This window comes from Aeromonas sobria, assembly GCF_050266975.1.
In the GTDB taxonomy this organism is placed as follows: Bacteria; Pseudomonadota; Gammaproteobacteria; order Enterobacterales; family Aeromonadaceae; genus Aeromonas; species Aeromonas sobria_B.
In genome coordinates this window covers 1-56642 of record NZ_JBKISU010000026.1, presented here as the reverse complement: position 1 = coordinate 56642, position 56642 = coordinate 1, and the positions used below count along the sequence as shown (strand labels likewise).

General features: G+C 62.5%; 50 protein-coding genes and 4 tRNA genes (1 of these 54 running past the window's edge). 36 read left to right on the top strand and 18 right to left on the bottom strand.

The genetic code is table 11. The features are described 5' to 3' along the window. Positions 1-274, bottom strand: the 5' end (the start) of a protein-coding gene (purM, locus tag ACLHZ1_RS15070; RefSeq protein ID WP_427262739.1) for a phosphoribosylformylglycinamidine cyclo-ligase. 764 nt of this gene lie to the left of the window's left edge; the window shows 274 of its 1038 coding nt (coding positions 1-274); it begins with the start codon at positions 272-274; its stop codon lies beyond the left edge, outside the window. A gap of 178 nt (positions 275-452) precedes the next feature. Between purM and upp the strand changes: the two genes are divergently transcribed. The 3 genes from upp to hda all read left to right on the top strand — a co-directional run bounded on the left by upp (position 453) and on the right by hda (position 3055). Next, positions 453-1079 (top strand): uracil phosphoribosyltransferase, encoded by a 627-nt coding sequence (gene upp / locus ACLHZ1_RS15065; RefSeq protein WP_041998280.1) that lies wholly within the window; start codon positions 453-455, stop codon positions 1077-1079. 169 nt (positions 1080-1248) lie between these two features. Further along, positions 1249-2262, top strand: a complete 1014-nt coding sequence (locus ACLHZ1_RS15060; RefSeq protein WP_427262738.1) for a DUF2066 domain-containing protein — start codon at positions 1249-1251, stop codon at positions 2260-2262. A 91-nt stretch (positions 2263-2353) separates the two neighbouring features. Further along, the gene (hda, locus tag ACLHZ1_RS15055) at positions 2354-3055 is read left to right on the top strand and encodes a DnaA inactivator Hda (protein WP_427262737.1); all 702 of its coding nucleotides are present in this window, start codon (positions 2354-2356) and stop codon (positions 3053-3055) included. A gap of 324 nt (positions 3056-3379) precedes the next feature. On the opposite strand, the gene aceA is transcribed toward hda, so the two are convergent. From aceA to ACLHZ1_RS15040, 3 genes are all read right to left on the bottom strand, one after another. Then, a complete protein-coding gene (gene aceA, locus ACLHZ1_RS15050; protein ID WP_427262736.1) occupies positions 3380-4693 on the bottom strand; it encodes an isocitrate lyase in 1314 nt (437 codons plus the stop codon). Positions 4694-4765: 72 nt separating this feature from the next. Continuing rightward, positions 4766-6373, bottom strand: a complete 1608-nt coding sequence (gene aceB, locus ACLHZ1_RS15045; RefSeq protein WP_427262735.1) for a malate synthase A — start codon at positions 6371-6373, stop codon at positions 4766-4768. A 1086-nt stretch (positions 6374-7459) separates the two neighbouring features. Further along, positions 7460-7536, bottom strand: a tRNA-Pro gene (locus ACLHZ1_RS15040). A 240-nt stretch (positions 7537-7776) separates the two neighbouring features. Here ACLHZ1_RS15040 and tadA point away from each other — a divergent pair. From tadA to ACLHZ1_RS14990, 10 genes are all read left to right on the top strand, one after another. Further along, positions 7777-8289 carry a tRNA adenosine(34) deaminase TadA gene (tadA, locus tag ACLHZ1_RS15035; RefSeq protein ID WP_408794645.1) on the top strand — a complete coding sequence of 171 codons (513 nt, stop codon included), beginning with the start codon at positions 7777-7779 and terminating at the stop codon, positions 8287-8289. Positions 8290-8476: 187 nt separating this feature from the next. After that, complete coding sequence (locus ACLHZ1_RS15030) at positions 8477-10714, top strand: ABC transporter permease subunit (protein ID WP_427262734.1); 2238 nt, start codon at positions 8477-8479, stop codon at positions 10712-10714. Between the two features lie 14 nt (positions 10715-10728). After that, positions 10729-12378, top strand: coding sequence for a phosphate ABC transporter permease PstA (gene pstA / locus ACLHZ1_RS15025; protein WP_427262733.1), 1650 nt, complete (start codon positions 10729-10731; stop codon positions 12376-12378). Positions 12379-12855: 477 nt separating this feature from the next. After that, positions 12856-13674 carry a phosphate ABC transporter ATP-binding protein PstB gene (gene pstB, locus ACLHZ1_RS15020; protein ID WP_408794653.1) on the top strand — a complete coding sequence of 273 codons (819 nt, stop codon included), beginning with the start codon at positions 12856-12858 and terminating at the stop codon, positions 13672-13674. Between the two features lie 72 nt (positions 13675-13746). Further along, entirely contained in the window at positions 13747-14457 is a 711-nt protein-coding gene (phoU, locus tag ACLHZ1_RS15015; RefSeq protein WP_408794656.1) for a phosphate signaling complex protein PhoU, read from the top strand. Between the two features lie 189 nt (positions 14458-14646). Then, entirely contained in the window at positions 14647-15969 is a 1323-nt protein-coding gene (locus ACLHZ1_RS15010) for a hemolysin family protein (protein WP_427262732.1), read from the top strand. 28 nt (positions 15970-15997) lie between these two features. Further along, positions 15998-16120, top strand: a complete 123-nt coding sequence (locus ACLHZ1_RS15005) for a hypothetical protein (protein WP_427262751.1) — start codon at positions 15998-16000, stop codon at positions 16118-16120. A gap of 19 nt (positions 16121-16139) precedes the next feature. Then, positions 16140-16685 (top strand): hypothetical protein, encoded by a 546-nt coding sequence (locus ACLHZ1_RS15000; RefSeq protein WP_427262731.1) that lies wholly within the window; start codon positions 16140-16142, stop codon positions 16683-16685. A gap of 284 nt (positions 16686-16969) precedes the next feature. Then, complete coding sequence (locus ACLHZ1_RS14995) at positions 16970-17872, top strand: homocysteine S-methyltransferase family protein (protein WP_427262730.1); 903 nt, start codon at positions 16970-16972, stop codon at positions 17870-17872. Positions 17873-17881: 9 nt separating this feature from the next. Beyond that, entirely contained in the window at positions 17882-19300 is a 1419-nt protein-coding gene (locus ACLHZ1_RS14990) for a basic amino acid/polyamine antiporter (protein WP_427262729.1), read from the top strand. Positions 19301-19400: 100 nt separating this feature from the next. On the opposite strand, the gene ACLHZ1_RS14985 is transcribed toward ACLHZ1_RS14990, so the two are convergent. The 3 genes from ACLHZ1_RS14985 to ACLHZ1_RS14975 all read right to left on the bottom strand — a co-directional run bounded on the left by ACLHZ1_RS14985 (position 19401) and on the right by ACLHZ1_RS14975 (position 22063). Then, positions 19401-20144, bottom strand: a complete 744-nt coding sequence (locus tag ACLHZ1_RS14985) for an amino acid ABC transporter ATP-binding protein (RefSeq protein ID WP_427262748.1) — start codon at positions 20142-20144, stop codon at positions 19401-19403. A gap of 78 nt (positions 20145-20222) precedes the next feature. Continuing rightward, the gene (locus ACLHZ1_RS14980; RefSeq protein WP_427262728.1) at positions 20223-21194 is read right to left on the bottom strand and encodes an amino acid ABC transporter permease; all 972 of its coding nucleotides are present in this window, start codon (positions 21192-21194) and stop codon (positions 20223-20225) included. A gap of 71 nt (positions 21195-21265) precedes the next feature. After that, the gene (locus tag ACLHZ1_RS14975) at positions 21266-22063 is read right to left on the bottom strand and encodes a transporter substrate-binding domain-containing protein (RefSeq protein WP_427262727.1); all 798 of its coding nucleotides are present in this window, start codon (positions 22061-22063) and stop codon (positions 21266-21268) included. 478 nt (positions 22064-22541) lie between these two features. On the opposite strand from ACLHZ1_RS14975, the gene ACLHZ1_RS14970 reads away from it, so the two are divergent. Next, the gene (locus ACLHZ1_RS14970) at positions 22542-23708 is read left to right on the top strand and encodes a GGDEF domain-containing protein (RefSeq protein WP_427262726.1); all 1167 of its coding nucleotides are present in this window, start codon (positions 22542-22544) and stop codon (positions 23706-23708) included. A 46-nt stretch (positions 23709-23754) separates the two neighbouring features. Here the strand turns inward: ACLHZ1_RS14970 and rnk are convergent, their stop codons facing one another. The 5 genes from rnk to ACLHZ1_RS14945 form a co-directional block, all read right to left on the bottom strand. After that, positions 23755-24150 (bottom strand): nucleoside diphosphate kinase regulator, encoded by a 396-nt coding sequence (rnk, locus tag ACLHZ1_RS14965; RefSeq protein ID WP_427262725.1) that lies wholly within the window; start codon positions 24148-24150, stop codon positions 23755-23757. Positions 24151-24364: 214 nt separating this feature from the next. Then, positions 24365-25087: a substrate-binding periplasmic protein gene (locus ACLHZ1_RS14960; RefSeq protein ID WP_427262724.1), complete on the bottom strand. Its 723-nt coding sequence runs from the start codon at positions 25085-25087 to the stop codon at positions 24365-24367. Positions 25088-25147: 60 nt separating this feature from the next. Further along, positions 25148-25885, bottom strand: a complete 738-nt coding sequence (locus ACLHZ1_RS14955) for a hypothetical protein (protein WP_427262723.1) — start codon at positions 25883-25885, stop codon at positions 25148-25150. A 96-nt stretch (positions 25886-25981) separates the two neighbouring features. After that, entirely contained in the window at positions 25982-27367 is a 1386-nt protein-coding gene (locus ACLHZ1_RS14950) for an alkaline phosphatase (RefSeq protein ID WP_427262722.1), read from the bottom strand. Between the two features lie 12 nt (positions 27368-27379). Further along, a complete protein-coding gene (locus ACLHZ1_RS14945) occupies positions 27380-28789 on the bottom strand; it encodes an alkaline phosphatase (protein WP_427262721.1) in 1410 nt (469 codons plus the stop codon). Positions 28790-29032: 243 nt separating this feature from the next. Between ACLHZ1_RS14945 and ylqF the strand changes: the two genes are divergently transcribed. Both ylqF and ACLHZ1_RS14935 read left to right on the top strand, forming a co-directional pair. Beyond that, positions 29033-29983 carry a ribosome biogenesis GTPase YlqF gene (ylqF, locus tag ACLHZ1_RS14940; RefSeq protein ID WP_427262720.1) on the top strand — a complete coding sequence of 317 codons (951 nt, stop codon included), beginning with the start codon at positions 29033-29035 and terminating at the stop codon, positions 29981-29983. A 172-nt stretch (positions 29984-30155) separates the two neighbouring features. Then, the gene (locus tag ACLHZ1_RS14935) at positions 30156-31307 is read left to right on the top strand and encodes an MFS transporter (RefSeq protein ID WP_427262718.1); all 1152 of its coding nucleotides are present in this window, start codon (positions 30156-30158) and stop codon (positions 31305-31307) included. A gap of 133 nt (positions 31308-31440) precedes the next feature. Here ACLHZ1_RS14935 and ACLHZ1_RS14930 read toward each other — a convergent pair whose 3' ends face one another. The 3 genes from ACLHZ1_RS14930 to dinG form a co-directional block, all read right to left on the bottom strand. After that, positions 31441-32337, bottom strand: coding sequence for a histone deacetylase family protein (locus ACLHZ1_RS14930; protein ID WP_427262717.1), 897 nt, complete (start codon positions 32335-32337; stop codon positions 31441-31443). An 89-nt stretch (positions 32338-32426) separates the two neighbouring features. Next, positions 32427-33086, bottom strand: coding sequence for a YccT family protein (locus tag ACLHZ1_RS14925; RefSeq protein WP_427262716.1), 660 nt, complete (start codon positions 33084-33086; stop codon positions 32427-32429). 152 nt (positions 33087-33238) lie between these two features. Beyond that, a complete protein-coding gene (gene dinG, locus ACLHZ1_RS14920) occupies positions 33239-35311 on the bottom strand; it encodes an ATP-dependent DNA helicase DinG (protein WP_427262715.1) in 2073 nt (690 codons plus the stop codon). A gap of 379 nt (positions 35312-35690) precedes the next feature. Here dinG and ACLHZ1_RS14915 point away from each other — a divergent pair, with 379 nt between their 5' ends. From ACLHZ1_RS14915 to ACLHZ1_RS14905, 3 genes are all read left to right on the top strand, one after another. After that, positions 35691-36764, top strand: coding sequence for a porin (locus tag ACLHZ1_RS14915; protein ID WP_102948612.1), 1074 nt, complete (start codon positions 35691-35693; stop codon positions 36762-36764). 190 nt (positions 36765-36954) lie between these two features. Beyond that, a complete protein-coding gene (locus ACLHZ1_RS14910) occupies positions 36955-37896 on the top strand; it encodes a hypothetical protein (RefSeq protein ID WP_427262714.1) in 942 nt (313 codons plus the stop codon). 140 nt (positions 37897-38036) lie between these two features. Continuing rightward, on the top strand, positions 38037-39227 hold the full coding sequence (locus ACLHZ1_RS14905) for an amino acid aminotransferase (RefSeq protein ID WP_427262713.1): 1191 nt from the start codon (positions 38037-38039) through the stop codon (positions 39225-39227). 92 nt (positions 39228-39319) lie between these two features. Here ACLHZ1_RS14905 and ACLHZ1_RS14900 read toward each other — a convergent pair whose 3' ends face one another. The 3 genes from ACLHZ1_RS14900 to ACLHZ1_RS14890 form a co-directional block, all read right to left on the bottom strand. After that, positions 39320-40849, bottom strand: a complete 1530-nt coding sequence (locus ACLHZ1_RS14900) for a helicase HerA-like domain-containing protein (protein ID WP_427262712.1) — start codon at positions 40847-40849, stop codon at positions 39320-39322. A 100-nt stretch (positions 40850-40949) separates the two neighbouring features. Then, positions 40950-41438, bottom strand: a complete 489-nt coding sequence (locus ACLHZ1_RS14895) for a DUF2062 domain-containing protein (RefSeq protein WP_427262711.1) — start codon at positions 41436-41438, stop codon at positions 40950-40952. Then, entirely contained in the window at positions 41435-41950 is a 516-nt protein-coding gene (locus tag ACLHZ1_RS14890; RefSeq protein WP_427262710.1) for a DUF2062 domain-containing protein, read from the bottom strand. The genes ACLHZ1_RS14895 and ACLHZ1_RS14890 overlap by 4 nt, the downstream gene beginning before the upstream one ends. Before the next feature lie 27 nt (positions 41951-41977). Here ACLHZ1_RS14890 and ACLHZ1_RS14885 point away from each other — a divergent pair, with 27 nt between their 5' ends. The 17 genes from ACLHZ1_RS14885 to ACLHZ1_RS14805 all read left to right on the top strand — a co-directional run bounded on the left by ACLHZ1_RS14885 (position 41978) and on the right by ACLHZ1_RS14805 (position 56533). Further along, the gene (locus tag ACLHZ1_RS14885; RefSeq protein WP_427262747.1) at positions 41978-44188 is read left to right on the top strand and encodes a DNA internalization-related competence protein ComEC/Rec2; all 2211 of its coding nucleotides are present in this window, start codon (positions 41978-41980) and stop codon (positions 44186-44188) included. A 30-nt stretch (positions 44189-44218) separates the two neighbouring features. Continuing rightward, the gene (gene msbA, locus ACLHZ1_RS14880) at positions 44219-45997 is read left to right on the top strand and encodes a lipid A ABC transporter ATP-binding protein/permease MsbA (RefSeq protein WP_427262709.1); all 1779 of its coding nucleotides are present in this window, start codon (positions 44219-44221) and stop codon (positions 45995-45997) included. After that, positions 45997-46983 carry a tetraacyldisaccharide 4'-kinase gene (lpxK, locus tag ACLHZ1_RS14875; RefSeq protein WP_408794830.1) on the top strand — a complete coding sequence of 329 codons (987 nt, stop codon included), beginning with the start codon at positions 45997-45999 and terminating at the stop codon, positions 46981-46983. Before msbA ends, lpxK begins: the two co-directional genes overlap by 1 nt. Further along, entirely contained in the window at positions 46967-47155 is a 189-nt protein-coding gene (locus ACLHZ1_RS14870) for a Trm112 family protein (RefSeq protein WP_408746264.1), read from the top strand. The genes lpxK and ACLHZ1_RS14870 overlap by 17 nt, the downstream gene beginning before the upstream one ends. Next, positions 47152-47916, top strand: a complete 765-nt coding sequence (kdsB, locus tag ACLHZ1_RS14865) for a 3-deoxy-manno-octulosonate cytidylyltransferase (RefSeq protein WP_427262708.1) — start codon at positions 47152-47154, stop codon at positions 47914-47916. The genes ACLHZ1_RS14870 and kdsB overlap by 4 nt, the downstream gene beginning before the upstream one ends. Positions 47917-48119: 203 nt before the next feature. After that, the gene (uvrY, locus tag ACLHZ1_RS14860; protein WP_041998212.1) at positions 48120-48764 is read left to right on the top strand and encodes a UvrY/SirA/GacA family response regulator transcription factor; all 645 of its coding nucleotides are present in this window, start codon (positions 48120-48122) and stop codon (positions 48762-48764) included. Positions 48765-48876: 112 nt separating this feature from the next. Continuing rightward, on the top strand, positions 48877-50730 hold the full coding sequence (gene uvrC / locus ACLHZ1_RS14855; RefSeq protein ID WP_427262707.1) for an excinuclease ABC subunit UvrC: 1854 nt from the start codon (positions 48877-48879) through the stop codon (positions 50728-50730). A 169-nt stretch (positions 50731-50899) separates the two neighbouring features. Next, complete coding sequence (pgsA, locus tag ACLHZ1_RS14850; RefSeq protein WP_041998207.1) at positions 50900-51454, top strand: CDP-diacylglycerol--glycerol-3-phosphate 3-phosphatidyltransferase; 555 nt, start codon at positions 50900-50902, stop codon at positions 51452-51454. Positions 51455-51657: 203 nt separating this feature from the next. Further along, positions 51658-51733: transfer RNA gene (locus ACLHZ1_RS14845), tRNA-Gly, on the top strand. A 55-nt stretch (positions 51734-51788) separates the two neighbouring features. Next, a tRNA-Cys gene (locus ACLHZ1_RS14840) sits at positions 51789-51862 on the top strand. Between the two features lie 41 nt (positions 51863-51903). Continuing rightward, a tRNA-Leu gene (locus tag ACLHZ1_RS14835) sits at positions 51904-51990 on the top strand. Positions 51991-52341: 351 nt separating this feature from the next. Then, positions 52342-53547: a tyrosine-type recombinase/integrase gene (locus tag ACLHZ1_RS14830; RefSeq protein WP_263309400.1), complete on the top strand. Its 1206-nt coding sequence runs from the start codon at positions 52342-52344 to the stop codon at positions 53545-53547. Positions 53548-53694: 147 nt separating this feature from the next. Beyond that, entirely contained in the window at positions 53695-54051 is a 357-nt protein-coding gene (locus ACLHZ1_RS14825) for a hypothetical protein (RefSeq protein WP_041213127.1), read from the top strand. Further along, complete coding sequence (locus ACLHZ1_RS14820) at positions 54044-54346, top strand: YkvA family protein (RefSeq protein WP_025201450.1); 303 nt, start codon at positions 54044-54046, stop codon at positions 54344-54346. Before ACLHZ1_RS14825 ends, ACLHZ1_RS14820 begins: the two co-directional genes overlap by 8 nt. Before the next feature lie 122 nt (positions 54347-54468). Then, on the top strand, positions 54469-55104 hold the full coding sequence (locus ACLHZ1_RS14815; RefSeq protein WP_427262706.1) for a hypothetical protein: 636 nt from the start codon (positions 54469-54471) through the stop codon (positions 55102-55104). 61 nt (positions 55105-55165) lie between these two features. Continuing rightward, positions 55166-55585 carry a DUF2787 family protein gene (locus ACLHZ1_RS14810; protein ID WP_427262705.1) on the top strand — a complete coding sequence of 140 codons (420 nt, stop codon included), beginning with the start codon at positions 55166-55168 and terminating at the stop codon, positions 55583-55585. Positions 55586-56287: 702 nt separating this feature from the next. Continuing rightward, positions 56288-56533 carry a hypothetical protein gene (locus tag ACLHZ1_RS14805; protein ID WP_427262704.1) on the top strand — a complete coding sequence of 82 codons (246 nt, stop codon included), beginning with the start codon at positions 56288-56290 and terminating at the stop codon, positions 56531-56533. Positions 56534-56642 lie beyond the last annotated feature (109 nt).

The following is a 56642-nucleotide window of genomic DNA, read 5'->3' as shown; positions in this document are numbered from 1 at the left end:
CGCACATGGCCACCAGATCGATGCCCACGGTGTCATGTTTCTTCAGGTCGATGGCCAGGCGCAGCTTGGTGCCCACCCCATCGGTACCGGAGACCAGTACCGGCTCCTTGTAGCCCGCAGGAATTTGACACAGGGCCCCAAAGCCGCCAAGACCACCAAGGACTTCAGGACGACGAGTGCGCTTGGACACGCCCTTGATGCGTTCAACCAGTGCGTTGCCGGCATCGATATCAACGCCAGCATCCTTGTAGCTCAGTGAGGTTTTGTCAGTCACGCGAGTAGTCCCCGTCATGTATAGAGGTGGAGGGTAAAATTCGGGGCGTATTCTACCAGCCGGGGCCGAAAACCTGAAAGGAAATCGTTTGCGCGTTTTTGCCGGGAAATGCTCTACAGATGGCGCTTTTTGTTGTATGATTCCGCGATTTTTCTTGCGGCAGTTAGAGGAGATAATAATGAAGGTCATCGAAGCCAAGCACCCCCTGGTCAAGCACAAGATTGGTCTGATGCGCGAAGGCGATATCAGCACCAAACGCTTCCGTGAATTGGCCAAGGAGGTCGGCAGCCTGCTGACTTATGAAGCCACCTCTGACTTTGAAACCGAGAAGGTCACCATCGACGGCTGGAACGGCCCGGTGGAAGTCGACCAGATCAAGGGCAAGAAGGTCACCGTCGTGCCCATCCTGCGTGCCGGTCTGGGCATGATGGACGGTGTGCTGGAGCACATGCCGAGCGCCCGGGTCAGCGTGGTCGGCATCTACCGCGATGAAGAGACCCTGCAGCCGGTGCCCTACTTCGAGAAGATCGTCAGCAACATCGAGGAGCGTCTGGCCCTGGTCATCGATCCCATGCTGGCCACCGGCGGCTCCATGATCGCCACCATCGACCTGCTCAAGAAGAAAGGCTGCCACTCCATCAAGGTGCTGGTGCTGGTCGCGGCGCCGGAAGGGCTCAAGGCCCTGGAAGCGGCCCACCCAGACGTGGAGGTCTACTGCGCCGCCATCGATGATGGCCTGAACGAGAAGGGCTATATCGTCCCGGGTCTGGGGGATGCCGGCGACAAGATCTTCGGCACCAAGTAAGCCCAAGCGCATTCCCGCGCCATTTGCGAAGCCGACCCCAGGGTCGGCTTCGTCGTTTGCGGCGCGCTTTGGGCGTCTTGCCGGTCTCATTGCGGGCGCCCGGCTTGCTGGCGGGCGTGGCTTGCCGCTACCATGGCGCTATCCCATCTTTGCCAGAGAGTCCTTGCCCATGTCCAAATTCCTGCTCGCCTGTTGTGGTGCCCTGTTTGCCTGCGCCGTGGGAGCCGCCCAGCTCGATGACCTCTATCAGGGGATGGCGCCCACCAGCGGCGACATGCAGGCGGCCCAGGGTCAGGCCCTGGCCCAGGTGCTGATCAAGGTGAGCGGCAAGCGCGACATAGTGGACAAGCCCGAGGTGGTCAAGGCGCTGGCGGATCCCAAGGCCTTCGTGCAGCGCTATGGCTATCAGGATGAGGGGGAGGTGAAGCTGCTCAAGGCGAACTTCATCCCGGCCCAGGTCAATGCCCTGATCGCGGGCAGCGATTACGCCCTGCTGGGCCCGGCCCGGCCGCAACTGGCACTCTGGCTGGTGGAAGATGACGCCGAGCGGCGCATCATCTCGGATCAGTCCGGCGATGGCTGGTCAACGGCACTGCGCAGCCAGGCCCGGGTGCTGGGGCTGCCGGTCAGCATTCCGCTGATGGATCTGGATGACAGCATGGCGGTGAGCGCCACCGATGTCTGGGGCCGTTTTGCCGGTCCCATCCTCAAGGCCAGCCAGCGCTACGGCGCAGAGATGGTGGTGCTGGGTCAGCTGGCGGCCAAGGAGGAGGGGTGGAACCTGACCTGGACCCTCTATGGCCCCAAGTCGGGCGCGGCCGAACCCTTGACCCAGGGAGAGGCGCAAGGCTCCCGGGAGGAGGTGGCCAGCCAGCTGGCCGACGGCCTGGCCGCCTGGCTGGTGGAGCAGTACGGCGCCCGCCTCGGGGCGACCAGATCTACCCAGACCCTGCTGGTGGAAGGGGTGCAGGGCATCGATGAGATGATCAGCCTGCAGAAGCTGCTGCAGGGCATGGCCAGCGTCAGCCAGGTCACCATAGGCCAGCTCGATGGCGACAAGGTGAACTTCTCCCTCACCTTGCAAGGGGATCAGGCCGATCTTGTCCGCAGCCTGGAGCTGGAGCCCAGGCTGCAGCCTCTGCCTGCCGAGGGAAGCCTGCGTTACCAATGGTCGCAGCGCTGATCCTGAGGGCGCCGGGCGTGGGCCCGGCGGTTCTCTATCGGGCCGGGCGATGTTACACTAGCCCGCAAATGTCACAGTCAAAGCCCAACGAGTGAAGCAACCGGCCCAACTGTCTTTAGCCGTACAACTCCCGGATGATGAAACCTTCGTCAGTTTCTACCCCGGCAACAACGCCCATCTGATCACGGCCCTCAAGAATGCCGCCATCGGTCAGGGTGCACCTTTCCTCTATTTCTGGGGCGCCAAGGGATCGGGTCGCTCCCATCTGCTCCATGCCACCTGCGCCGAGGTCAATGCCCGCGACGCCGCGGCCGCCTACCTCTCCCTCGATCAGTTCGAACAGCTGGATCCCAGCATGCTCGATGCCCTGGAGAGTCTGCCCCTGGTCTGCCTCGACAGCCTGGAGGCCATCGCCGGCAACTCGCTCTGGGAGCGGGCCCTGTTCGATTTTTACAATCGCTGGCAGGAGAAGGGGGAGGGAACCCTGGTGGTGACGGGGTGCAGCGCGCCGCGCAAGCTGGGGCTGCAACTGCCGGATCTCGCCTCCCGCCTCGACTGGGGGGTGAGTTTCCACCTCGACGAGCTGGACGACGAAGGCAAGCTCAGTGCCCTGCAGCTGCGGGCCGAGCTGCGGGGCTTCAAGTTGCCTATCGACGTGGGCCGCTTCCTGCTCAACCGCCTGTCCCGCGACATGCGCACCCTGCTCACCACCCTCAATCAGCTCGACAACGCCTCCTTTCGCGCCAAGCGCAAGCTGACCATCCCCTTTGTCAAAGAGATCCTCGAACTCTGAGCCAATGGTGACGGCCTGTCTACGCCACCTCCTTGAATGGTGAGCAAAAAGAAACCCCGGCACCAGGCCGGGGTTTTGTCATTTCAAGGGGCACTGCCTATCAGTGGAATTGGTCTTCTTCGGTGGAGCCGGTCAGCGCGGTCACCGAGGATTGGCCACCCTGGATAGTTGGCTGAAGGGGTCACCTTTTCGGTACCACTCCAGCCATCACCTTAGTGGAACTGGTCTTCTTCGGTGGAGCCGGTCAGCGCGGTCACCGAGGATTGGCCACCCTGGATAGTTGGCTGAAGGGGTCACCTTGTCGGCACCACTCCAGCCATCACCTTAGTGGAACTGGTCTTCTTCGGTGGAGCCGGTCAGCGCGGTCACCGAAGACTGGCCGCCCTGAATGACGGTGGTCACCTTGTCGAAGTAACCGGTGCCCACCTCCTGCTGGTGCGCCACGAAGGTGTAGCCCCGCTCGGCGGCGGCAAACTCAGGTTGCTGCACCATCTCGACGTAGTGCTTCATCCCCTCGCCGCGGGCGTACTGGTAAGCCAGCTCATACATGTGGAACCACATGTTGTGGATACCCGCCAGGGTGATGAACTGGTACTTGTAGCCCATGTCGGAGAGCGCCTGCTGGAAGCGGGCGATGGTGGCATCGTCCAGGTTCTTCTTCCAGTTGAAGCTGGGGGAGCAGTTGTAGGCCAGGATCTTGTCCGGGTACTGGGCCTTGATGGCTTCGGCAAACTGACGCGCCTCGTCCAGATCGGGCTTGGCGGTCTCGCACCACACCATGTCGGCGTAGGGGGCATAGGCCAGGCCGCGGGAGATGGCCTGCTCGATACCGGCCTGCACCTTGTAGAAGCCTTCACTGGTGCGCTCACCGGTCAGGAAGCCGGCATCGTAGGGGTCGGCGTCCGTGGTCAGCAGGTCGGCGGCGTTGGCGTCGGTGCGGGCGATCACCAGGGTGGTGGTGCCGCAGACGTCGGCGGCCAGGCGGGCCGCAACGAGTTTTTGCACCGCCTCCTGGGTCGGCACCAGCACCTTGCCGCCCATGTGGCCGCATTTTTTCACGGAAGCCAGCTGATCTTCGAAGTGCACCCCGGCGGCGCCCGCTTCAATCATGCCTTTCATCAGCTCGAAGGCGTTCAGTACGCCCCCGAAACCGGCTTCCGCATCCGCGACGATCGGCAGGAAATAGTCGATGAAACCGGCATCCTGCGGGCCCACCTTGTTGGCCCACTGGATCTGGTCGGCCCGGGCGAAGGAGTTGTTGATACGCTCCACCACTGACGGCACCGAGTTGGCCGGGTAGAGGGACTGATCCGGATACATGGTGGAGGACAAGTTGTTGTCCGCCGCCACCTGCCAGCCGGAAAGGTAAATCGCTTCGATGCCCGCCTTGGCCTGCTGTACCGCCTGGCCGCCGGTCAGGGCGCCGAGGCAGTTGACGTAGCCCTTCTTGGCGCCGCCGTTGATCAGCTCCCACAGCTTGTCGGCGCCGCGCTGGGCCAGGGTGTGCACCGGCTGCAGGCTGCCGCGCAGGTTCACCACGTCCTCGGCGCTGTAGCCGCGCTTGATCCCTTTCCAGCGGGGGTTCTCTGCCCAGTCTTTCTCGATAGCCTGGATCTGTTGCTCACGGGTCAGTGCCATATCAGTTCCCTCTTTCATTGATTTCACGTGTCCATTGACTTGTTATTGGCGAGCCCCACCCGGGGCCCGGATTCAGAGCCGCTCGTAACCGGGCAGCGTCAGAAAATCGATCAGGGTATCGGCGCAGGTGATCTCTTCCATCAGGTCGCTCGCCTCGGCAAAGCGCCCGGCCTGCCAGCGGGCGGCGCCTACCTCGGCTTTGACCACCTCCTGCTCCTCGGCCAGCATCTGGCGAAACAGCGCCTTGGTCACCACCTGGCCGTTCGACAGGCTCTTGCCGTGGCGGATCCACTGCCAGATGGAGGTGCGGGAGATCTCGGCGGTGGCGGCATCTTCCATCAGGCCATAGATGGGCACGCAGCCGTTGCCATTGATCCAGGCCTCCAGGTATTGCAGCGCGACCCGGATGTTGGTGCGCATGCCGGCCTCGGTGCGCTCCCCCTCGCAGGGGGCCAGCAGATCGGCGGCGGTGATGGGGGCATCCTCTTCACGCAGCACGCCGATCTGGTTCTGGGCACCCGCCGGAATGCTCGCGTTGAACACCGCCATGGCGGTATCGGCGAGGCCCGGATGGGCCACCCAGGTGCCGTCGTGGCCGTTGTCGGCCTCGCGCTGCTTGTCCGCCAGTACCTTGGCAAACACCTGCTCGTTGACTGCCGGATCCTTGGCCGGGATAAAGGCGGCCATGCCCCCCATCGCCAGCGCGCCGCGCTTGTGACAGGTCTTGATCAGCAGCCGCGAGTAGGCGGAGAGGAAGGGCTTGTCCATGGTGACCACCTGACGGTCCGGCAGCACCCGATCGGGATGGTTCTTCAAGGTTTTGATGTAGCTGAAGATGTAATCCCAGCGGCCGCAGTTCAGCGCGACGATGTGATCCTTCATCTGATAGAGCAGCTCGTCCATCTCGAATACCGCCGGCAGGGTCTCGATGAGCACTGTGGCCTTGATGGTGCCCCGTGGCAGACCAAACTTGTCTTCGGTCCAGGCGAACACCTCGCTCCACCAGCGCCCTTCCAGATGGCTCTGCAGCTTGGGCAGGTAGAAGTAGGGGCCCGAGCCCTTGGCCAGCAGCGCCTGATAGTTGTGCAGGAAATAGAGGGCGAAGTCGAACAGGCCGCCGGGGATGGGCTCGCCATCGAAGGTGACGTGTTTTTCCGGCAGGTGCAGGCCGCGCACCCGGCAGATGAGCACGGCGGGATCGGGATTGAGGGTATAGGCCTTCCCCTCGGGGCTCTGGTAGGCAATGGTGCCGTTCACCGCATCGCGCAGGTTGATCTGACCCTCGATCACCTTGTTCCAGGCGGGGGCCAGTGAATCCTCGAAGTCGGCCATGAACACTTTTACGTTGGCGTTGAGGGCGTTGATCACCATCTTGCGCTCGACCGGGCCGGTAATTTCTACGCGGCGGTCCTGCAGATCGGCGGGAATGCCGCGCACCGTCCAGTTACCATCGCGAATATGGGCGGTTTCCGGCAAAAAGTCCGGCAGCTCGCCACCATCGATGCGGGCCTGGCGGGCGATGCGTTGCTTGAGCAGGGCCAGGCGCTGGGGAGCGAAATGTTCCACCAGCTCTGACACCAGGGCCATCGCTTCCGGCGTCACTATCTGTGCGTACTCGGGTTGCATGGGGCCTTGGATGCGAAGGCGATCGCTGCAGAGGGGCTGGGCCGGTGCCGACATGGGGTCACTCCTGTGAAAAGTTACATTTAGAACTCAATAACTACGACTAAAGTCGAATCCCTGTTTCGTGTCCCTGCGAGAGAGGCAAGTAACATGGATGTTACGGTGCTGAAAATAATCAGTTACGTCAACTTGTTTTTTTAAACGCCTGTTTTCATCTGGTGGTTAAGTTGATGTTTTTTATGGGATTGAAAGAATTGAGTAAAAACTCAAACCAGATGGATATGCTCTCACGGGAGGGGCCGCTGCCGACGGCTCTGCTGGCTGGCTCGGTCAAGGGGGTTTTGTTGCAAGTTACGTAATTTAATTACATATGCAAGGAGGGATCCCGACTCGACTCCAGGCTGAAAGTAAACAGCTGTATGAATAGGGTCGCATCGGGCGCGGGCCGACCAGGGGCTTGTCTGGCAAGGGGAAACGGACGCTGTTTAAAACTGGCGGAGGGGAGGGCGCTCGGGTGGAGCCGACGCTGGGACAAGTCCGGGATTGGAGCGCAATAACGTAGGTTTGTGTCGGATGCCAGCGAGGACGCCTTGGGCCCAGGCACGGCGGCATCAGAACGATGAACTGTTATTTCATGTCAATGCGACAGATAACACTTTTTTATGAGCACCCCCGCGATGGGGGGCGAGGAGGAGTGAAGGGCACTGACGTGTCCCCTCAATACTCTTCGTCGGGCTCGGCGAGATCGATGATGTCGAGGCGAACGACCTGCTCATCATCGGGTTCCTGGGCGGGGGTATGGGGGGGATGCTGGGTGGTCATGTCTGCTTGCCTCTGGGTAGATTGCAAGCCGGTGGGGAGGTTCCTGACCCCGAATTTTCCGCATCCCTGCAGCGTGTGCCGGCACAAAGGCGCATATCCTAGCGACTAATTGGCAAAGGCTCAAGCGGTTCTGTATAAAAAATGGTCCGACCTTGACACCCCTCTCTGTTCTCTCTGTTCTCTCTGTTGGGTGGTGGGAGGCGGAGTGTCGCTGGCAAGGCCTTGGCTCCTCGAGCGTGGATCACCGAGAGCGAGTGCTAGTGAGTTGGTGCGGGCAAAAAAATAGCCCAGTCGAGAGACTGGGCTATTTTCGGGGAATGATGGTCGGCGTGAGAGGATTCGAACCTCCGACCCCTGACACCCCATGACAGTGCGCTACCTGGCTGCGCTACACGCCGACTGCGTCAACCTTGGCTGACGGAGGTGAAGTCTAATGAGATGGTCCTTTCGGCGCAAGTCCTTTTTTATCAGAGAGATGCCGACTGCTTCTTTATTGCGCAACCCAGATGTTTCTTGGGCTATCCGGGGGGATTTGGCATAATCGCCCCCCATTTCAACCGGCCTGTGCGGGCCCGTTGTCGAGCAATATTTTTCACACTGGCTGTTTTGAACAAAGGGGAGCGACCTTGGGCGCCGAGATGTCTGCACAGGATGAAATCTGGATGAGACACGCCATGGCCCTGGCCGCCAGGGCGGAGGAGATGGGAGAGATCCCGGTCGGCGCCGTGCTGGTGCTGGGGGATGAGGTGGTGGGAGAGGGCTGGAATGGCTCCATCACCGGCCACGATGCCTGCGCTCATGCCGAAATCATGGCGATCCGGGCCGCCGGCGTGCGACTGCAAAATTATCGTCTGCTCGATACCACCCTCTATGTGACCCTGGAACCCTGCTGCATGTGCGCCGGGGCCCTCATCCACAGCCGGGTCAAACGGGTGGTGTTCGGGGCGACGGATCCCAAGACGGGGGCGGCGGGCTCGGTGTTCAACATATTGCAAGACCCCCGCCACAACCACAGGGTGACGCTGTGCGGCGGCGTACTGGCCGAGGCGTGCTCCGCCCAGCTCTCCGCCTTCTTCAAGCGCCGCCGCGCCGAGCAGAAGGCGGCAAGGAACCGGCCCTCTGCCGACGGGCTCCCCCCTGGGCAGGGGTGAGGGTCAGGTCCTGCTTTCCTCTCCGGCTGGGTCCTAGGGGAGGGAGCATCAAATTCATGTTGTTATTCAGCCAGTTGACCGTTTCACCCCCGGCTCGCTGGTCGCAATAAACTCCCGCCCCATGTAACAAAACTGTCATGCAACCGCCATATAATGCCGCCAAGCCTAGCTCACATTGAGGTTTTGCATGTCATCGGAATCGATTCACCTGATCATGGCGGGCAGCAGAAAGCGCCGGATCAAGGACACATTGGCCAAATATGGCGTCACCACGGGGGGAACCCTGGTCCTGGTGGCGCTCTTGCTCATCTTCTTTTATCTGCTCTACGTGGTGAAGCCCATCTTCAATGGCGCCTCCATGGAGCCGCTCGCCAGTTTCTCTCTGCCCATCAAGGACAAGACCGCCTGGATCGGGGTCGAGGAGCAAAACGAGATAGGGTATCGCTTCAGCGACAAGGGGGAGGTCAACTTCTTCGCGTTGCAAGACGATGCCCGCTTCAAGGTGGGGGAGGCCATCGCCCAGGCCCAGGTGCCGGGCGAGGTCAGCGCGGTGGCGATCCCGACCCCGGGCAAGACCTACCTCGCCTATGGTTTCACCGATGGCAAGGCCCTGGTGGTGGAGCCCAGGTTCAAGGTGAGCTACCCGGGGGACGTGCGCCTCATTGAGCCGCAACTCTCCTATCCGTTCGGTGAGGCGCCCATCTCGGTGGATCCCGAGGGCCAGCCCCTGAGCCAGCTGGTGTTCGAGGCGGCCAAGGACAAGATGGTGGCGGCCGCCCTGACCCAGGATGGCCGTGGCGTCATGGCGGTGCTGAGCGGCGAGGAGAACTTCATCTCGGGCGAGGTGGAGTGGACCAGCCAGAGCTACCCGATCCCGGCGCTGCCCCGTCAGGTGGATCAGATGCTGTTGACCCCCAACCTGCGCATCCTGCTGGTGCGTTCGGGCAACCGTCTCTCCGTCTATGACATCCAGAACCTCAATGACATCCAGTTGCGCAGCGTGCTCAACATCAATGCCCCCAATGCCAACGTCACCCAGCTGGCGCTGCTGGCGGGGGCCTCCTCCATCCTGGTGGGCAATGACAACGGCGTCATCTCACAGTGGTTCGAGGTAGCCAGGGAGGGGAAACGCGAGTTCACCTACATCCGCGACTTCAAGAGTGACGGTGCCGTGGCGCAGCTCACCCCCGAGCTGTTTCGCAAGGGCTTCGTCGCCGGCAGCCAGGATGGCGCCATCAACTTCTTCCACGCCACCGGTGAATCCAAGCTGCTCGGCGAGAAGATTGACGGCGGTGCCTTCAACGGCCTGGCGATCTCCCCTCGCAACAACCTGCTGCTGCTACAACAGGGCAACGAGATCAAGACCTTCTCGGTCGAGAACGAGCACCCCGAGGTGACCTGGTCCGCCCTGTGGCAGGAGGTGTGGTACGAAGGGTATCCCGAGCCCATGTATGTCTGGCAGTCCACCTCCGCCAGCAACGACTTCGAGCCCAAGCTGAGCCTGATCCCCATCTCGTTCGGTACCCTGAAGGCGGCCTTCTACGCCATGCTGTTCGCCGTGCCGCTCGGCATTGCGGGGGCCATCTATACCGCCTACTTCATGTCCGCCGGCATGCGCAAGTTCGTCAAGCCGACGGTGGAGATCATGGAGGCGCTGCCCACCGTGATCCTGGGCTTCCTGGCCGGTCTGTGGCTCGCCCCCATCGTCGAGGATTATCTGCCTGGCATCTTCATGATGCTGATCATGCTGCCCCTGGGCATGCTGCTGACCGCCCTGGCCTGGCATGGCCTGCCGGGCAAGCTCAAGCAGTGCGTGCCGGAAGGGAGCCAGGCGGTGCTGCTCATCCCTGTGGTGCTCTTCATCGGCTGGCTGGCCCTGACCCTGAGCCCGGCGGTGGAGCATGCCTTCTTCGGCGGCGATACCCGCAGCTGGCTCACCAACGAGATGGGTATCAAGTTTGACCAGCGCAACTCCCTGGTGGTGGGCATCGCCATGGGCTTCGCGGTCATCCCGACCATCTTCTCCATCGCCGAAGACGCGGTCTTCTCGGTGCCCAAACACCTGACCCAGGGGTCACTGGCCCTGGGGGCGACCCCCTGGCAGACCCTGACCCGGGTGGTGATCCTGACCGCGAGTCCGGGCATCTTCTCGGCGGTGATGATGGGCCTTGGCCGCGCCGTGGGCGAGACCATGATAGTGCTGATGGCCACCGGCAATACCCCCATCATGGACTTCTCCATGTTCCAGGGGCTGCGCACCCTGGCCGCCAACATAGCGGTGGAGATGCCGGAGTCGGAAGTGGGCAGTTCCCACTATCGGGTGCTCTTCCTCGCGGCCTTCGTGCTGTTTGTGTTCACTTTTCTCGTCAATACCCTGGCCGAGTTCGTCCGCCAGCGTCTGCGTGAAAAATACAGTTCCCTGTAGTGAAGGAATCGACAATGGGTAAGTGGTTTAAATCAGGGGCCCCCTGGATCTGGATGACGGGCGGTGCCGTCAGCCTGAGTCTGGTCGCCGTGCTGGGTCTGTTGTTGCTCATCGGCTGGCGTGGTCTGGTCTACTTCTGGCCGCACCCCATCTATGAGTGGCAGGTGCAGGGCGCCGACGGCAGCAAGAGCGTGCTGATCGGCGAGATCAACGATCGGGAACTGGTGCCGGTGGAGCGGCTGCGCGCCTCCGGTCTGGCCCTGGCCGGCGAGGATCGTACCGACCTGACTCGCTATCTGGTCAAGACCGGCAACCGCGAGTTCGTGGGGCTGGATTTTCGCTGGTTGCTGGAGACCGACATCCTCTCCCGCAGCCAGCCCAAGGAGCTGGCGGTGCTCGAACGCAGCACCAATGGCAACTTCTATGGCTACATCAGCTCGGTGCGCGAGGATGGTCGGGTCATAGACCAGGATCTGCACCAGGTGATGGTGCGGATGCTGGATCGCAGCAACCGGCTCTCCGAGCAGGCCAATGATCTGCAAAAGGGCAAGATAGGCAGCATCAACTATCAGCTCGAGAAGCTGCGCCTGAAGGAGCGCAAGGCCGAGCTGGACGATGAGCTGACCGATGAGGTCAAGGCGGATCTCGCCCGGCAGCGGGATGCCCTCAACGCCGACTATCAGGTGCTGGAAAAGGAGCTGTTCGAGCTCAGGCGCCAGGCGGATCGCGATGCCATCAAGGTACGGGACATGCGCGGCGTCGAGGTAGAGATGCCCATGTCCAGGGTGCTGGACGTGGTCTGGCCCAACGACATGAGCCTGCTGGGCAAGATAGGTCACTGGTTCCATCAGATAGGCAAGTTCGTCAGCGGCGAACCCCGTGAGGCCAACACCGAGGGTGGCGTCTTCCCGGCCATCTTCGGCACCGTCTTCATGGTGATACTGATGGCCATCATAGTGACCCCGCTCGGGGTGGTGGCCGCCGTCTACCTGCACGAGTACGCGGGCAAGAACGGTCTGACCAAGCTCATTCGCATCGCGGTGATCAACCTGGCGGGGGTGCCCTCCATCGTCTACGGCGTGTTCGGCCTGGGCTTCTTCGTCTACACGCTCGGTGGTTCGTTAGACCAGCTGTTCTACCCGGAGGCGCTGCCGAGCCCGACCTTTGGCTCCCCTGGCGTCATCTGGTCCGCGCTGACCCTGGCCATCCTGACCCTGCCGGTGGTGATCGTCTCCACCGAGGAGGGGCTGGCCCGGATCCCGAGCACGGTGCGTCAGGGCTCCCTGGCCCTGGGCGCCACCCAGGCCGAGACCCTGTGGCGCATCGTGCTGCCCATGGCGAGCCCGGCCATCATGACCGGCCTCATCCTGGCGATAGCGCGGGCTGCCGGTGAAGTGGCGCCGCTGATGCTGGTGGGGGTGGTGAAACTGGCACCGACCCTGCCGATGGACGGCAACTTCCCCTACCTGCACGTGGAGCGCAAGTTCATGCATCTGGGCTTCCACATCTATGATGTGGGCTTCCAGAGCCCGAACGTGGAGGCGGCGCGGCCCCTGGTCTATGCCACCTCCTTCCTGCTGGTGACGGTGATCGTGGGCCTCAACCTGACGGCCATCGGTATTCGCAACCACCTGCGCGAGAAGTTCCGCTCCTTGGAGCATTGATGCGAGGCCCTGGCGTGATGTCGAGACAGCAAACAGATGCACAGCATCACGCCGACCGACATCACTGGCATTCGCAGCCATGTGTGCGCGAGAAGTTCCGCTCCTTGGAGCATTGATGCGGCGCCCTGGCGTGATGTCGAGACAGCAAACAGATGCACAGCATCACGCCGACCGACATCACTGGCATTCGCAGCCATTTGTGCGCGAGAAGTTCCGCTCCTTGGAGCATTGATGCGGCGCCCTGGCGTGATGTCGAGACAGCAAACAGATGCACAGCATCACGCTGACCGACATCACTGGCATTCGCAGCCACTTGCGCGAGAAGTTCCGCTCTCTGGAGCATTGATACGGTTATCCAGAGAGACAAGAGTGAGGTGACAGATGGCGGCCCGAGAGGGTGCCGCCCTCTGTCTGCACCAACGAATGAGGGTCGCTGGCAAGCGCCCGGCCACCCCAGACAAGATTTAGAGGTAACAGATGATCAACGTGACGCCGACTCCGACCCTGCACAAGGCCCTGGATCTCACCAAGCTGACTCCGGAGCAGACCGCGCTCGAGGTCAAGGATCTCAACCTGTACTACGGCAGCAAACAGGCGCTGTTCAACGTCAACATGAAGATCCCCAAAGGCCAGGTGACCGCCTTCATCGGCCCGTCCGGCTGCGGCAAATCCACCCTGCTGCGCTGCATCAACCGGATGAACGATCTGGTGGAGATCTGCCGCATCGAGGGAGAAATCCAGCTGCATGGCCACAACATCTATGACAAGAGCGTGGATGTCTCCGCCCTGCGTCGCCGGGTCGGCATGGTGTTCCAGCGCCCGAATCCCTTCCCCAAGTCCATCTATGAGAACGTGGTCTACGGCCTGCGCCTGCAGGGGATCAACGACAGGCGCCAGCTCGACGAGGCGGCGGAGCGCTCCTTGCGCGGCGCGGCCCTGTGGGACGAGGTGAAGGATCGGCTGCATGACAATGCGTTCGGCCTCTCCGGCGGTCAGCAGCAGCGGCTGGTGATCGCCCGGGCCATCGCCATCGAGCCGGAAGTGCTGTTGCTCGATGAGCCTACCTCGGCGCTGGATCCCATCTCCACCCTCACCATCGAGGAGCTGATCAACGAACTCAAGAGCCAGTTCACCGTGGTGATCGTCACCCACAACATGCAGCAGGCGGCGCGGGTCTCGGATCAGACCGCCTTCATGTACATGGGCGAGCTCATCGAATACGCCGATACCAACACCATCTTCACCACCCCGGCCAAGAAAAAGACCGAAGATTACATCACGGGCCGCTACGGCTAAGGCGCTGGCAGCGACAAGGATGAGGGCCAACGGCCTTCCCTGGATATAATCGGACCGACAAGGATTATTTGTATGGACAATATGAACCTCAACAAACACATCTCCGGCCAGTTCAATGCCGAGCTCGAGAGCGTGCGCAACCAGGTGCTGGTGATGGGCGGCCTGGTGGAGCAGCAGCTGACCGACGCCATCGCCGCCATCCATGGCCAGGACCTGGATGCGGCGCGCAAAATCGTGGCCAACGACCACAAGGTCAACGCCATGGAAGTGGCCATCGACGAGGAGTGCACCCGCATCATCGCCAAGCGTCAGCCGGCGGCCTCCGACCTGCGCCTGGTGATGGCCATCATCAAGACCATCACCGATCTGGAGCGCATCGGCGATGTGGCGGACAAGATAGCCCGCATGCTCACCGACAACGCCAACAAGCCACAGCCGCCCCTGGTGTCGCTTGAAAACATGGGCCGTCGCACCATCAAGATGCTGCACGACGTGCTCGACGCCTTCGCCCGCATGGATCTGGAGGCGGCCATCACCGTCTACAAGGAAGATGACAAGGTCGACCGGGAGTACGAGTCCATCATCCGCGAGCTGATGACCTACATGATGGAAGATCCCCGCACCATACCCCAGGTACTCAACGTGCTGTGGGCGGCGCGGGCCATCGAGCGGGTAGGGGACCGTTGCCAGCACATCTGCGAGTACATCATCTACTTCGTCAAGGGCAAGGACGTGCGCCACACCAAGGTGGACGAAATAAACGATCTGCTGGGCAAACCCTGATGAAATGAATAAAAAGGCGCGCTGAGCGCCTTTTTTATTGCATTGAGCGACAAGTTGAGATAGCGCGCCCAAAGGGACGCTTTTCTGCTAGAATACGCCCCCTGTGTGAGTCTCGGATGGACTCACGGTCCGGTTTCCCGGGCCCAGTTTGCCGTCTTGTGTCAAGGCGGCTGTAGCAATAGGTCAATCATGAGTTTTGCCGATAGTCTGTTTTTACTGCTGCTGCTGGTTGCCGGCAGCGTGTTCTTTTCCCTCTCCGAGATCTCCCTCGCCGCCTCCCGCAAGATCAAGTTGCAGGTGATGGCCGACGAGGGCAACCGCCAGGCCGCCAAGGTGCTGGCCTTGCAGGCCCAGCCGGGCAACTTCTTCACCGTGGTGCAGATAGGCCTCAATACCGTCGCCATCCTGGGCGGCATCCTGGGCGAATCCGCCCTCAATCCCGCCATCAAGGAGCTGATCGCCGCCATCTACCAGGGACCCTGGCTCGGTGAGATAAGCTCCATCGCCTCCTTCGTCTTCGTCACCGGCATGTTCATCCTGCTGGCGGATCTGATGCCCAAGCGCCTGGCCATGACCATGCCAGAGCGGATCGCCGTGGTGGTGGTGCGCCCCATGATGCTGTTCGTGGTGCTGTGGATGCCATTGGTGTGGTTCTTCAACGGCATGGCCAACGCCCTGTTTCGCCTGTTGCGGGTCTCCACGGTGCGCAACGACGAGATCACCTCGGATGACATCTATGCGGTGATGGATGCGGGGGCGGCCGCCGGCGTGTTGCAGCGCGAGGAGCATCAGCTCATCGAGAACGTGTTCGAGCTGCAATCCCTCGGCGTCACCTCCGCCATGACGGCGCGCGAGAGCCTCATCTACTTCACCCTGCAAGAGAGCGAAGAGAGCATCAAGGCCAAGATTGCCGAACATCCCCACAACAAGTTCCTGGTCTGCGACCACAACCTCGACAGCATCAAGGGCTTCGTCGATGCCAAAGAGCTGCTGATCCGCGTCATCGGCGGTCAGAGCATAGACCTCATCGGCGGCAACCTGGTGCAGAACGTCATCATCATCCCCGACACCTTGAACCTCTACGAGGCCATGGAGTACTTCAAGAACCACAGGGGCGATTTCGCCGTGGTGATGAACGAGTACGCCCTGGTGGTGGGCATAGTCACCATGAACGATCTGATGAGCACCGTCATGGGGGAGTGGGCCACCCACGTGGTGGAAGAGCAGATAGTCCAGCGGGACGAGAGCTCCTGGCTGGTGGACGGGGTCACCCCCATCTCGGACGTGATGCGGGCCTTCGACATCGAGGAGTTCCCGGAGAGCCAGCACTACGAGACCATCGCCGGCTTCATCATGTTCATGCTGCGCAAGATCCCCAAGCGAACCGACTCGGTGAAATACGCCGGTTACAAGTTCGAAGTCGTCGACATCGACAGCTACAAGATCGATCAGCTGCTGGTCACCCGGGTGGAACCTGCCCAGGCCGAGAAGCCCGCTGACGCCGCCCTGTAATCGAAAAGCAGTCCCCCAAGCGAGCCAGGTGTCGGTGAAATACGCCGGTTACCAGTTCGAGGTGGTGGATATCGACAGCGACAAGATCGATCAGCTGCTGGTCACCCGGGTGGAGCCTGCCAAGGCCGAGAAGCCCGCTCAGGAATTGTAAAAGGAGCTCGTTAGCAATCATGAAGATGAAGACTCATTCCCGTGGGCTCGCCTGCGTGGCGATCGCCCTGGTACTCGGCGCCTGCAGCCAGAGTGCGCCGCGCAAGCCTGTGGCGACGCCCAAGCCGGCCGCGCCCCAGCCTGCCGTGGTGGTGGCGCCGCAACCGGATCCCGACGCCGTGGTGCAGAGCGATGCCGCGCAGCCCACCCCCACCTTCGACGAGGAGTACCATGGCCCGGATCAAGGGTCCCTCGAGTCGGTGACCGCCCTGTTTGCCCGTGGCTACCTAGAGTCGGCCATGCGTGAGACCATGCTGGCGGCGGTGCAGACCGATTACCCCCTGCTCGGCATGCGCGGCGTGCGCATGAGCGATCCCGTGACCAAGTTCCTCGGCTCCCCCCAAGCCAGCAAGCTGGCCCATGACTACCTGAGGGCCGGGGTCGAACGCCGTCTCGGCCGCGCCTTGAGTCAGGCCCAGTGGCAGGGGATCTGGCAGGGGCTGCCGCGCCAGGGCCTAGTATCCGATTGGAGCAAGCAGCTCAAGCGGGTGCTGGCAGGGCGCTGAGTTCGCCAACTCACCATGCAAGGCAAGAGGTCACCCCCCGGGGTGGCCTCTTGTCATTTTGGCCAATGACCCAGCCCTCACCATGGCGCAGGCGCCCCCATCGCGAGCCGCCCCTTGCCGCCCTCGGCCCGCTTATCCTCTGTCTTGTGCGCAGCTCCCGATTGCGTCCCTCTGCGCTTTGGGGCATGATGTCTTGGCTTTCTAGCCGTCTAGATGTTTTGATGGCTTAATGTCAATCCACACAATAAACACCCGCCATGACGGGGACACGCAGAGAGACAGAGATGGAAAAACAGGATTTGTGGGTACTCGATGGCGGCATGGGCCGTGAACTGGCGCGCCGTGGTGCACCGTTTCGTCAGCCCGAGTGGTCGGCGCTGGCCCTGATGGAGGCGCCAGAGACGGTGCGTGAGGTGCATAGGGCCTATGCGGCGAGCGGTGCCCGGGTCATCACCACCAACAGCTATGCCCTGGTGCCGTTTCATATCGGCGAGGCGCGCTTTGCCGCAGAGGGCGAGGCGCTCGCCGCCCTGGCCGGGCAACTGGCCCGGGAGGTGGCCGACGAGCAGGGGGGCTCCGTCAAGGTGGCCGGCTCATTGCCGCCGTTGTTTGGCTCCTATCGTGCCGACCTGTTCGAGCCAGGCAGGGTGAACGAGCTGGCCACACCGCTTGTCCGGGCCCTCTCCCCCCATGTGGATCTCTGGCTGGCGGAGACCATGAGCCTCATCGCCGAGCCCCTGGCCCTCAAGGCCCTGCTGCCACAGGACGGCAAGCCGTTCTGGGTCTCCTTCACCCTGGAAGACGAGGCGCCGGGCAGCGAGCCCACCCTGCGCTCCGGCGAGCGGGTGGCCGATGCGGTGGCCGCCCTGGCGTCGGCCGGGGTGGACGCCATCCTGTTCAACTGCTGTCAGCCCGAGGTGATCGAAGGGGCGCTCAAGGTAGCCGTCGCCGCGTTGCAGGCTCAGGGCCACAGCGACGTTCGCCTCGGCGCCTATGCCAACGCCTTCCCGCCCCAGCCAAAAGAGGCCACCGCCAACGACGGTCTGGACGAGATCCGCGCCGATCTGGGGCCGCTGGATTATCTGGGCTGGGCCGAACGCTGGCGCGCGGCCGGGGCCAACCTCATCGGCGGCTGCTGTGGCATAGGCCCAGAACACATAGCGGCGCTGGCCAGTCGGCTGCGTTAAGGAGATCCCATGAAAGAGAGCAAGATAGGGCTCTGGTCCCTCACCGCCCTGGTGTTCAGCTCCATGGTGGGGGCGGGGATCTTCAGCCTGCCCCAGAACATGGCCGAAGTGGCCGGTGCCCGCGCCGTGCTGATCGGCTGGGGCGTGACCGGGGTCGGCATACTGGCGCTGGCCATGAGCTTCCTCTACCTGTCGCGACTCAGACCCGATCTCGACGGCGGCATCTACAGCTATGCCCGCGCCGGCTTTGGCGAGCTGGTGGGCTTCTTCAGTGCCTGGGGTTATTGGCTGTGCGCCACCATAGGTGTGGTGGGTTATCTGGTGATCGCCTTCGCGGCCCTGGGCAGCTTCGTCGATACCCCTGACAATGTCTGGTTTGGCGAGGGCAACACCCTGGCGGCCTTCATCGGCGAGTCCTGCATCCTCTGGGCGGTGCACCTGCTGGTGGCCCGCGGCGTGCAGCAGGCGGCCCTGTTCAACCTGGTGGCGACCCTGGCCAAGAGTCTGCCGCTGCTGCTGTTCATCCTGTTCGCCTGCTACTGGTTCGATCCTGTCACCTTCGCGGCGGATCAGCAGGGCAGCACCCTGGCGGTACCGGTGTCAGATCAGGTGCGCAATACCATGCTCATCACCCTCTGGGTCTTCACCGGTATCGAAGGGGCGGCGGTGCTGTCGGCCCGGGCGAGAAACAAGCGGGACGTGGGCACCGCCACCGTGCTCGGCGTGGTGCTGGCGCTGCTGCTCTATGTGCTCATCTCTGTGCTGGCACTCGGGATCCTGAGTCGCCCCGAGCTCGCGGCCCTGCCCAACCCCTCCATGGCGGGGTTGATGGCCCAGATGACCGGATCCTGGGGCAAGCTGCTCATCAGCGCCGGCCTCATCGTGTCGGTGCTTGCCTCCTACGTGAGCTGGACCCTGTTCTCGGCCGAGGTGCCGTTCAGCGCGGCCCGTCACGGCGCCTTCCCGGCCATCTTCCGCCGCCAGAACCGCAACGGCACTCCCATCGCGTCGCTCTGGCTCACCAGCCTGACGGTGCAGGGCTGCCTGCTGCTGGTGTGGCTGCTCGGCAAGGGCTACACCAACCTGCTGCTCATCTCCACCTCCATGATCCTGGTGCCCTACCTGCTGATCGGCCTCTTCCTGCTCAAGCTTGCCTTCGGCGGGCAGCACAAGGGCGGGCAGGGCAACACCTTGATGCGGGCGGTGGCCCTGGTGTCGAGCGGTTACGGATTCTGGCTGCTCTATGCCGCCGGGGTGGAGTACCTGCTGCTCTCCTTGTTGCTCTACGGGCCGGGCCTGCTGCTGTTTCTCTACAGCCGTCGCCAGCTCGGCGCCGAGCAGCGGCTCAGCGGGCGCGAACGGTTGCTGGCCGGGGTCACCCTGCTGGCCCTGGTGCCGGCGCTCTGGTCCTTCACCCACCAGATTTGACGGGTGGCCCACGCCAAGCGATAACAGCCCACGTCATCGGATAATAGAAAGGGGAGCCGTAATGGCTCCCCTTTGTCGCTATCCGATGGGCCTCGTTGCGCTAGAGCACCTGGCTCAGGAACTGACGCAGACGGGGGGAGGCGGGGTTGTCGAAGAAGTCGGCGGGCCTGTCATCCACCAGCAGCTCGCCGCGCTCCATGAACAGCACCCTGTCCGCCACTTCCCGGGCAAAGCCCATCTCGTGGGTCACCACCACCATGGTCATGCCTTCTTTGGCCAGCCCCTTCATGACGTCCAGCACCTCGCCCACCATCTCGGGATCCAGGGCACTGGTGGGCTCGTCAAACAGCATGATGCGCGGCTGCATGGCGAGCGCCCGGGCAATGGCCACCCGTTGCTGCTGGCCACCGGAGAGCTGGGAGGGGTAGCTGTGCGCCTTGTCCGAAAGACCCACTTTCAGCAGCAGGGCCTTGGCCCGCTCCTCGGCCTCCTGGCGGGGCAGGCCGCGCACCTTCTGGGGGGCGAGGGAGATGTTGTCCAGCACGCTGAGGTGGGGGAAGAGGTTGAAGGACTGGAACACCATGCCCACCTCTTCCCGCAGCTTGTTGACGTCGCCTGGTTCGGTGAGGCTGATGCCATCGACCTCGATATGACCGTCGTTGATGGTCTCGAGCTGGTTGAGGGTGCGCAGGAAGGTGGATTTGCCCGAGCCGCTCGGCCCCACGATCACCACCACTTCCCCTTCGGCCACCTGGGTGCTGACGTGCTTGAGGGCGTGCACCTGGGTGCCGTAGAACTTCTCGACCCCGGTCGCCTTGATGATGGGATTGGCCTTGTTGCGCATCGTCATGCCGTGGCGCTCCCCGTGTCTGTGCGTTTCATGTGACAAGTCATGTGACTGGCCGTGATGGCCAGGGGTTGCTTAGTTGCTGCGTGCATATTTCACCTCGAGACGGCGCACCAGGAAGGAGAGAGTGCCAGTCAGCACCAGATAGAGCAGGGCCACGGTGAACCAGACCTCGAACGGGCTGAAGGTGGAGCTGACCACCTCCCGTCCCGCCTTGGTGAGGTCGGTGATGGAGATGACCGAGACCAGGGAGGAGTCCTTGATGAGGTTGATGAACTGGCCGGCCAGGGGCGGCAAGACCCGCTTGAAGGCCTGGGGCAGTATGATGTAGCGCATGGTCTGGGCCGAGGTGAGACCCAGGCTGCGGCCTGCCTCCATCTGCCCCTTGTGGATGGAGTCGATGCCGGCGCGCACGATTTCGGCCACGTAGGCACCGGTGAAGACGGCCAGCGCCGCCACCCCGGCGGTGAATCTGTCCAGATTCAGCACTGTGCCGATGAAGAAGTAGACGATGAAGATCTGCACCAGCAGCGGGGTGCCGCGGATCAGTTCCACATAGCAGCCGGCCAGATTGCGCAGGGCCGGGTTGGGGGAGAGGCGGGCCAGGCCCGCCAGGGTGCCGAGCAGGATGGCGAACACCCCGGCCACCAGGGAGAGCTTGATGGTGACCCAGATACCGAAGGCGATGGGGCCCGGGGTCCACTTCAGCTGGGTGTCGAGCACGTCGCCGCGAAAGACGGTGTCCCCTTCGCTCAGGTTGGTATCGCTGGCGGCGATGGCTTGGCGATGGGTGGCGTCCAGATCGTCTTGCAGCACCAGGGCGTCATTTTCGGCCACGACGGTGCCGTCAAACTCGGCGTAGTTGTGTTGCTGGGCCTGATAGACGATGTACTGGGGGATGCGCTCCCAGCGCCAGGTGTAATCGACCGATTGCACGGCCTTGTAGATGCCGAATACGGCGAGCAGCAGCATCAGCACGAAAACGCCGTGCCAGAGTAGTGAGCTGGGCTGTTTTTCCATCTGCTTGATGGGTCTCGGATTGAGCACAGTCGACAACCTCTTTCATTATTGTGTGGGGTCTGCGTGAGGGGCGCGGTCTGGCCGCGCCCTCGGGAGGTTTACTTGAGCTGTTTCAACCAGTCGTTGGACTCGAACCACTTCTGATAGAGGCGATCGTAGCTGCCGTCGCCCTTGATCTGGCGCAGGTAGTTGTTCATCCAGTTGAGGGTGTCCTGATCCCCCTTGCGGATGGCCCAGGCCAGGGGTTCGAAGGTGAAGGGGCTGGCCAGGTGCACCACGGCTGCCTTGTTCTCGGAGGCGAAGATGGCGTTGTAGGGCAGGTCATAGATGAAGGCATCGACCTTGCCGTTGACCACTTCCAGCTTGGCGTCGTCCTGGGTCTCATACTGCAGCAGGGTGGCCTTGGGGATCATGCGCTTGACGGCCTGCTCGCCCGTGGTGCCGAGCTTGACCGCGATCTTGAACTTGGGATCGTTCAGATCTTGATAGGACTTGATGGCACCCGCCAGCTCCTTGCGCAGCACTATGGTCTGGCCGACGACGATGTAGGGATCGGCGAAGTTGACCCGCAGGTTGCGCTGGGGGGTGACCGTCATGCCGCCCATGATGACATCGAACTTGTCGGTGAGCAGGGCGGGGATGATGCCATCCCAGGCGGTGTTGACGAACTCCACCTTCACCCCCATCTCCTTGGCGACCATCTTGGCGAGATCCACATCGAAGCCGATGTATTTGCCCTGCTTGTTGGTCATCTCGAAGGGTTGATAGCCGGCATCGAAGCCGACCCGCAGCACGCCGCGATCCAGGATGGCATCCAGGGTGGAGGGGGCGGCAGTGGGGGCCGCGTTGGCCAGCCCGCAGGCCAGCAGGGTGGAAAGGATCAATTTTTTTATCATGGGTGACGTCTCTGTCGTAAGTGTGTTCGGCCTTGAACCTGCTCCCGTGCGACTCCATGGCACAAGAGACTGCTGCATCCGGCAGCAGGCAAGACAGGATTATTGTCTTGGTCGGGGCGAAAGCCCCATATGAGATTCTATGAATGACAGCCTGAGTGAAAAATGTACCAAAAGTTGATTGTGCCAGAAGACTCAATAAGTTAGTGGGACTTTTGCCTCGCAGCCTGGCTCATAAAACCACAAGAAAACAACATATCTATCTAATGGCGTGGGTTCAAGTGCAAAAATATTTGGCGGGCATTTTGCTGTCCCCGGCGACGATAATCTGGCTTCAATCGAAACTTATTGGCGGTGGTACTGGTGAAGGGAGGCAGGTGGTGGTCGGGCCGGGGAACTATTTCAGCACGCCACAAGGCTCCCTCTGTGTCTTGTCATGGCCTTCCCATATACTCAGCCATCCCCATTGCAAGGCTCGGGTATGGACACCTCAATACTGCTCAATCTGGATGTATTCACCCTGATGCTGATGGCCCTCGGGGGCTACAGCCTGGGCTTCATCACCCTCTCCATCATCTGGACCACCCACAGGGAGATCCCCGGTCTCGGGTTCTGGTGGTGGTCCAGTCTGTGCGCCCTGGCGGCCCAGTCGCTGTTCTTCCTGCAGGCGTTCACCCCCCATATCGCGGGGATCTGGCTGGCCAACCTGCTCATCACCCTCTGCATCGCGCTGATGCCGCTGGCCTTGCAGCGTTTCTTCGGGGTCTCCCCGAACTGGCGCGCCTTCGTCCTCTTCATGCTGATCTACCTGCTGCTGCTCTGCTGGAGCGTCATGTTCAATGACGAGATGGCACCCCGGGTGCTGCTGGCCTGTCTGAGCTACATGGTGCTGGGGGCGGTGATCGTCTTTCTCGTCTGGCGGCACGGCTATCCGGCCTACCTGCCCGCCGTGCTGGTGTTTACCGTGGTCAACATACTGCTCTACGGCTTCAACCTGGTGCGGATGGGGGCCCTGCTGGGCGGCGAGGTACGGGTGCTGATGGATCAGCACCTGGTCAATGTGCTGCCCTTTCTCTCCATGCTGATGGGCAACTACCTCTCCACCTTCGGGGTGCTGCTGCTCTGTACCCAGTACCGGGCCCTGGCCCTGCGCCAGCTGGCTACCCAGGATCCCCTGACCGGGGTCTACAATCGGCGCGGGCTGCATCACCACCTGGCCCCCTTGCTCGGCAAGGGGCCCGTCTTGCTGGCCATGGTCGATCTCGATGACTTCAAGCAGGTCAATGACAGCTTCGGCCATGAGATGGGGGACAGGGTGCTCAGGGAGGTGGGGCGCCACCTGAAGGGCCAGCCGGATCTGCTGGTGGGACGCGTTGGTGGCGAGGAGTTCGTCTTGCTGGCCAACTGGCAGCAGGGGCAGGCCCATGAGCGGTGCGAGCAGCTGCGCCGGGAGATAGCGGCCCTGGAGGTGGAGGGGATCCGCATCACCATCAGCATGGGGCTGGACTGGCTCTGGCCCGGTGAGGGACTGGAGCAGGCACTGCACCGGGCCGACGGGGCCCTCTATCGCGCCAAGCGGGAGGGAAAGAACCGGGTCTGTGTCTGGCAAGAGACCCGGGAGTCGTCCCCGCCGGTGAGCGCCGCTTGATGCGGCGCGGCGGCCCGTGACCCGGGCGATCCGGGTCGTGGCTGCGTCAGCGGTGCAGCTCGCCCGCGCGCTCGGGCTGATAGACCACCTCCAGGATTTCGACGGCGATGGTGCGACCGGCCGGGCCCGGCCAGTTGATGCTGTCCCCCACCTTGAGCCCCAGCAGGGCGCTGCCCACGGGGGCCAGCACCGAGATCCTGGACTCATCCCCTTGCACATCCTTGGGATAGACCAGGGTGAGGCAGAAGGGGGCATCGCTGTTTTGCATCTTGAAGCGCACCGTGCTGTTCATGGTGACCACGTCCGGCGGCATGTCGGCGGGCTCGCGGATCTCGGCGCGATCCAGCTCCTCCTGCAGGGCCTTGTGCTGGGGTGAGTGGCCCAACAGGGGTTCAATACGGTCCAGATCCAGGCTGGAGATGATGAGATGGGGTGCTGTCATGGCATAGATCCTCATGCAATGGGATGAACGGGGCCACAGGGGGCCGGGTTGAATGGCGAGTAAAAAGTATACAGCTGCGTGCGGCCCCCGGGCGGCTCGGGACGAGACGCGGGCGGGGGCTCAGTTGGGTGTGAGCAGAATGGGGAAAATCAGATTGGTTTTCATGGGGATACCATAACCATTCTGCCATGGCTTGGCAATCACCGGCCCGGACTCAGGGGGCCTGGTAGTCGTATTGCAGCAGGATGCGATCCAGGCTGCCGTCCGCCGCCATCTCGGCCAGGGCCTGGCGCCAGCGCGCCGCCTCCCCGGCGGGAAAATCCAGGTTGGCGGCCAGGTAGAGCGGCGCCCTGGTCAGGGTCTCCCCCTTGACCAGGCGGGCGAGGGGGAGGCCGGCCTCCTGCTGGGCGTAGCGCATGGTATTCCAGGCGGCGGCCCAGGCCTGGATCCGCCCCCGCGCCAGCTTGTCGGCGTTGCCGCGCTCGGTGCCGACGGTCTCCAGCTCAGGCATGCCCCGGGCCTGCAGCAGGCTGTGGCTCAGGGAGTGGCGCAGTACGCCTATCTTGAGCCGCTGCGCCTCGGCCAGGGTGAGCGGCTCGCCGCGATGACGCCGATCGCCGGCGAGCACGAAGGACTCCTCGAGCAGGGGGGCTATCCATTGCAAGCGTGCCTCGCGATCCGGGCTGCGCACCGGGGGCAGCAACAAGACCCCGGGTCTGTGCTGGGCCTCCATGAGGGCGCGGGCGAAGGGCATGAGCTCTATGGTGAGGGGTTCGTGCAGCCGACGGGCTGCCTCTTCGACCACCTCCACCGCCATGCCGGTCGGCGCCCCCTGCTGGGCGCGGATCACATAGGGGGGCACCTCGGCCGCCAGCAGGGTGACGGCCAGGGCGAAGGGGCTGGGCAGGGCGAACAGCAGGCACAGGATCAGGGGCATGGCGCTTCATCTGGGTGGCGAAGGCATCAAGTGTATCATTTTCGCCGCCGCCGGGCCTGCTCAGTCAAAGAAGTCGCGAATGTCCCGCTGCTGATAGTTGGCAAGATCGAGCCAGGGGGCCCTGGCCGCGAGCCGGGTGGGGGTGAGGGTCATGCGATAGCTGCGATAGCCGTCCAGGGAGCCGGACTCCACGCTCAGGGGCACCTGCAGACGCTCGGACCAGAGGATGCGGGTGCGCTCATGGGGGCTCTGGTGTGCATACCAACGCGCCCCCGCTGGCGCCTCGTCATCGAGGGGGGCCATGGCGGCCAGCAGCGCGGGATCGATGAGGAAGCGCACCTTGACCGGGTTGGGGGTGAAGGCGACCTGGCCATACTCCTCGGGGGGCACGCTCACCAGCTGGTTGTGGTAGCGGTCGGCGTAGCGCAGTTGCAGATCCCCGGGGGCCAGGCTGATCCAGCGGGCCGCCATCTGGTGGGTGAAGTGCTTGTGGCCGGGCTGGCTGTCGTGGCGCAGGTGATAGGCGCGGGCAATGGGCAGCGGGATGAGCCGCTCGCTCCAGATGTGATCGCCACGGCGCTGCCAGCGCTCCTGCCAGCGGCTCTCGCGCACCACACCGTCGGCGCCCGTGCTGCGATCCTCATACTGGATGCGGGCGGCGAGATCCGGTACCTCGGCCGCAAGGGCCCGGGGGGAGCAGAGCAGGGCAAGGCCCAGCAGGGTGAACAGGAGGCCGGCGGGGGCCCGGGTATGGGGCCCGTCTATCCGGGGGGGCAGGGGAAGGGGAGTCTCTCTCATGGGGTCTCTGTCTGGGCTGGTCTGCCGGGCTCGCCCGGCAAGGAATATAGAGAAAGGAGAGGGCCCCGGCCCGGGGCCCTCTCCCTGGGGACGCTATCAGAGGCCCAGGGCCTCTCTTATCTTGCCAAATACCCGGGTGTTATCCAGGGTCCCCTTGAAGCGGCTGCTGCCGGCGCCATCGGCAAACAGCATCACATCGCCGCCGCCATGGGTCTCGGAGCCGAGCTTGATGCCGGTCTCCTGTAGGTAGTCATCGGCCATCACTTCCCCGCTGGTGAGGGTGGGGCGCACATCGGCCCGGTTCGGACCATTGCCGAACACTAGCGTGGTGAAGGGCTTGCCATCCACGTCGGTCTGGGTCGAGCCGTCGCCATTTTTCACCAGATCCAGCACCGGATTGCCCTTGGCGGCATAACCGTTGATGGTCATGGTGTGGTCATGGTCGGCGGTGACCACGATCAGGGTCTCGTTCAAATCGACCTTGCCCAGGGCCGTCTTGACCGCGTCGTCCAGGGCAACCGCATCGGTGAGGGCCCGCTTGGCGTTGGTGCCGTGCAGGGCGTGGTCGATGCGCCCCCCTTCCACCATGAGGAAATAACCCTGGCCGTTCTGGCTGAGCAGGTCGATGGCCTTGGCGGTCATCTCGGACAGGGACGGCTGGGTATTGGCCGCCCCCTTGGCGACCCGGTCCAGCTCGTAATCGAGGTGGGACTTGGCGCTGAACAGACCCAGCACCTTGCCGCTCTCTATCTTGGCGAGATCGCTTCGGGTGGTGACGTACTGATAGCCCCGGGCACCGAGCTCGGCGGTGAGATCCCGGCCATCGGCCCGGCCCCCCTTGTTGCTGGTGCTGTCGTAAGGGGTCCAGTGGTTGGCCCCCCCACCCAGCAACACGTCCACCCCGTCTCCCAGCGCGCTGTTGAAGCCGGCGCCGCCCGGCACCGCCTGGGCCGCGATGGCGTAGGCTGCATCCCGGTGGCAGATGTGGGCATAGGTGGCCGCCGGGGTGGCGTGGGTCAGCTCCGTGGTGGTGACGGCGCCGACCGACTTGCCCGCCCCCTTGGCCAGCTCGAGCAGGGTGGGCACAGGGGTGCCGTTGTCGGCGCTGCAGTTGTTGATGCCCTTGTTGCCGTTGGCGTCCTTGCCGGGCGCCACAGCCTGGGTGTCGCTGCTCATGGCGATCACCTCGTTGTTCATCTTGATGCCCGTGGTGTAGGCCGCCATGGAGGGGGCTGAGTCCGTGGTCTGGGCATCGTTTGAGAAGGTCTTGATGCGGGCCGTGCGGGGCAGGGACATCATCGCCAGATTGCCCTCTTCCCCCACCTTGTAGAGGCGGGTGGCGGTGAGCACGCTGGGGCCCATGCCGTCACCGATAAAGAGGATGACGTTCTTGGCGTCGCTGGCCTGGGCCTGGGTGGCCAGGCTCAGGGTGGCCAGGGCCAGGGCGGAGCAGATTTGGGAGGTCTTGAATCGAGTATTCATGGGTGCCATTCCTTAGAGCTGGGCCGCAGCCTTGATCTTGCCAAACACGGCGGTGTTATCGAGGGAGCCATGGAAGCCATCCGCCCCCTGACCGATGGCGCCGAGGAACACATCGGTGCCGCCATGGGTCTCGCTGCCGAGTTCACCTACCTTGACCACCACCTCCTGGTGGTAGTCGTCGGCGGAGACGGTGGCATCGTCGAGCGGCGCCACGCTCGCCCGGGAGCCATCGACCCGGTTGTAGCCGTTACCAAAGCCGATGATGGTGTAGGGCATGCCGTCGCTGTCGAGCAGGTTGTCGCCGCTGACATAGTTCTTCGCCAGCCCAAGCACCCCGGGGTTGCCGTCCGTGGTCTTGCCGGTGCGCTTGGCGTAGCCGTTGAGCACCAGCGTATGGTCATGGTCGGCGGTGACCACTATCAGGGTGTTTTTCAGCTCGGGGTCGCTCTTTTTCACCTCAAGGATGGCCGCCTTGATGGCGTCGTCGAACGCCAGGGTGTCTTGCAGGGCGCGCTTGGCGTTGGTGTCGTGCAGGGCGTGGTCGATGCGGCCCCCTTCCACCATCAGGAAGTACCCCTTCTCCTTGTCCTTGAGCTGCTTGATGGCGGCCAGGGTCATGTCGGTGAGGGAGGGCTCGCTGGCGGGCCTGTCGAGTTCGTACTTCATGTGGCTGGCGCCAAACAGACCCAGCAGCGGCTTGCCGGCCTCGGCTCCCTGCAACTCGCCCAGGGTGCTGGCGAACTGGTAGCCCTGGCCCTTCATCTCCTCGATGAGGTTGCGGCCGTCCTCCCGCTTGCCCTGGTCGGCGGTGGGTTGAAAGAAGCTGCTGCCGCCGCCGAGCACCACGTCGATGCCATCCTTGAGGGCCGGGTTGTAGCCGGCGCCGCCCGGCACCAGTTGCACCGCGATGTCCGCTTCCAGATCCCGGTTGCAGAGATGGGCATAGGTGGCGGCCGGGGTGGCATGGGTGATGCGGGTGCTGGTGACCACGCCGGTGCCGCGGCCATCGGCCTTGGCCAGCTCGAGCAGGGTGGTGACCGGCTTGCCGCCACTCTGGCTGCAGTCATCCTGCTGGGTCGCCTCGCCATCCATGCTGATGACGCCGTTGTTGCTCTTGACCCCCGTCATGTAGGCCGCCATGGAGGGGGCCGAATCCGTGACCTGGGCATCGTGGGAGAAGGTCTTGATAAACGCCGTCTCCGGCAATGTGTCCATGGTGAGATCTCCCTCCTCACCCACCCCGTAGATGCGGGCGGTGGTCAGGGTGTTGATCCCCATGCCATCGCCGAGGAAGAAGATCACGTTCCTGGCGCGGGTGTTGGCCTCGCCCTTGTCACTGCTGCTGTTGTCGTCGTTGCTGGAATGGCAGCCGGCGGCCAGGGCGGCACTGATCATGAGTGCCATTCCCGTCATTTTTTTCATGGGTTCGCTCCTTGTAAAACCGTGGTGAAGGCTAAGGAGTCCAGATGACGGTTTGAATGAACTCAGATGACACTAGTGTTAAACCGGTGGTAAATCCGGTTATCAATCATGTGGTTAATATAGTGGTGCCGTGCCAGGGGGCCCAGGTGGGAGGGAGAGTGACCCCCGGGGAGACAAGAGTCTGTCAATGTGGGGAAAAGCAGGTAAAATGCGCCCCGTTCCGAGCAGAGAAGGTGAGAGAGAATGTCGATTAACTGGTTTCCCGGTCACATGCACAAGGCCCGCAAAGAGATCGCCGAGGTCATGCCCCAGGTCGATGTCATCATAGAGATGCTCGATGCCCGGATCCCCTTCTCCAGCGAGAACCCTCTGGTGCCGGAATTGCGGGGTGACACCCCCGTCATCAAGGTGCTCAACAAGGCGGATCTCGCCGATCCCGAGATCACGGCGCGCTGGGTGGCCCACATGGAGCAGGAGAAGGGGATCAAGGCCCTGCCTCTGACCCAGCAGCAGCCCGACGAGATCAAGAGCCTGCTGACCCTGTGCCACCAGATGCTGCCGGAGCGCAACTTCGAGCTGCGCGGGGTGCGCGCCATGATCATGGGCATCCCCAACGTGGGCAAGTCGACCCTGATCAACACACTGGCGGGGCGCACCATAGCCCGGACCGGCAACGAGGCGGGGGTGACCAAGTCCCAGCAGCGGATCAAGCTCGACAACAACGTCATCCTGACCGATACCCCGGGCTTCCTCTGGCCCAAGCTCAACCCCCCCTCCTGCGGCTACCGGCTGGCCATCACCGCGGCCATCAAGGACACCGTCTTCGACTACGCCGACATCGCCATGTTCGCCGCCGATTACTTCATCAAGGCCTACCCGGAGCGGATCAAGGCCCGCTACCAGATCAGCGATCTGCCCGAGACCGAGATCGAGCTGCTGGAGCTCATCGCCCGCCAGCGCGCCTTCGTGCGCAAGGGGGGCCTCGCGGATCTGCACAAGGCCTCGGAGATCCTGGTGAACGAGTTCCGCTCAGGCCTGCTTGGCCGCATCACCCTGGAGACCCCGGAGATGGTGAGCGAGGAGATCATACTGGCGGCAGAGGAGGCGGAGCAGAAGGCCAGGGAGAAGGCCGAGCGGGAAGAGGAGCGCCAGGCGCGGGCCCGTCGCAAGTACGCCAAGAAGCGGCAGAAATAGCCGAGTCTGTGCCAGGTAACACGAAGAGGCGGCCCCGGGGTCGCCTCTTCTGTTATGGCGCCAATGGCCGGGCCGGGGCAACACCTGGCAGCCGTTCGTTCAGCGCCGATTGACAATGGCTTTGGCGGTGGCATGATGCGCTCGCATTTTGACTCTCCCCACGGTTTTATCCATGACCACATACGCCCGGCCAGTGCTGTCATTGCTCTGTGGCCTGCTGCTGTTGACCCTGGCCATCGCGGTGCTAAATACCCTGGTGCCGCTCTGGCTCGCCCATGACAGGCTGCCGACCTGGCAGGTGGGCATGGTCGGCTCCGCCTATTTTTGCGGCAACCTGCTGGGGACCCTGCTGGCGGGGACGCTGATCAGACGCGCCGGGTTCAACCGCAGCTACTACCTGGCCAGTGCCCTCTTCGCCGCTGGCTGTGTGGGCTTAGGAGTCACCCTGGGCTTCTGGAGCTGGCTTATCTGGCGCTTCATCGCCGGCATCGGCTGCGCCATGATCTGGGTGGTGGTGGAGAGTGCGCTCATGTGCAGCGGCAACGCGCGCAACCGGGGGCGCCTGCTCGCCGCCTACATGATGGTTTATTACCTGGGGACAGTGCTCGGGCAGCTGCTGGTCAGCACCTTGCCGACCGGTCTGATGGATGTGCTGCCCTGGCTGACGGGCCTGGTCGCGGCCGCCATCCTGCCGCTGCTGTTTACCCGCATTGTCAACCAGCAGGGCGAGCAGCAGGAGGGGTCAACCCGGGTGTGGTCCATGCTGCGCCTGCGTCAGGCGCGCCTTGGGGTCAACGGCTGCATCCTCTCCGGCATCGTGCTGGGGTCGCTCTATGGTCTGATGCCGCTCTACCTGAACCACCAGGGGGTCAGTGATGCCGGTATCGGTTACTGGATGGCGGTGATGGTGAGTGCCGGCATCCTGGGGCAGTGGCCTGCCGGCCGTCTGGCGGACAGGTTCGGCCGCCTGCCGGTACTGCGGATACAGGTGCTGGTGGTCATTCTGGGCGCCTTGGCGATGCTCGGCGCCGCAGGGATGGGCCCGGCGCTCTTCATCCTGGGCGCCGCCGGCTTTACCCTCTACCCGGTGGCCATGGCCTGGGCCTGCGAGCAGGTCGAGCAACATCAGCTGGTGGCGATGAATCAGGCGCTGCTGCTGAGCTACACCCTGGGCAGCCTGCTCGGCCCGGCCTATACCGCGCTCTTGATGCAGCACTACTCGGACAAGCTGCTGTTTATCATGATCGCCAGCGTCTCCTTCATCTATCTGCTGATGCTGCTGCGCCCCATGGGCAAGCATCCGACGCCGCTGGCACATGCCTGATGCAAAGGAGCGCCGATCGCCATCTCCTGACCGATCCCTGGTGATCGGTGCCGAGCGGCGCTTTTTTGGCGAGATACAACCAGGCGGCCCCGGGGCCGCCTGGTTGTTATCAGGGGCCGGATGGGGACAGGGGCTAGCCGTAGCGCTTGTTCGCCTCTTCGAACAGGGACAGATGCAGGGGGAGCAACTGCCGCCAGTCGCGCCTGTATCCGCCTCCCGGTACGGCGGCGATGGGCAGGCCGTGGCGCATCGCACAGTCAAACACCATGGCGTCCCGCTGGCGCACCCCGGCGTCGCTCAGGGAGAGGTAACCGAGCTCATCGGCCTGGTGCACGTCGACCCCGGCCTGATAGAGGATGAGGTCGGGGCGGTAGAGGCGCAGCGCCAGATTGAGCGCCTGGGTCAGGGTCTCGAGGTAGGCGTCGTCCTCCATGCCGCTTGGCAGGGCAAAGTCCAGGTGGGAGGCGGGTTTGTGGTGGGGAAAATTGTGCTCGCCATGGAGGGAGAGGGTGATGATGTCCCGGCTCCCCGCGCACAGGGCGGCGCTGCCATCCCCTTGATGGACATCGAGATCCACGATGAGCACCTGCTCGCAGCGCCCCTCGTCGAGGCAGGCCCGGGCCGCGATCACCAGGTCGTTGAACAGGCAGAAGCCGCTGCCAAAGTCCCTGTGGGCGTGGTGATAGCCGCCGGAGATCTGCAAACCGCAGCCCTGATCGAGGGCGTGACGGCTGGCGGCCAGGGTGGCCCCGACCGAGCGCAGGGTGCGTTCAATGAGCAGGGGGGACCAGGGAAAGCCGAGTCTGCGGATGGCGTCTCTCTCAAGCTGGCCGCTGAGGGCCGCCGCCACAAAATCGGCATCGTGGACCCGTGTTATCTGCTCCCGGCTCGCGGCGGGAGCCTCTGTCAGGGGATAGCCCCGGGCTGCCAGGATCTGGTAGAGCGCCTGGTACTTGGCCAGGGGAAAGCGGTGACGCTCGGGCAGGGTCAGGGAGGAGTAATGGGGGTGGTAGAAGATGCGCAGGGCCATGGAAATGGGTCCGAACGGAGATGAAAAAGGGGAGCCTGGCTCCCCTTTTTGCATAAAGCGACTTTTGCATAAAGCGACGCGCTGCGCCCTTATTGTTGCTGGATAACCCAGATCTGGAAGGCTTTGCGAGTCTCTGTATCTGCCTTGTTGTACCAGCTCTGCAGCTGGGTCAGGGCTTCGGGGTTGCTCTGGGCCTTGCTCGGGGCAACCTGGACAGGGGCGCTGGCGGCGGCCATGACGGCGGCGGTGGAGACGGCGACCGTGGTCGGCTGGTTGAAGGCCTTGCCCATGGCGATCAGCTCCTGCTGATAGTCACGGGTCAGCTGGAACCCTTCGACCTTGGGCAGGACGAACTGCTCGCTCTTGACGGACTGACCGCTCACCTTGTCCTTGAGCCCCACTTGCTGGGTCTTGACAAACTGCTTGGCCTCGGCTTCGTTGCGCGGCTTCTTGTAGTCCAGGATCAGCTGCTGGTTGTCTTCGGCGGTGAAGTTGATGACCAGGGGCTCGGCGGTCACGAACTTGGTGTCGCTGCGGCTGGAGTAGTTGCCTTCGAAGGCGACCACCAGTTGATGCTTTCCTGCCTCAATTGGGTATTTATTGCCCGTTTGGAGTAGCTTGGGATTGGTGGGTTCGCCATCGATCAACTGCACCACATAGGGTGGGGCGACTTCCAATTGGACATTGGCCAGGGCGCTGCCGGCCCACAACAGACCAGCCAGAGCCGGCACCAGAACAGTCAGTTTCATCTCTTCTCCTTGAACAGTCAGGCGATGGCCTGCTGAAAACAGGGGCCATTTTTGCAGGTTTGGCCGAGGGCGGCAATAGCCAAGGGGCGCCGATTCGAGCCCGGGCCGGGCCCCCTCTATTCCTCGGTTTCTCAATAGCGGGGCGGTCGCCGTCACTCAATGCGGCGGGTAAAGGGCGGCAGGGCATCGAGCAACCCCTTGCCGTAACGCTTGGTGAGCAGGCGGCGATCGAGAATGGTCACCCGGCCCAGATCCGTCTCCTTGCGGATGAGACGGCCGCAGGCCTGGATCAGCTTGCGGGACGCCTCCGGCACCGTCAGCTGGAGGAAGGGGTTGCCGCCGCGCTGCTCGACCCATTCGGCGGTCGCCTCCTCCACCGGGGAGTTGGGGACCGCGAACGGGAGCTTGGTGATCACCAGGTTGGTGAGGTAGTGGCCGGGCAAGTCCAGCCCCTCGGAGAAGCTGCCGGTGCCAAAGAGGATGCTGGCCTGGCCGCCGTCGCATTTTTGCTTGTGCAGGGTCAGCAGGGCGTTGCGCGACGCCTCCCCCTGCACCAAGAGAGAGAGCCCCTTGGCCCTCAGCCCCTGGGCGACCTCGTTCATCTGCCGGTAGGAGGAAAACAGCACCAGGCTCGCCTCCTTGCCGGCCAGCAGCCGAGGCAGGGTATCGACAAGCTCCTGGGTGAAGCCGGGAGCGCTCGGTTCATGGGTCATTTTTGGCAGGTAGAGTTCCGCCTTCTGATAGTCGAAGGGGGAGCGCAGGCGCAGGTAGCGGGTGCCGTCGTGCTCCTTGAGTCCCACCTGATGGCGAAAGTAGTTGAAGGAGGAGAGGGCGGTGAGGGTGGCCGAGACCAGCACGGCGCCGATGCAGCGGGACCAGAGCCACTCCTCCAGCAGATAGCCGACCTCGATGGGGGAGGCGTGCAGCCAGGTGTCCCCATCCTCGCCTCTCACCATCCAGCGAGCCAGGGGCGTCTTGCCCTCGGGGACATGGCGACCGAGCATCTCCCACAGGGCGGTGAAGCCCTCCAGCCGTTGCAGGTGAAAGCCGGTCTCGGCCAGCAGGGGTTCGGCCTCCTTGCGGCGGATCTCGCCATCTTTCAGGGCCTCGCCGATGGCGCCCTGCATCCTGTCCAGCGCCCGCAACGCCTTCTTGCTCGCCTCTTTCAGGTTTTCGGCCAGCATGGGCAGCGGATCGGGCAGTACCCCGCCCTCGAACCTGTGCTGTCCCTCCGGGGTCAGCAAACCCTCGTGGGCGGCGAGCCACTGCTCGAGGGCCTTGAGATCCGGCTGCAGGGAGGCGAGTGCGTCTTGCAGCTTGAGCTGGGGATCGAGCAGGCTCTCCTTGTTGAGGGCCCGCGCCAGCTTGCCGCTGCTCTGGGCCAGCTTCTCCAGCCAGCGGCGGGATCCCTTGATGTTGGCGCTGGCGGCGCCGTGATCCCGGGCTATGGTGGGCAGGTGATGGGCCTCGTCGAGCACATAGAGGCACTCGTCCGGGCTCGGCAGGATGATGCCCCCCCCCATGGTGAGGTCGGAGAGCAGCAGGGCATGGTTGACCACCAGCACATCGGCCGCCTCCATGTCGTTTCTGGCGCGATGAAACGGGCAGTGCTGATGGTGGCTCAGGGCCTTGTTGCAGCTGTGGCGGTCGGCGGCGATGCGCAGCCAGCCCGGATCCGGAATGGGGTCTGGCCAGTTGTCCCTGTCCCCGTCCCACTTGCCGTCGGTGTAGGCCTGCCACAGCGCCTGGTAGAGGCGCTGATCCCCGGCGCTCGGCTTGTGTTTGCTCAAGGCCTCGAAGTCGAACTCGAAGTTGCTCATGTCGGCGCCGCTGGCCGCCTGCTCCAGCAGGTGCTCGCAGCAGTAACGCTGGCGCCCCTTGACCAGCATGAAACGAAACGGCAGCTCGCTGTGGCGATGATAGAAGGGCAAGTCCTTGTGGATCAGCTGCTCTTGCAACGCCACCGTGGCGGTGGAGATGATGAGCTTCTTCTGGGTGAGCCGCGCCACCGGGATGGCACCCTGGGCATAGGAGAGGGATTTGCCTATCCCGGTGCCCGCCTCGGCCACCAGGATACGGCGAGACCTGTCGTACTCCCCGGTGAGGGTCTTGGCTATCTCGGCCACCAGGAAGTTCTGCTCCCTGCGGGGCACAAAGCCGGGCAGGCCGTCGGCTATCTGGCGATAGGTGGCGCGAATACTGGCTTTGAGACGGGTCGATAACATGGCTTGGCGGGTCATGGCTGGGATTGGAGTGACAGGATACCCGCAACCCGGCGCCCGGGTCGAGGCAGGGATGACAGCCCCTTGCATGGCCGCCGCCAAATATGCCAACACAGCGGTTGGGGGGTGGATGACTCCCCTCAGCTGGCATAAAAAAGCAGCGTTTTTCGCTGTAAACGGTTTCCCTTAACAGGGGGAAAGAGATGAGAGAGGGATCACATTTTTTTCCCTATGACTACGGTTCTGCCAGAAAGTTCCAAGTTTTTTCATTGCGGATTGCAAAACCCGGTGCTAGTCTCGGGCCCCATAGTGATGCAAAGAACATCGCTAACACAGGGAATAACAACAACTTAGTGTTTAATTACAGTAGGCATTGGAAACTATGAAAAAGACAATTCTGGCTATTGCTATCCCGGCTCTGTTTGCATCCGCAGCTAACGCTGCCGTCATCTATGACAAAGACGGTACCACCTTCGACATCTACGGTCGTGTACATGCCCAGTACTTCGGCGAGTACGACTCCTACGATGCAGACGCAGATTCTTACTCCAAGAATGATGGTGAGCTGACCACCTATGCCCGTCTGGGCTGGTCCGGCAAAATGGCTCTGAATGACACCTGGTCTGGCGTTGCCAAAACTGAGTGGCAACTGGCCTCCGAAAACTCCTATGGCAGCGATAAGCGTGAGCTGAAGGCTCGTCACATCTATGCTGGCTTCGATGGTTCCCAGTATGGCCAGTTCCTGTTTGGTCAGACAGAAACTGCTTTCTACAATGCAACCGTCGCCAAGACCGATATCTTCAACGACTACGGTGACATGGCCAACGTCTATGATGGTCGTCAAGAAGGTCAGGCTATCTATAACGGTCAGTGGAACGGTTTTGGCCTGAAGGGTGGCTACATCACCAACAACGGCAGCTATGATGCGAACTACGCTGGCTGGTCTGGTGTTGAAGGTAAAATGGACCACGGCTACACCCTGGGCGCAACCTATGACTTCGACTTTGGTCTGGGTCTGGCAGCAGGTTACGAGTCCAAGAGCTTCGAAGATGCCTCCAGCCTCACCATCACTTCCGAAAACGGTACTTTCAGCCGTGCTGATCTGACCGACAAGAATGACTGGGCTGTTGCCGCAAGCTACACCTATCAGGGTTTCTACTTCGCTGCCCTGTATAACGAATCCACCTACAAGTTCGACGGCTTCAACGATGCCAAGGCGCGTGGCTACGAGCTGGCTGCTTCCTACAACGTAGACGCCTGGACCTTCCTGGCTGGCTACAACTTCGCTGAAGCGAAAGTGGAAGGTGTAACTTCTTACGAAGACACCGTAGATTTCACCTCCATGGGTGTTGAATACGCCTTCAACTCCAAGCTGAAAGCTTACACCGAATACAAAATCCAAGGCCTGAGTCAGCAAGATGACGAGTGGACTGTTGGTATGCAATACAACTTCTAATCACGCTTCCCTCTCGTAGGGAACGTTGAAAGAGTTGATAAAACGGCCAAGCTTGCTTGGCCGTTTTGCTTTTCTTCCCCCGCATTTGGCGCCCTGCGCCGTATCACATTGCCGGCCTCATCGGCTTGGTATCGCCACCGATATTCGTTAGATTAATCAGCTTGTTGCCCCAACAGGGAAGGAGCGGGCCTTGATCGATTTCACTCATCCGGCATGGCAGGCATTCGCGAGACAGCTGCTGGCGCAAGCGCGGGTGCGCGTGCGCGATCGCAATCTTCACCCCCTGGTCGCCCTGCTCCGTGACAATCAGCTGCTGCACTCCCTCGGCGGCCAGCAGGTCGAGCTCACCCCGGCGGGACGGCGCTACCTGCAGCGGGAGCTGACCCTGGCCAGCCTGGCCTGCGCCCCGCCGAGTCCGGAGGAGTGGATCCACGGTCAGGGCTGGCAGCTCAGGGAGAGGGTCAACCGGGATGTGCTCGCCGCCCTCTATCGCAAGGGGGACCAGCCCTTCGGCGCGGCCGAGCAGATCGATTTCGAAGACAAGGGGGTTGGGCTGTGCGCCGATGCCGCACTCAGGCTGAGGGCCAGTCGCCCCTTCAGCCTGTTCATGCAGGGGGGGCAGCTGCTCGACGCCGGCCCCTGGCTGCAGGCCCTCGGGGAGCTGAGCCTGCCGGAGCGCAGCCTGGCCGGGCTCGGCAAGCTGATCTGGCCCGGCGATGAGCCCGCCCGCCTCATCACCACGGAGCGCCTCGGGGTGTTCGCCGAGCTGGCCCTGCCCGAGGATGCCCTGCTGGCCTGGGCCCCGGGCGAGGCGCTTCATCTGCTCGCGCCCTTGCTGGCCGCCTTGCCCCCCGGGGTGAGCTGGCATCATGTGACGGATCTGGATCCCGCCGGCGCCGCCCGGGTGCAGGCCCTGGCGTCGCGTTTCGCTCGCCCCGCCAGCTGGTGGCTGCCCCGGGATCTGGTGCCCTTCATGGCAGCCTATGCCACCCCGCTGGCCGATCACCGCGGCTGGGAGCCGAGCCAGCTGCCCCAGGCACTGTGCCGCGCCTGTCATCCCCTGATCGCCGCGCAGCAGGGATTGGGGGCCGATGTGATGGCCCTGGCGCTGACATGGCAGGCGCTGGGTTAGCCCAGGGAAACGGGACGCGAAAAAGCGGTTTTCCCACAAGATGACGGGTGGTATAAAGGAAGGCGCTGCGCCGCCCAAGGGGCGCGGCGTTTACCATCCAGGACGCCCCCCAATAAAATCAATGGAACACAGGGAAAACCATGTTTGAAAAGGTTGTTGCCGCCCCAGCGGATCCGATTCTGGGCCTGACCGAAGCCTTCCGCGCCGATCCTCGTACCGACAAGATCAATCTCGGGGTCGGGATCTACAAGGATGAATCTGGTGCCACTCCTATTCTGCGCAGTGTCAAGAAGGCCGAACAGCGCCTGCTCAGCGATGAGCTGAGCAAGAACTACCTCGGCATCGAAGGCTACGCCAGCTACGGCGCCATCGTGCAGCAGTTGCTGTTTGGCAAGGGTGCCGAGCTCATCAACAGCGGCCGGGTCAAGACGGCCCAGGCGCCGGGGGGCACGGGTGCCCTGCGCATCGCCGCCGAGTTCGTGGCGCGCAACAACCTCAGCAAGACAGTCTGGATCTCGGATCCGACCTGGGCCAACCACGTCAGCGTCTTCCAGGCCGCCGGCCTCGAGGTGAAGTGGTACAAGTACTATGATCCGGCCAGCAAGGGGCTGGATTTTGCCGCCATGCAGGCGTCACTCTCCGAAGCGAAGGCCGGCGATCTGGTGCTGCTGCATGGCTGCTGCCACAACCCGACCGGCATCGATCCCACCCGGGAGCAGTGGCTGGCCCTGGCCGAACAGAGTGTGGCCGCCGGCTGGCTGCCGCTGTTCGACTTCGCCTATCAGGGCTTCGCCCGTGGCATCGAGGAGGATGCCGAGGGGCTGCGCATCTTCGCCGCCTGCCATGACGAGTTGCTGGTGGCCAGCTCCTTCTCCAAGAACTTCGGCCTCTACAACGAGCGGGTCGGCGCCTTCACCCTGGTGTGTGCCAGCAAGGCGATTGCCGACGTGGCCTTCACCCAGGTCAAGACGGTGATCCGCGCCAACTACTCCAACCCCCCTTCCCATGGCGCCGCCGTGGTGACCACCATAGTGCAGGATCCTGTGCTGTACGCCGAGTGGGTGGCCGAGGTGGCCGAGATGCGGGTGCGCATCCGCGAGATGCGAGAGCTGCTGGTGGAGAAGCTGGCGTCCCTGGGCGTGGCCCAGGACTTCGGCTTCATTCGCGAGCAGAACGGCATGTTCTCCTTCTCCGGGCTGGACAAGGCCCAGGTGGAGCGACTCAAGCAGGAGTTCGGCATCTATATCGTGGGATCTGGCCGCATCAGCGTGGCGGGGATCACCCATGCCAACATAGATCCCCTGTGCGAGGCCATCGCCAAGGTGCTCTGAGCCCGGCTGCCCGGCGCGGCCTGTCGCGCCGGATGCTGACATAAAAGAGGGCCCGCCATGGCGGGCCCTCTTTCTTTATATTGGCTGGCGTACTAGCGGCGGCGCCTGCTGCCGCCGAGCAGGGAGCCGAGCACCCCGCGCACCAGCTGACGACCCACCTCGCTGCCCAGGGTGCGGGCCACGCTCTTGGCCGCCGTCTGCACCACGCCATCATGCTGGCCGCCCCTGGGGCCGGTGCGACCGAACAGTATCTCGCCGAGGGAGCCAAGCAGGCCGCCCTCATCCTCCACCTGTGTGCTCCCCCTGGCGCCCTTGCCTGAAGCGGGGGCCGCCTCCTGGTCCGCGTCCCGTGCTCCTTGCAGCCGCTCGAAGGCAGACTCCCTGTCCTGGATCTGCTCATATTGGCCAAACAGCAGGGATCCCTGGATCAGGGCCTGGCGCTCGGCCGGCGTGAGGGGGCCTATCCGGCTGGCGGGGGGCGCCATCAGGGCCCGCTCCACCACGTTCGGGCGCCCCTTCTCATCCAGGGTGGAGACCAGGGCCTCGCCGACGCCAAGCTCTGTGATGACGCCGGCGGCGTCGAAGGCCGGGTTGGCCCTCAGGGTATCGGCGGCGATGCGCACCGCTTTCTGATCCTGGGGGGTGAAGGCGCGCAGCGCATGTTGCACCCGGTTGCCGAGCTGGCCCAGCACGCTGGCGGGAATGTCGGCCGGGCTCTGGGTGACGAAATAGACCCCCACCCCCTTGGAGCGGATGAGGCGCACCACCAGCTCAATCTTCTCCAGCAGCGCCTTGGGGGTGTCGTTGAACAGCAGGTGGGCCTCGTCGAAGAAGAACACCAGATTGGGCTTATCCGGATCCCCCACCTCGGGCAGCTGCTCGAACAGCTCGGAGAGCAGCCAGAGCAGGAAGCAGGCGTAGAGCCGGCTCGACTGGGTCAGCTTGTCTGCCGCCAGTATGTTGATGTGGCCGCGCCCCTGTTCGTCGGTCTGCAGCAGATCCTGGATGTCGAGCATGGGCTCGCCGAAGAAGTGGTCGGCTCCGGCTCGCTCCAGGGTGAGCAGGTTGCGCAGTATGGCCCCCACCGAGGCGCTGGAGACATTGCCGTAGCGGGTGGTGAGGGTCTTGGCGTGTTCCCCGACAAACTGCACCATGGCGCGCAGGTCCTTGAGATCGAGCAGCAAGAGCCCCTCGTCGTCCGCCACCTTGAACACCAGCTCCAGCACGCCGCTCTGGGTGTCGTTGAGACCGAGCAGGCGGGAGAGCAGCAGGGGGCCCATGTCGGAGATGGTGGCGCGCACCGGGTGGCCCTGCTCGCCATAGAGATCCCAGAACACCACGGGACTGGCGCAAAAGGCGGGGGCCTCAATGCCCATCTGGCCGAGCCGTTCCTCCAGCCTGGCCGAGGAGGCTCCCGGGGCGCCCAGGCCGCTCAGATCCCCCTTCACGTCGGCGAGAAAGACGGGGACCCCCAGATTGGAGAACCCTTCCGCCATCACCTGCAGGGTGACCGTCTTGCCGGTCCCGGTCGCCCCCGTGATGAGGCCGTGGCGGTTGGCCTTGGCGGGGAGCAGCGAGAGCGGGTCGTTGCCGGCATAGGCGAGGATGATGGGATGGGCCATGGGGACTCCTTGCGACGGGTTCGGATAGCAACTGATTGATTGTACTCAGTGTGGCGTCAAGGCGGCCCGCTGACAAGGGCGTGGGGAAAGCGGGAATCGATCAGTGAGCGCGGGGCCAGCGGCGCACGATCAGGGCGCAGATCAGGGCCCCCAGCAAGGCGCTGAGCAGGCCGAGCAGCAGGCTGCCGAGCAGGAAGGGGGGCAGCAGGCTCTGCGCCTCCTGCTCGAACCAGGCCAGGGACCACTCGGGATGAAAGGGGAGGGGGGTCTGGTGCAGGAGGGCGCAACCGGTGCGGTAGGCCCACAGATACATCAGGGGCAGGGTGAGGGGGTTGTTGAACCAGACCGCCAGCAGGGCCAGGGGCAGGTTGAAGCCAAACAGCAGCGCCAGGCCGACGGCGACCAGGCTGTGCATCGGCAGGGGGATCCAGGCGGCGAACAGGCCGGCGGCGCAGGCGCCACAGAGGGCGCGAGGGCTGGATTGCCACAGCGCCGGGGCGAGCAGGCGATCGCCAAACAGGGCGAACCATTTCTGCTGGCGCAGCTGCTCCGGGGTCAGCCGCAGCCGGTTGCGCCAAGACGGGATCATGACTTGTCTGCACCCCGATTGCGCCATTGGCGCACTATGCTCAGGCGCCACAGGCCGCGCACCACCACATAGCCGGTGACGGAGCTGATGATGGCCAGCACCAGGGAGCCCAGCAGCAGGGGCGGGGCTATGGTCTCGAACACCGAGACCAGCCAGGTCCAGGTAAACTCTATCTTCACCTCTTGATGGGGACGGCCGAGCAGGTGGCAGCCCACCACGTAGGCGCTGTAGAAGAGCGGCGGCATGGTGATGGGGTTGGTGAGCCAGACCAGGGCAACCGACAGCGGCAGATTGACCCGGCAGAAGATGGCGCCGCCGGCGGCCAGCAGCATCTGGAAGGGGACGGGGATCCAGGCCATGAAGAGGCCGACGGCGAAGGCACCGGCGGCGGATCGGCGATTCAGATGCCAGAGGTTGCCATCGAGCAACAGGTCGCCAAACAGGCGTAAGTGCTTGTGTTCCTTGAGCGTTTTATGATCCGGCATCCAGCGTTTAATGAGATGTTTGGGCATAATGAAACCTTGCTAAATACTTGCTCCATGGATCTGCGTCTCTTGTCGTTTGCCCTGGGGGCAAGCTCTTGTCTGCTCTGGCCATGGTTGCCTTCATTCCAATGGGGGGGATTATGGCTGTCCTTGCTGATCCCCTTCTGTTATATGCGTGCCTGGCGGCTGCTGTTTCTGGTGCTGGGCATCCTCTGGATGCAGCTCAACATGCAGGCTCGGCTCTCCTGGCTGGACGCCCTGGGTGAGCAGGCGAGCCACATCATAACCGCACAGTTGCAAAGTGCAGAGCCTCAAGACGATAAATTTACGCGGCTGCGGCTCAAGATCATCACCCTGAACGGCGCCAGCCTGCCCCTCTCCCCTCTGGTGCGCATCAATGCTTACCAGACGTTGCCCCCGTTGACGACGGGTTCGACCCTGACCCTGGTGACCTCCCTCAAACCGGCCCACGGTCTGGCGAACGAGGCGGGCATGGATGGCAGGCGCCAGCTGCTGGGCAAGGGGATCAGCGCCACCGGCAATCTGAGGCGGATCATCGAGGTGGCGCCCGCGCCCCCGGGGTTGCGGGCGCGCTGGCTGGCACGGGCCGGCGAGGCCTGGCAGGGGCTGACCCAGGCGCCGCTGCTGGCGGCCCTCACCTTCGGCGAGCAGGGGGGGATCACGGATCGCCAGTGGGATCTGTTTCGCGGCGCCGGGTTGAGCCACATCATCGCCATCTCGGGGCAGCACATCGCCCTGGTGGCCGTGCTCGGCTGGTGGCTGGGGCGGCTGGCCGGGCAGCGCGGGGCCTTGCTGGTCTCCCTGCTGTTTGCCGCCACCTACAGCTGGCTGGCGGGGTTCGCGGTGGCGACCGAGCGGGCCCTGATCATGGTGCTGATCTGGAGCCTGCTGCGGCTCTGGCGCCGGGATTGGCCTCCCTATCGCGTCTGGCTGCTGGCCTTTGTCGCCATCGTGCTCTGGGATCCCTTTGCGCTGTTTGCCGCCGGTTTCTGGCTCTCCTTCCTGGCGGTGGCGCTGCTGATGGGGGCTGGCTATCTGTACGGGCGCCCCAGCCTGTTGCGGCTGCAGGGGATCTTGCTGCTCGGCCTGCTGCCGTTGCAACTGGCCCTGTTCGAGGGGATGGCGCCCCTGGCCCTGCTCATCAACCTGCTGGCCCTGCCGCTCTTTTGCCTCTTCATCATCCCCCTGGCCCTGCTCGGTGTGCTGGCCAGTCTCTTCTCCCTTGCCCTGGGGCACGGCCTGCTCTGGCTGGCCGATGGCGCCCTCGGCCAGTTGCTCGGCGCCCTTGCCTGGCTCGACAGCCAGTGGTTGCTCTGGTGGCCGCTGCCGGGCTGGGCCCTGCCCGCCAGCGTCCTGTTGCTGCTGATCTGGCTCGCCTGGCGTCTGCCCGCCGGGCGCTGGCTGGGACTGCCCCTGCTCGCGGTGGCGCTGCTGGCCTGCTGGCCGACGCCCCCCCGCTGGCAGGTGCGGGTGCTGGATGTGGGGCAGGGGTTGGCGGTGCTGGTGACCCGGGGTGAGAGGGCCCTCCTCTATGACACCGGGGACCGCTATCCCGGCGGCTACAACATGGCCGATGCGGTCATCCTGCCCCTGCTGCGCCGCCTCGCCATCGCCGAGCTGGACATGCTGATCCTGAGCCACAGGGACAGGGATCATGCGGGCAACCGGGCGGCCCTGCTGGCGGCGCTGCCTACGGCCCGGGAGCTCTCCTCCTACCCCTTTTCACCCAGTACCCAGCCGTGCCGACGCGGCCAGACATGGCAATGGCAGGGCTTGTCCCTGCGCATGCTCTGGCCAGAGCGTAGCGGCGGCGGGCGCAACAACGACGGCTGCGTGCTCCACATCAGCGATGGCCGGGTGAGCGTGCTGCTGGCGGCCGACATCGAGAAGGAGGCCGAGGCGCGCCTGCTGGCGCTGGAGGGGGAGGGGCTGCAGAGCACCTTGCTGATCAGCCCGCATCATGGCAGCAAGACCTCTTCGACGCCGGGGTTTGTCGCCGCGGTGGCGCCAAGGGGAGTGGTGCACAGTGCCGGCTTCATGAACCGGTGGGGATTTCCCCGCCCCGAGGTGGTGGCCCGCTATGGCCAGGCGCCCTCGGCGCCCAGCCAGTGGCAGACCGGGGTGTCGGGGGCCATCCGGTTTGATGTGGGGTCAAATGGGTTTGTTGTTCGGGCCGAGCGGGAGGCCGGCCCCTGGTATAGACGCGCCGGCGCTTGGTGGAAACCGCGGCTTTGGCTAGAATAGCCCGTCATTTCCCATTTATAACGGCGATTCATGCAACAAGATACCTCTCAAGAGAGCTGGCCCGTGTTCAAGCGGTTGCTCGCCTATGTCCGCGATCGCAAGCTGGGTCTGGTCGGCGGCATCATCGGCATGCTGGGTTACGCGGCGGTCGATACCACCTTCGTCTATTCCATCAAGCCCCTCATCGATCAGGGCATCAATGGCAACGACAAGACGGTGCTCACCTGGATGCCCTTCTTCGTGCTGGGCATCGTCGCCCTGCGCGGCGTCGCCACCTTCCTCTCCAACTTCTGCATGGCCTGGGTCGGCAACCATGTGGTGCTCAAGCTGCAACAGGAGGTGTTCAACCACCTGATGGCCATGCCCATGAGCTTCTTCGACCGGCAAAATACCGGCGCCCTGCTCTCCAAGGTGACCTATGACGCGAGCCAGGTCTCCTCTGCCGCCAGCTCCACCCTGGTCTCCATCGTGCGGGAAGGGGCGACCGTCATCGGCCTGCTCGGCCTGATGTTCTGGCACTCCTGGCAGCTCTCCATCATCTTCCTGGTGGTGGGGCCCGTGGTGGGGATACTGATCAGCTTCATCAGCCGCCGTTTCCGCACCATCAGCCGCCAGATCCAGAAGGCGATGGGCAACATCACCACCTCCACCGAGCAGATGCTCAAGGGGCACAAGGAGGTGTTGATGTTCGGTGGCCAGGAGGTGGAGTCCAAGCGCTTCTTCCGGGTCAGCAACCACATGCGCCAGCAGAACATGAAGATGGTGGCGGCCAATGCCATCGGCACCCCTGTGGTGCAGACCGTGGCCTCCATCGCCCTGGCGGTGTTCCTCTATGTGGCGACCATAGACGGGGTGCGCGAGACCCTGACCGCGGGTACCTTCACCGTCATGATCACCTCCATGATGATGCTGCTCAAGCCGCTGAAAAGCCTGACCGACATCAACAACCAGTTCCAGAAGGGGATCACCGCCTGCCAGAGCCTGTTCGGCCTGCTCGACAGCGCCCCCGAACAGGACACGGGCACCCGCACCCTGGACAGGGCCCGGGGCGAGATCGAGTTTCGCAACGTCACCTTCACCTATCCGACCAAGCAGACCCCGGCGCTGCACAACGTCAGCTTCAAGGTCGAGGCGGGCAAATCCGTGGCCCTGGTGGGGCGCTCCGGCTCCGGCAAGAGCACCATCGCCAGCCTGTTGACCCGCTTCTACGACATCGACGAGGGGGAGATACTGCTCGACGGGGTCAACATCCGGGAGTACCGCCTGAGTGAGCTGCGCAAGCAGTTCGCCCTGGTCTCCCAGCAGGTGCACTTGTTCAACGACACGGTCGCCAGCAACATCGCCTACGCCGCCGAGGATCGCTACGACCGCGAGCAGATCCGCCATGCCGCCATCGTGGCCCATGCCGATGAGTTCGTCAGCAAGATGAGCGACGGCTACGACACCCTGGTGGGGGAGAATGGTGCCTCCCTGTCCGGCGGCCAGCGCCAGCGGATCGCCATCGCCCGCGCCATGCTGCGCGATGCCCCCGTGCTGCTGCTGGACGAGGCCACCTCGGCCCTGGATACCGAATCTGAGCGCCACATCCAGGCGGCCATCGACGAGCTGTGCAAAGCCCGTACCTCCCTGGTGATCGCCCACCGCCTCTCCACCATCGAGAAGGCGGACGAGATCCTGGTGATCGATGAGGGATGCATCGTCGAGCGCGGCGACCATGGCACCCTGATGGCCCAGGGGGGCACCTATGCCCAGCTGCGGGCCATCCAGTTTGGCCACCCGGATCATGCCCCCGTGAGCGACCCGGCTTGATGCTGGAGCGTCTCTGGTACGGTCAGAGTGGCTGGCGCTGGTGGCTGGCCCCCTTCGCCCTGCTGTTTGGTCTCATCAGCGGCCTGCGCCGCCTCGCCTATCGCCGGGGCTGGCTGCAGGCCTATCGCGCCAGCCTGCCGGTGGCCGTGGTGGGCAACCTCTCGGTGGGGGGCAATGGTAAGACCCCGGTCGTGGTCTGGCTGGTGGAACAGCTGCAGGCCAGGGGCTGGCGTCCCGGGGTGGTGAGCCGCGGCTATGGCGGCAAGGCGCCCCGCTATCCCTACCGCCTCGATGAGGCCAGCACCACGGCAGAGGCCGGCGATGAGCCCGTGCTCATCTTCAACCGCTGCCGCTGTCCCGTGGTGGTGGCGCCGGTGAGAAGCGAGGCGGTGCGCCTGCTGGAAGCCAGTGGCGAGGTCGATATCATCATCACCGACGACGGCCTGCAGCACTATGCCCTGGCGCGGGATATCGAGCTGGTGGTGGTGGATGGCGTGCGCCGCTTCGGCAACCGCTGCCTGCTGCCCATGGGGCCGCTGCGCGAGCCCCTCTCCCGGCTCGCCGGGGTCGATGCCGTGCTCTGCAATGGCGGCGAGCCCGGCCCCGGGGAATATGCCATGACGCTGGTGGCGGCCGCGCCGCGCCGGGTGCTGGACGATGCCATCGCCGAGGCTCCCCTCGGGCCCGAGGTGGACGCCCTCGCCGGCATAGGCCATCCCCCCCGCTTCTTTGCGACCCTGGGCAAACTGGGCTACCGGCTGCGCCAGGCCCAGGGTTATGCGGATCATCACCCCTTCGATCGCGACGAGCTGATCGCCCGCTTCGCCGATCGTCCCCTGTTAATGACCGAGAAAGATGCCGTCAAGTGTCGCGCCTTCGCGCAGCCCGATTGGTGGTATCTGCCGGTCAGTGCCGAGCTGCCCCAGGCACTGCTCGACACCCTGTTGCAATCCCTGAAGGAGTCTCGTTTTGGCACTGGACATTAAGCTGCTCGACATCATTGCCTGCCCCGTCTGCAAGGGCAAACTGCAATACCACAAGGAAGCGGGCGAGCTCATCTGCCGCTTCGACAAGCTGGCCTATCCGCTGGAGGAGGGGATACCGGTACTGCTTGAGAACCGGGCCCGTACCTTGACCAGCGACGAGCTGCCCTCATGAGCTTCGTGGTGGTCATTCCGGCTCGCTACGCCTCGACCCGCCTGCCGGGCAAGCCCCTTGCCGACATCGCGGGTCGGCCCATGGTGCAGCACGTGGTGGAGAAGGCCCTGCAATCGGGGGCGGATCGGGTCATCGTCGCCACCGACGACGAGCGGGTGCGCGCGGCCCTGGCGCCGTTTGCGGCGACGAGCGGGGCCGAGGTGTGCATGACCTCCCCCGATCACCAGTCCGGCACCGAGCGCCTGGCCGAGGTGTGCCGTCACTACGGCTTTTCCAGCGACACCATCATAGTGAACGTGCAGGGGGACGAGCCCCTGATCCCTCCCGCCATCATCCGCCAGGTGGCGGACAACCTGGCGGCGGCCAGCGCCCCCATGGCCACCCTGTCGGTGCCCATCCTGGATGCGGAGGAGGCGTTCAACCCCAATGCGGTCAAGGTGGTGACCGACAAGGATGGCTATGCCCTCTACTTCAGCCGCGCCCCCATCCCCTGGGAGCGGGACAGCTTCGCCGTCTCCCGCGAGCAGATAGGCCCCTGGTTCCAGCGTCACATCGGCATCTATGCCTATCGTGCCGGCTTCATCGAGCGCTATGTGACCTGGGCGCCGAGCCAGCTCGAGCAGGTGGAGTGTCTCGAGCAGTTGCGGGTGCTCTGGTACGGAGAGAAGATCCACGTCGCCCAGGCCCTGGCGGCGCCCCCGGTCGGGGTGGATACCCAGGCCGATCTCGACAAGGTGCGGGCCCTGCTGGCGCGCCCCTGATGGCGAGGGATCCGGTCAAAACGGCGTCTCTGGACGCCGTTTTTTATTTAAATTCTATATAATTTGTTGATTAATAAGCGTATTTATAAGCTGTTTCAAACTTTTACCCGCCATGATTTGCCAAATCGATCAGTTTGGTTATGATGCAAGACGCCGTGTTAACCCTAACTGGCACATAACGAGATAAGAAACGGGGTGTTTGGGTGATAAATGTATTCCTGGTCGATGATCATGAGTTGGTGCGTACAGGGATAAGACGCATTCTGGAAGACGTCCGTGGTATCAAGGTGGTGGGCGAGGCACAGAGTGGCGAATTGGCTGTCACCTTCTGCCGTCAACATCACCCGGATGTGATCCTGATGGACATGAACATGCCTGGCATCGGCGGGCTGGAGGCGACCCGCAAGATCCTGCGGCTGCGCCCCGATGTGCGCATCATAGTGCTGACCATTCATTCTGAAAATCCCTTCCCGACCAAGGTGATGCAGGCGGGTGCCGCCGGTTACCTGACCAAGGGCGCCGCCCCGGAAGAGATGATCCACGCCATTCGCCTGGTGCACTCGGGCCAGCGTTACATCTCTCCCGAGATTGCCCAGCAGATGGCCCTGAGCCAGTTTGCGTCGGCGGATGAGAACCCCTTCAAGTCCCTCTCCGAGCGCGAGCTGCAGATCATGATGATGATCACCAAGGGGCAGAAGGTGAACGAGATCTCCGAACAGCTCAATTTGAGCCCGAAGACGGTCAACAGCTACCGCTATCGCCTGTTCAGCAAGCTCGACATCAATGGGGATGTGGAACTGACCCATCTGGCCATTCGCTATGGCATGCTGGATGCCGATACCCTGTAGGCGGGATCGCGAAGCCATCAAAGGCGGCCTGTGCCGCCTTTTGCTTTTCGGCCAGCGGGCGCAGTATGCTCTTCCCCGTCTTTTTGCATTCACCCGTTGAGTCGAGTTGCCGATGACCCTCTCCCCCGAACCCCTTTTTGACAGCAAAGCCTTCTTGAGTGCCGTCACTCACCAGAGCGGCGTCTACCGCATGTACGACGGCAGCGGCACCGTCATCTATGTGGGCAAGGCCAAGGATCTCAAGAAACGGCTCGCCTCCTACTTTCGCACCCACGTCGACAGCATCAAGACCCGCACCCTGGTGCGCCAGATCGCCGACATCCAGGTGACGGTGACCCATACCGAGACCGAGGCGCTGATCCTCGAGCACAACCTCATCAAGCAGTACCAGCCCCGCTACAACGTGCTGCTGCGCGACGACAAGTCCTACCCCTGGATCATCATCACCGCCCATCAGCATCCCCGTATCGGCGTCCATCGCGGCGCCCGCAAGATAAAGGGCGACTACTTTGGTCCTTATCCCTCGGGCGGCGCGGTGCGCGAGAGCCTGCATCTGATGCAGAAGATCTTCCCGGTGCGCCAGTGCGAGGACGCCGTCTATGCCAACCGCAGCCGCCCCTGCCTGCTCTATCAGCTCAAGCGCTGCGCCGGCCCCTGTGTGGCCGGGCTGGTGAGCGAGGCCGAATATGCCCAGCAGGTGGAGCTGGCCCGACTGTTTCTGGCGGGCAAGAACCAGCAGGTGATAGGGGAGCTGGTGGGCAAGATGGAGTCTGCCAGCGGCGATCTGCGCTTCGAGGAGGCGGCCCGCTATCGGGATCAGATCCTGGCGCTGCGCAAGGTCACCGAGCAGCAATCGGTGAGCGGCAACGTGCTGGACGAGCTGGACGTGGTGGGCGTGGCGTTCGAACAGGGCACCGCCTGCATCCACGTACTCTTCATCCGCCAGGGCAAGGTGCTGGGCTCGCGCAGCTACTTCCCGAAAGTACCCGCCGACACCCCCCTGGACGAGGTGGTGCAATCCTTCCTGCTGCAGTTCTACCTGTCGGGGCAGGGTGGCAGGCAGATTCCGAGCGAGGTGCTGCTGGACGTGGCGCTGGAAGATGAAAGCGTCATCGCCGACACCCTGAGCCAGACCGCAGGTTACAAGGTGCGGGTGCAGAGTCGTACCCGGGCCGAACGGGCCCGCTTCATCAAGCTTGCCGCCATCAATGCCGAGAGTGCGCTGCGTTCGCGCCTGGCCCACAAGAGCACCATGGCGGCGCGCCTGGCCCAGCTCGAGGAGCTGCTGGAGCTCGACACCCCCATCACCCGCATGGAGTGTTTCGACATCTCCCACACCATGGGGGAGCGCACCGTGGCCTCCTGTGTGGTGTTCAACCGGGAGGGCCCCTTCAGCGCCGAGTATCGCCGCTTCAACATCGAGGGGATCACCGGCGGCGATGACTACGCCGCCATGGAGCAGGCTCTGGCCCGCCGCTTTGGCAAGCAGCAGGCCCCGGACAAGGTGCCGGACGTGCTCTTCATTGATGGCGGCCTCGGCCAGTTGCGCCGCGCCGAGGAGATACTGGCGCGCCAGCTGGAGTTCCTCGGCGGCAAGCATCCGCTGCTGGTGGGCATCGCCAAGGGAGTGACCCGCAAGGCGGGGCTGGAGACGCTCATCATGGGTGAGAGTCACGAAGAGATGCACCTGCCGGCGGACATGCCGGCCCTGCACCTCATCCAGCACATCCGTGACGAATCCCACCGCTTCGCCATCACGGGTCACCGCGCGCGCCGCGCCAAGGCCCGTACCAGCAGCAGCCTGGAAGAGATCCAGGGGGTCGGGCCCAAGCGGCGTCAGGCCCTGCTCAAATACCTGGGCGGCCTGCAGGAGGTCAAGAAGGCGAGCGTGGACGAGCTGGCCCGGGTGCCCGGCATCAGTCAGGAGCTGGCCCAGCACATCTTCGAGGCCCTGCACGGCCATTGAGGGCTAGGCACGCACAAGGGCCGTGACGGGGAGGGGGCCGAAATGCCATAATGCCCTGGCTTTTGAGGATTATTGATGGATTCATGAACCAAGGCGGGTGCCAACCCGGTTGCAACGCCAACCTGGCTGGGGCTACCATCTAGCGGTATACAAGAAGTGGCTGAAAATAATGACAAATATTCCTAATTTACTGACGTTTTTCCGGATATTGCTGATCCCCGTCTTCGTCGTCCTGTTCTATCTGCCCTACCAGTGGTCCTATCTGGCCGCGGCCATCGTCTTCTTCTTGGCCGCCGCCACCGACTGGTTCGATGGCTACCTCGCCCGCAAGCTGAACCAGTCCACCGCCTTCGGTGCCTTCCTCGATCCGGTCGCCGACAAGATCATGGTGGCCGCCGCCCTGGTGGTCATCGTCGAGCACTACAACACCGTCTGGGTCACCATCCCCGCCATGACCATGATAGGGCGCGAGATCATCATCTCCGCCTTGCGTGAATGGATGGCCGAGCTCGGCAAGCGTTCCGCCGTGGCGGTGAGCTGGATTGGCAAGTGGAAGACCATGATCCAGATGGCCTCGCTCACCGGCCTCATCTGGCAATACGATATCTGGATGGTATGGTGTTCCTACCTGCTGCTCTACGTGGCCACAGTGCTCACCTTCTGGTCCATGTTCCAGTATCTGCGCGCGGCCTGGGGCGATCTGAGCTACCACTCCCGCTTCTGAGGGAGGAGGCCCTCGCCCGGGCAGCGGGCGAGGGCAAGAGTGACGGTTTCCCAAGTTGCTTTGCCAGATGGGCAACAAGCACTGAAAAAAGACAAAAAGCATAAAAAACGGTCGAACGATCAGAGTATTAAATAATTTGGGTTGACTGACGGGCCAGCATCGCTAGAATGCGTCCTCGTAGTCAGGCACTCAGCCAGACCAATGCGGGAATAGCTCAGTTGGTAGAGCACGACCTTGCCAAGGTCGGGGTCGCGAGTTCGAGTCTCGTTTCCCGCTCCAGTTTCTTGCTCGTTCAGAGCAGTGAAAGAGAGAGTACCAAGTCTCTTTTTTGCATGGCGCGTTAGCAAAGCGGTTATGCAGCGGATTGCAAATCCGTTTAGTCCGGTTCGACTCCGGAACGTGCCTCCATATTGACCAGTCCGCCCCGCGGGCTTGATACCGATTGCGGTGCCCGAGTGGTGAAATCGGTAGACACAAGGGATTTAAAATCCCTCGACGTTCGCGTCGTGCCGGTTCGATTCCGGCCTCGGGCACCATTAAAATTGAAGAAAAAAGCCTTACAGATTAAACAGATACGACGCTTTATTGCGTCGTTTTTGTTTCTGCTCCCCAGCGTTTCCCCTCTCTCACTTTTCCTTTCTTGTCCATTTCTTGTCTAAGCGACTTACTACTTCCTGCCACTCGTTGCGAACAACCTGCTCAGTCTTCCAACATAGCCAAGGACGTTTGGTAGGCTACTGCTCCGGACTTTTCCGGGGTCTGTCTCTGGTGCTGAGACAAGTGCCGCTCACCGTTACTCCTTCCTCTTCACCCCCTCCCAAACCCGCATTGAATCCCCTTTGAAACAGATATTAATCCCATGATCTAACCCATCATCGGAGGTATCTATGCAGACCAAATTTCGCTTTACCAATGCAGCCATCAAGGCTTTGCCCGCACAACAACGAGACGCTGCCGCCACTGAACTGGAGTTCTCCGATACAGAGGTCATCGGCTTAAAGCTCTTGTCAGGAAAAAGCCAGGGCAGTAAGCGTTTCCTACTGCGATATACCCTCCAGGGCAAGAAGCGCAGCATCGCTTTGGGGCGATTCGGCGATATTGACGTGAGCCAAGCCAGGACCATTGCCCGCAAGTACAAGGCGATGCTGGCAGAAGGCATCGACCCGGTAGCAGAGCGGGATAGCTACAAAACCGAGCCCACCCTGTCGGAGTTCTTCTGGCAGACCTTTTTGCCGCACCTCAAGACCATCGGCAAGCGGTCGATCAACAGCGACATTCAGCGGTTCAAACACAATATCGAACCACGCTTTGGAGCCATGCGTTACCGGCAACTCAAGGCGATGGATGTCCTGCAGTTGCAATCGGAGATGGTTCACCCCAACAACCCTCAGCAGACCGCCTACGCACCGAGTACCGCCAACAGGGTGTTGGCCCAGTTAAAGACCATGGGCAGCTATGCGGTGCGCTGGGGCATTCTGGACACCAACGAGGCGGCCAAGATCAAGCTGTTGAAGGAGGACAATGCCAGGACGCGTTTCCTATCGATTGAAGAGATGAAACGGGTCATTGAGGTGGCATTGCAGGATCGCAATCAAGCCGCAGGCAGCTTCATCGCGATGCTCTATCTGACGGGGGCAAGAAAATCAGAGGTGTTACTCGCTAAATGGGAACATGTGAACTGGGAGGATAAGACGCTGTTCGTACCCCTGACCAAGAATGGCAAGAGCCGGATCATTTATCTGAGTGCGCTGGCTATCGATATTCTGGAGAAGCTCCCCAGAATAGCCGGTAATCCCTATGTATTCGCGAGCCAGCATATTCGATGTCAGGGCAAGCCCATTGGTGAACCCAGATGTGCCTATGAACGGGTGTTGCAGAAAGCGGGTATCGAAGACCGCGATGAGGTCTGCTTCCATACGGCTCGTCATTCTGTCGCCAGTGCTTTGGTCTCTTCCGGGCAATACAGCCTGTATGACGTCAAGGCGCAACTGGCCCACGCCAGCATTCAATCCTCCCAGCGGTATGCAAAGCTGACTTCTGAGCGCAGTCGTAATATCAGCGAAGGTCTCTCGTCGATGATCCAGGCAGAGTGACCGAAAAGGTATTGTTTATAAACAGATATTAATTACCAGACAGCGCTGTCACATCGGCTGTTGGTCCACATTTCACAGTTCCCAGGCCCTTAAGTTCATCTGAGCTTAAGGGCCTTTTTGTTGGAGAGAAAAACGATGAAAACTTGTATGGAATGGCCGGAGGAGTCATTGCTCGCGGCCTACCCGGCACTCCATGTCTCGGTCATGGAGCAAATTATCGAGCCCTTTTCATCAGTAGAGGAGGCGAGGGCATTCTGGGACACGACCGGTTGTAGTCTGGTCATTATCGAGATGACGGACTCGGTGAATGAGTTCCAGGCCATGCCACAGCATACCCAGAATCAGGTGATGTTCGGTTTGCGTTACCCGGAGCAAGAGTTCGCCATATCCGAAGATTGGCGTCTGTTGCTGGCCATTCTCAACGATGAGGGTGCTGGGATTTACCTGCTGATCCACTCAGATGCTCCGCTGATCACCACCCTGGAGGGGATGCACCATGAGTAATCCCAGTCATAGCGACATCATGCGCAAGTTAAAAGAGATCAAGGGGATTAAGGAGCTGCTGGAGAAGGCCGTACTGTTGTATGTCCTGCTCACGGATGGCGATCTGCCGGTCTGGTGCTATGCGCTCATCATCGGTGCGCTGGCTTATCTGGTAAACCCGTTCGACGTGGTACCAGATCCCATTCCATTTGCCGGTTATCTGGATGACTTATCGGTCATCACCTCGGCATTAGCCGCACTGCCGGTTAAGTCACACCACCGTCAATCCGCCAAGGACCGAATGAGATCACTGTGACAGTGATGGAGTCGGTCCTGTCACGCTATCGCGTTTTCTATGACCCTTTATCTATGACCCATCTACCGATGATCTGGAGATCGCAATCTCCGGTTATCTAACGACGTTGTAAGGAAACTATCATGACAAGACCCCGTAAAAACCGCGTTGAAGAGACCCCTAAATCTGTCAGTAATACGGCAGCAGCATCAAACACCCCCGACACCGCGCCAACCACAGAGCCCCCTCTCACATCCGGAGCAAGCGGCTGCGCCGAGCCTCTCTCGCCAGCCCTTGCGGCTGACGCCGACAAGGCCAGGCCTGGACCCGGCGACACCGCAGACTCCGTGCCCGGCGGCCCTGCACCCATACTCACCTTGCTCAACCATACCGCCGAGAAACTCAGTAGCAGATCAGAAGGGCTGATTTTCTATGCCATCGGTCGTCATGAAGAGAGTGGCGAGCTGTTCCTGAAAATCACCGGCAATCAGGGTGGAGGTCTGCATAGCAAGGAGTGGATTGCGCTGTCGGCGATTGACGATGTGTTGCGCTCCTTGCCCGCAGACAAGCCGTTTAAATCCAGCGTTATGAAGCGACTGTTTAAAGGTGGCAGTGCCAATAACGCCGGATTCTTATCAGCCATTCTGCGCTCGGACGGGCTGAAATTGGTCCAGAAGGCAGACGGCAATCCGATGCTGCACGAACTGGTGCCTGATTACCTTGAGCGCTTGGGTTCGCTAACCAATGAGCTCTGTACCGTAACTTCTACCATCGAATAACCCCTGCATAGCACTCACCTGTCCAAGGGTGAGCCCCCCAAACAACCAATCTGAGGTGATTATGACGATCCCATTTGCGGGCGATTTTACCCTGCCTGTCAGTCAGGCATTGATGAGTATTCTGGATCAGGAACTGGTTAGATCTGGAATGGTGCTGAAGGGAAAATCCAGTCTGGTCTTCAACTTCCGAGACCCGGATTACGGCCCGGTTCGTGGCGGCTTTCATCCGGTAGAAATACGGCTGCTAAAGCGTAAAGACCAGTGGCAGTTCGATTACGTGACGGACTTTAGCTATCAGGGGCCGGAGGAGATGGCGGAGTTGGTCAAAGAGATCGACTTCAACTTTTTGAGCGAAGAATACTACCTGCTCCGTTACGGCCAGATGGGACCAGCGTCGGCTAGGGAGCTTTATACGATGTGGGAGTCGAACTTCGTCAGTTACTACCACATGGGTGTGTTTACCGTCTCAGTGGCTGCGTAACCGTCGCACCGGACAGGAGAGGAACAGGAACCAGCGGCGGTTTGGTACTGGCGGTGGCGTTGCCGAGTTTACCTTTCCATGTAGGGCAAGGAGCCATGGACTAACCCAACTCGAAACCGGTCAGCGGCTCAGTAGGTTAGTCCATCCTTCGTCTGTTTCAGGTGTCCTTCTCACCACCCACCCCCCAAAACAAGTATCCCCGGCCCGCGGCTGGGAGGCTTGTTTTTTTGTCATCGGCGGGAGGGAGGAAGACAGATAAGTGTGTATCCCCAATAGAGTTATTCCACCAAGCCTGAAACCGGCTGACTATCTGGTTTTTTGGATACTTGTTTGCACGCAATAGGCTCAATTTGCGCAGCACAGCGCTGCCACCGTCGAGTAATCGCTCATTTTGTGATGATGGCAAATGTTAAATGTTTCAATCGACTGGTATGGTAGGGCTCTTATGCATCTGTTCACACAGGCGTGGTTTGGCGGCGTATCCATGGTTTACCAACGGACTTTTTATACAGTGGTAATGAAAGCGCAAAAAGAGAGGGTCAAGCGAACACGTTCAGCTACTCAAAGGTTGCTGGTAATATTATGATTTAATTAAAATTTTACTTAGCAATGATGAAGATGGGGTGGAGTTATATGGAAGGCCCTGTTAACGGATTAGTATCGCCTTCCATCTAATCACTGTTAGGCATTTAAGAGGCACTAATGAGCATCGACGACAACAAGGCCAAAGACATTATCCGTCGCGTAGAGGAAACGCTGGAGACGGCAAAGCACGGCCTTTCGGATTTGCTCGATCCATCGCGTACCCGACGCTACACAGGACTGAGGAATCTCATTGCATTTGGCCGCTCGGTGACCTTCGTGATTCAGAACCTTCGTGGAGTGGATGGCTTGGACTTCGACTCCTGGTATCAACCACGACAAGAGGCAATTGTAGTGGTCAACTAAATCCGGACACACAGTTAAGCCGATTTTCGGCCTCTGCTGGCGGTATCCCATCATTATGTTGATGTGGACGCCGCCAGTTGTAGTAATCCATCAGGTAATAGCTGATATC

Excerpts from the sequence above, each read along its gene's own strand:
- uvrC (WP_427262707.1), top strand. The coding sequence starts at position 48,877 with ATGACCCTCTCCCCCGAACCCCTTTTTGACAGCAAAGCCTTCTTGAGT.
- ACLHZ1_RS15010 (WP_427262732.1), top strand. The coding sequence starts at position 14,647 with ATGAGTTTTGCCGATAGTCTGTTTTTACTGCTGCTGCTGGTTGCCGGC.
- ACLHZ1_RS14895 (WP_427262711.1), bottom strand. The coding sequence starts at position 41,438 with ATGATCCCGTCTTGGCGCAACCGGCTGCGGCTGACCCCGGAGCAGCTG.
- ACLHZ1_RS14830 (WP_263309400.1), top strand. The coding sequence starts at position 52,342 with ATGCAGACCAAATTTCGCTTTACCAATGCAGCCATCAAGGCTTTGCCC.
- rnk (WP_427262725.1), bottom strand. The coding sequence starts at position 24,150 with ATGACAGCACCCCATCTCATCATCTCCAGCCTGGATCTGGACCGTATT.
- ACLHZ1_RS14890 (WP_427262710.1), bottom strand. The coding sequence starts at position 41,950 with ATGCCCAAACATCTCATTAAACGCTGGATGCCGGATCATAAAACGCTC.
- tadA (WP_408794645.1), top strand. The coding sequence starts at position 7,777 with ATGTCTGCACAGGATGAAATCTGGATGAGACACGCCATGGCCCTGGCC.
- lpxK (WP_408794830.1), top strand. The coding sequence starts at position 45,997 with ATGCTGGAGCGTCTCTGGTACGGTCAGAGTGGCTGGCGCTGGTGGCTG.
- ACLHZ1_RS14960 (WP_427262724.1), bottom strand. The coding sequence starts at position 25,087 with ATGCCCCTGATCCTGTGCCTGCTGTTCGCCCTGCCCAGCCCCTTCGCC.
- ACLHZ1_RS14925 (WP_427262716.1), bottom strand. The coding sequence starts at position 33,086 with ATGAAACTGACTGTTCTGGTGCCGGCTCTGGCTGGTCTGTTGTGGGCC.
- aceA (WP_427262736.1), bottom strand. The coding sequence starts at position 4,693 with ATGGCACTGACCCGTGAGCAACAGATCCAGGCTATCGAGAAAGACTGG.
- ACLHZ1_RS14945 (WP_427262721.1), bottom strand. The coding sequence starts at position 28,789 with ATGAAAAAAATGACGGGAATGGCACTCATGATCAGTGCCGCCCTGGCC.
- ACLHZ1_RS15030 (WP_427262734.1), top strand. The coding sequence starts at position 8,477 with ATGTCATCGGAATCGATTCACCTGATCATGGCGGGCAGCAGAAAGCGC.
- ACLHZ1_RS14825 (WP_041213127.1), top strand. The coding sequence starts at position 53,695 with ATGGAATGGCCGGAGGAGTCATTGCTCGCGGCCTACCCGGCACTCCAT.
- ACLHZ1_RS14930 (WP_427262717.1), bottom strand. The coding sequence starts at position 32,337 with ATGGCCCTGCGCATCTTCTACCACCCCCATTACTCCTCCCTGACCCTG.
- ACLHZ1_RS14935 (WP_427262718.1), top strand. The coding sequence starts at position 30,156 with ATGACCACATACGCCCGGCCAGTGCTGTCATTGCTCTGTGGCCTGCTG.
- ACLHZ1_RS14975 (WP_427262727.1), bottom strand. The coding sequence starts at position 22,063 with ATGATAAAAAAATTGATCCTTTCCACCCTGCTGGCCTGCGGGCTGGCC.
- ACLHZ1_RS14905 (WP_427262713.1), top strand. The coding sequence starts at position 38,037 with ATGTTTGAAAAGGTTGTTGCCGCCCCAGCGGATCCGATTCTGGGCCTG.
- ACLHZ1_RS14810 (WP_427262705.1), top strand. The coding sequence starts at position 55,166 with ATGACGATCCCATTTGCGGGCGATTTTACCCTGCCTGTCAGTCAGGCA.
- kdsB (WP_427262708.1), top strand. The coding sequence starts at position 47,152 with ATGAGCTTCGTGGTGGTCATTCCGGCTCGCTACGCCTCGACCCGCCTG.
- ACLHZ1_RS15000 (WP_427262731.1), top strand. The coding sequence starts at position 16,140 with ATGAAGATGAAGACTCATTCCCGTGGGCTCGCCTGCGTGGCGATCGCC.
- ACLHZ1_RS14950 (WP_427262722.1), bottom strand. The coding sequence starts at position 27,367 with ATGAATACTCGATTCAAGACCTCCCAAATCTGCTCCGCCCTGGCCCTG.
- pstA (WP_427262733.1), top strand. The coding sequence starts at position 10,729 with ATGGGTAAGTGGTTTAAATCAGGGGCCCCCTGGATCTGGATGACGGGC.
- upp (WP_041998280.1), top strand. The coding sequence starts at position 453 with ATGAAGGTCATCGAAGCCAAGCACCCCCTGGTCAAGCACAAGATTGGT.
- ACLHZ1_RS14970 (WP_427262726.1), top strand. The coding sequence starts at position 22,542 with ATGGACACCTCAATACTGCTCAATCTGGATGTATTCACCCTGATGCTG.
- ACLHZ1_RS14900 (WP_427262712.1), bottom strand. The coding sequence starts at position 40,849 with ATGGCCCATCCCATCATCCTCGCCTATGCCGGCAACGACCCGCTCTCG.
- ACLHZ1_RS14915 (WP_102948612.1), top strand. The coding sequence starts at position 35,691 with ATGAAAAAGACAATTCTGGCTATTGCTATCCCGGCTCTGTTTGCATCC.
- pgsA (WP_041998207.1), top strand. The coding sequence starts at position 50,900 with ATGACAAATATTCCTAATTTACTGACGTTTTTCCGGATATTGCTGATC.
- ACLHZ1_RS14805 (WP_427262704.1), top strand. The coding sequence starts at position 56,288 with ATGAGCATCGACGACAACAAGGCCAAAGACATTATCCGTCGCGTAGAG.
- ACLHZ1_RS14820 (WP_025201450.1), top strand. The coding sequence starts at position 54,044 with ATGAGTAATCCCAGTCATAGCGACATCATGCGCAAGTTAAAAGAGATC.
- ACLHZ1_RS14955 (WP_427262723.1), bottom strand. The coding sequence starts at position 25,885 with ATGAGAGAGACTCCCCTTCCCCTGCCCCCCCGGATAGACGGGCCCCAT.
- ACLHZ1_RS14990 (WP_427262729.1), top strand. The coding sequence starts at position 17,882 with ATGAAAGAGAGCAAGATAGGGCTCTGGTCCCTCACCGCCCTGGTGTTC.
- aceB (WP_427262735.1), bottom strand. The coding sequence starts at position 6,373 with ATGTCGGCACCGGCCCAGCCCCTCTGCAGCGATCGCCTTCGCATCCAA.
- dinG (WP_427262715.1), bottom strand. The coding sequence starts at position 35,311 with ATGTTATCGACCCGTCTCAAAGCCAGTATTCGCGCCACCTATCGCCAG.
- ACLHZ1_RS14985 (WP_427262748.1), bottom strand. The coding sequence starts at position 20,144 with ATGCGCAACAAGGCCAATCCCATCATCAAGGCGACCGGGGTCGAGAAG.
- ACLHZ1_RS14815 (WP_427262706.1), top strand. The coding sequence starts at position 54,469 with ATGACAAGACCCCGTAAAAACCGCGTTGAAGAGACCCCTAAATCTGTC.
- ACLHZ1_RS14995 (WP_427262730.1), top strand. The coding sequence starts at position 16,970 with ATGGAAAAACAGGATTTGTGGGTACTCGATGGCGGCATGGGCCGTGAA.
- msbA (WP_427262709.1), top strand. The coding sequence starts at position 44,219 with ATGCAACAAGATACCTCTCAAGAGAGCTGGCCCGTGTTCAAGCGGTTG.
- ACLHZ1_RS14885 (WP_427262747.1), top strand. The coding sequence starts at position 41,978 with ATGGATCTGCGTCTCTTGTCGTTTGCCCTGGGGGCAAGCTCTTGTCTG.
- phoU (WP_408794656.1), top strand. The coding sequence starts at position 13,747 with ATGGACAATATGAACCTCAACAAACACATCTCCGGCCAGTTCAATGCC.
- ACLHZ1_RS15060 (WP_427262738.1), top strand. The coding sequence starts at position 1,249 with ATGTCCAAATTCCTGCTCGCCTGTTGTGGTGCCCTGTTTGCCTGCGCC.
- ylqF (WP_427262720.1), top strand. The coding sequence starts at position 29,033 with ATGTCGATTAACTGGTTTCCCGGTCACATGCACAAGGCCCGCAAAGAG.
- pstB (WP_408794653.1), top strand. The coding sequence starts at position 12,856 with ATGATCAACGTGACGCCGACTCCGACCCTGCACAAGGCCCTGGATCTC.